This window comes from Gracilimonas tropica DSM 19535 (assembly GCF_000375425.1).
In the GTDB taxonomy this organism is placed as follows: domain Bacteria; phylum Bacteroidota; class Rhodothermia; order Balneolales; family Balneolaceae; genus Gracilimonas; species Gracilimonas tropica.
Genome location: NZ_AQXG01000017.1, coordinates 1 through 47,936 on the forward strand (window position 1 = coordinate 1; position 47,936 = coordinate 47,936).

At 42.7% G+C, this 47,936-nt stretch carries 49 protein-coding genes and 1 tRNA gene; 30 read left to right on the forward strand and 20 right to left on the reverse strand.

Annotated elements, in window-relative coordinates; all coding sequences use genetic code 11:
- Positions 1-833 (reverse strand): IS110 family RNA-guided transposase (locus B151_RS0116095; protein ID WP_026166709.1); only part of this gene is annotated, 833 nt, incomplete at its 3' end.
- Positions 834-1,206: 373 nt separating this feature from the next.
- Here B151_RS0116095 and B151_RS0116100 point away from each other — a divergent pair.
- Both B151_RS0116100 and B151_RS0116105 read left to right on the forward strand, forming a co-directional pair.
- Positions 1,207-2,160: a PH domain-containing protein gene (locus B151_RS0116100; protein ID WP_020404680.1), complete on the forward strand. Its 954-nt coding sequence runs from the start codon at positions 1,207-1,209 to the stop codon at positions 2,158-2,160.
- A gap of 399 nt (positions 2,161-2,559) precedes the next feature.
- Positions 2,560-3,135 (forward strand): YdeI/OmpD-associated family protein, encoded by a 576-nt coding sequence (locus tag B151_RS0116105; RefSeq protein WP_020404681.1) that lies wholly within the window; start codon positions 2,560-2,562, stop codon positions 3,133-3,135.
- A gap of 34 nt (positions 3,136-3,169) precedes the next feature.
- On the opposite strand, the gene B151_RS0116110 is transcribed toward B151_RS0116105, so the two are convergent.
- From B151_RS0116110 to B151_RS0116150, 6 genes are all read right to left on the reverse strand, one after another.
- Positions 3,170-3,715, reverse strand: coding sequence for a thioredoxin family protein (locus B151_RS0116110; protein WP_020404682.1), 546 nt, complete (start codon positions 3,713-3,715; stop codon positions 3,170-3,172).
- Between the two features lie 2 nt (positions 3,716-3,717).
- Positions 3,718-5,949, reverse strand: coding sequence for a TonB-dependent receptor (locus B151_RS0116115; RefSeq protein WP_020404683.1), 2,232 nt, complete (start codon positions 5,947-5,949; stop codon positions 3,718-3,720).
- Positions 5,950-6,347: 398 nt separating this feature from the next.
- Entirely contained in the window at positions 6,348-7,730 is a 1,383-nt protein-coding gene (locus B151_RS19760; RefSeq protein ID WP_020404685.1) for a hypothetical protein, read from the reverse strand.
- A 40-nt stretch (positions 7,731-7,770) separates the two neighbouring features.
- Positions 7,771-8,484 (reverse strand): ABC transporter ATP-binding protein, encoded by a 714-nt coding sequence (locus tag B151_RS0116135; protein ID WP_020404686.1) that lies wholly within the window; start codon positions 8,482-8,484, stop codon positions 7,771-7,773.
- Positions 8,485-8,833: 349 nt separating this feature from the next.
- Entirely contained in the window at positions 8,834-10,057 is a 1,224-nt protein-coding gene (locus tag B151_RS0116145; protein WP_020404688.1) for an ABC transporter permease, read from the reverse strand.
- A gap of 1 nt (position 10,058) precedes the next feature.
- Positions 10,059-11,279 carry an ABC transporter permease gene (locus B151_RS0116150; protein ID WP_051069763.1) on the reverse strand — a complete coding sequence of 407 codons (1,221 nt, stop codon included), beginning with the start codon at positions 11,277-11,279 and terminating at the stop codon, positions 10,059-10,061.
- Between the two features lie 123 nt (positions 11,280-11,402).
- On the opposite strand from B151_RS0116150, the gene B151_RS0116155 reads away from it, so the two are divergent.
- Positions 11,403-11,756, forward strand: a complete 354-nt coding sequence (locus B151_RS0116155; RefSeq protein WP_020404690.1) for a four helix bundle protein — start codon at positions 11,403-11,405, stop codon at positions 11,754-11,756.
- Between the two features lie 86 nt (positions 11,757-11,842).
- On the opposite strand, the gene B151_RS0116160 is transcribed toward B151_RS0116155, so the two are convergent.
- The 7 genes from B151_RS0116160 to hisG all read right to left on the reverse strand — a co-directional run bounded on the left by B151_RS0116160 (position 11,843) and on the right by hisG (position 18,585).
- The gene (locus B151_RS0116160) at positions 11,843-12,544 is read right to left on the reverse strand and encodes an outer membrane lipoprotein-sorting protein (RefSeq protein WP_211207867.1); all 702 of its coding nucleotides are present in this window, start codon (positions 12,542-12,544) and stop codon (positions 11,843-11,845) included.
- Between the two features lie 37 nt (positions 12,545-12,581).
- A complete protein-coding gene (locus B151_RS19765) occupies positions 12,582-13,160 on the reverse strand; it encodes a TetR/AcrR family transcriptional regulator (protein WP_020404692.1) in 579 nt (192 codons plus the stop codon).
- A 109-nt stretch (positions 13,161-13,269) separates the two neighbouring features.
- Positions 13,270-13,884 (reverse strand): imidazole glycerol phosphate synthase subunit HisH, encoded by a 615-nt coding sequence (gene hisH, locus B151_RS0116170; protein WP_020404693.1) that lies wholly within the window; start codon positions 13,882-13,884, stop codon positions 13,270-13,272.
- 6 nt (positions 13,885-13,890) lie between these two features.
- Complete coding sequence (gene hisB, locus B151_RS0116175; RefSeq protein WP_020404694.1) at positions 13,891-14,775, reverse strand: imidazoleglycerol-phosphate dehydratase HisB; 885 nt, start codon at positions 14,773-14,775, stop codon at positions 13,891-13,893.
- A gap of 201 nt (positions 14,776-14,976) precedes the next feature.
- Positions 14,977-16,029 carry a histidinol-phosphate transaminase gene (gene hisC, locus B151_RS0116180; protein WP_020404695.1) on the reverse strand — a complete coding sequence of 351 codons (1,053 nt, stop codon included), beginning with the start codon at positions 16,027-16,029 and terminating at the stop codon, positions 14,977-14,979.
- Between the two features lie 122 nt (positions 16,030-16,151).
- The gene (gene hisD, locus B151_RS0116185) at positions 16,152-17,462 is read right to left on the reverse strand and encodes a histidinol dehydrogenase (RefSeq protein WP_020404696.1); all 1,311 of its coding nucleotides are present in this window, start codon (positions 17,460-17,462) and stop codon (positions 16,152-16,154) included.
- A 241-nt stretch (positions 17,463-17,703) separates the two neighbouring features.
- The gene (gene hisG / locus B151_RS0116190) at positions 17,704-18,585 is read right to left on the reverse strand and encodes an ATP phosphoribosyltransferase (RefSeq protein ID WP_020404697.1); all 882 of its coding nucleotides are present in this window, start codon (positions 18,583-18,585) and stop codon (positions 17,704-17,706) included.
- 315 nt (positions 18,586-18,900) lie between these two features.
- Between hisG and B151_RS0116200 the strand changes: the two genes are divergently transcribed.
- The 3 genes from B151_RS0116200 to B151_RS20185 all read left to right on the forward strand — a co-directional run bounded on the left by B151_RS0116200 (position 18,901) and on the right by B151_RS20185 (position 20,391).
- Positions 18,901-19,359 carry a DUF4174 domain-containing protein gene (locus tag B151_RS0116200; protein ID WP_020404699.1) on the forward strand — a complete coding sequence of 153 codons (459 nt, stop codon included), beginning with the start codon at positions 18,901-18,903 and terminating at the stop codon, positions 19,357-19,359.
- Between the two features lie 280 nt (positions 19,360-19,639).
- Complete coding sequence (locus tag B151_RS0116205; RefSeq protein WP_020404700.1) at positions 19,640-20,059, forward strand: OsmC family protein; 420 nt, start codon at positions 19,640-19,642, stop codon at positions 20,057-20,059.
- Between the two features lie 161 nt (positions 20,060-20,220).
- Complete coding sequence (locus B151_RS20185) at positions 20,221-20,391, forward strand: YegP family protein (protein ID WP_020404701.1); 171 nt, start codon at positions 20,221-20,223, stop codon at positions 20,389-20,391.
- A gap of 142 nt (positions 20,392-20,533) precedes the next feature.
- On the opposite strand, the gene B151_RS0116215 is transcribed toward B151_RS20185, so the two are convergent.
- The 3 genes from B151_RS0116215 to gap form a co-directional block, all read right to left on the reverse strand.
- Positions 20,534-21,436 carry a M20/M25/M40 family metallo-hydrolase gene (locus B151_RS0116215; protein WP_020404702.1) on the reverse strand — a complete coding sequence of 301 codons (903 nt, stop codon included), beginning with the start codon at positions 21,434-21,436 and terminating at the stop codon, positions 20,534-20,536.
- 116 nt (positions 21,437-21,552) lie between these two features.
- Complete coding sequence (locus B151_RS0116220) at positions 21,553-22,482, reverse strand: acetamidase/formamidase family protein (protein WP_026166714.1); 930 nt, start codon at positions 22,480-22,482, stop codon at positions 21,553-21,555.
- Positions 22,483-22,783: 301 nt separating this feature from the next.
- Positions 22,784-23,782, reverse strand: a complete 999-nt coding sequence (gene gap, locus B151_RS0116225; RefSeq protein WP_020404704.1) for a type I glyceraldehyde-3-phosphate dehydrogenase — start codon at positions 23,780-23,782, stop codon at positions 22,784-22,786.
- A 230-nt stretch (positions 23,783-24,012) separates the two neighbouring features.
- Here gap and pruA point away from each other — a divergent pair, with 230 nt between their 5' ends.
- Positions 24,013-25,629 (forward strand): L-glutamate gamma-semialdehyde dehydrogenase, encoded by a 1,617-nt coding sequence (gene pruA, locus B151_RS0116230; RefSeq protein WP_020404705.1) that lies wholly within the window; start codon positions 24,013-24,015, stop codon positions 25,627-25,629.
- Between the two features lie 477 nt (positions 25,630-26,106).
- Positions 26,107-26,466: a DUF3127 domain-containing protein gene (locus B151_RS0116240; protein WP_020404707.1), complete on the forward strand. Its 360-nt coding sequence runs from the start codon at positions 26,107-26,109 to the stop codon at positions 26,464-26,466.
- Positions 26,467-26,623: 157 nt separating this feature from the next.
- Here B151_RS0116240 and B151_RS0116245 read toward each other — a convergent pair whose 3' ends face one another.
- Entirely contained in the window at positions 26,624-27,625 is a 1,002-nt protein-coding gene (locus B151_RS0116245) for a potassium channel beta subunit family protein (protein ID WP_020404708.1), read from the reverse strand.
- Positions 27,626-27,989: 364 nt separating this feature from the next.
- Between B151_RS0116245 and B151_RS0116255 the strand changes: the two genes are divergently transcribed.
- From B151_RS0116255 to B151_RS19770, 14 genes are all read left to right on the forward strand, one after another.
- The gene (locus B151_RS0116255; protein WP_051069764.1) at positions 27,990-29,252 is read left to right on the forward strand and encodes an efflux RND transporter periplasmic adaptor subunit; all 1,263 of its coding nucleotides are present in this window, start codon (positions 27,990-27,992) and stop codon (positions 29,250-29,252) included.
- Between the two features lies 1 nt (position 29,253).
- Positions 29,254-30,018: an ABC transporter ATP-binding protein gene (locus B151_RS0116260; protein WP_020404711.1), complete on the forward strand. Its 765-nt coding sequence runs from the start codon at positions 29,254-29,256 to the stop codon at positions 30,016-30,018.
- On the forward strand, positions 30,015-31,223 hold the full coding sequence (locus B151_RS0116265; protein ID WP_020404712.1) for an ABC transporter permease: 1,209 nt from the start codon (positions 30,015-30,017) through the stop codon (positions 31,221-31,223). The genes B151_RS0116260 and B151_RS0116265 overlap by 4 nt, the downstream gene beginning before the upstream one ends.
- 99 nt (positions 31,224-31,322) lie before the next feature.
- Positions 31,323-31,919, forward strand: coding sequence for a 2'-5' RNA ligase family protein (locus B151_RS0116270; RefSeq protein WP_020404713.1), 597 nt, complete (start codon positions 31,323-31,325; stop codon positions 31,917-31,919).
- A 149-nt stretch (positions 31,920-32,068) separates the two neighbouring features.
- Positions 32,069-32,833, forward strand: coding sequence for a helix-turn-helix domain-containing protein (locus B151_RS0116275; protein ID WP_026166716.1), 765 nt, complete (start codon positions 32,069-32,071; stop codon positions 32,831-32,833).
- Between the two features lie 85 nt (positions 32,834-32,918).
- Positions 32,919-34,340 (forward strand): amidohydrolase family protein, encoded by a 1,422-nt coding sequence (locus tag B151_RS0116280; RefSeq protein WP_020404715.1) that lies wholly within the window; start codon positions 32,919-32,921, stop codon positions 34,338-34,340.
- Between the two features lie 80 nt (positions 34,341-34,420).
- Entirely contained in the window at positions 34,421-35,353 is a 933-nt protein-coding gene (locus B151_RS0116285; protein WP_020404716.1) for a polysaccharide deacetylase family protein, read from the forward strand.
- Positions 35,354-35,386: 33 nt separating this feature from the next.
- Positions 35,387-36,100, forward strand: coding sequence for a CPBP family intramembrane glutamic endopeptidase (locus B151_RS0116290; protein ID WP_020404717.1), 714 nt, complete (start codon positions 35,387-35,389; stop codon positions 36,098-36,100).
- Between the two features lie 12 nt (positions 36,101-36,112).
- Positions 36,113-37,222, forward strand: a complete 1,110-nt coding sequence (locus tag B151_RS0116295; protein WP_020404718.1) for a serine hydrolase domain-containing protein — start codon at positions 36,113-36,115, stop codon at positions 37,220-37,222.
- Between the two features lie 195 nt (positions 37,223-37,417).
- The gene (locus B151_RS0116300; RefSeq protein ID WP_020404719.1) at positions 37,418-38,143 is read left to right on the forward strand and encodes an NAD(P)-dependent oxidoreductase; all 726 of its coding nucleotides are present in this window, start codon (positions 37,418-37,420) and stop codon (positions 38,141-38,143) included.
- A 178-nt stretch (positions 38,144-38,321) separates the two neighbouring features.
- A complete protein-coding gene (locus B151_RS0116305) occupies positions 38,322-38,843 on the forward strand; it encodes a nuclear transport factor 2 family protein (protein WP_020404720.1) in 522 nt (173 codons plus the stop codon).
- Between the two features lie 4 nt (positions 38,844-38,847).
- Positions 38,848-39,549 (forward strand): DUF4386 domain-containing protein, encoded by a 702-nt coding sequence (locus B151_RS0116310; RefSeq protein WP_157471102.1) that lies wholly within the window; start codon positions 38,848-38,850, stop codon positions 39,547-39,549.
- A gap of 129 nt (positions 39,550-39,678) precedes the next feature.
- Positions 39,679-40,275 carry a GIN domain-containing protein gene (locus B151_RS0116315; RefSeq protein WP_020404722.1) on the forward strand — a complete coding sequence of 199 codons (597 nt, stop codon included), beginning with the start codon at positions 39,679-39,681 and terminating at the stop codon, positions 40,273-40,275.
- 18 nt (positions 40,276-40,293) lie between these two features.
- Complete coding sequence (locus tag B151_RS19770) at positions 40,294-40,959, forward strand: fibrobacter succinogenes major paralogous domain-containing protein (protein ID WP_020404723.1); 666 nt, start codon at positions 40,294-40,296, stop codon at positions 40,957-40,959.
- Between the two features lie 162 nt (positions 40,960-41,121).
- On the opposite strand, the gene B151_RS0116325 is transcribed toward B151_RS19770, so the two are convergent.
- Both B151_RS0116325 and B151_RS0116330 read right to left on the reverse strand, forming a co-directional pair.
- Positions 41,122-41,195, reverse strand: a tRNA-Ile gene (locus B151_RS0116325).
- 210 nt (positions 41,196-41,405) lie between these two features.
- Complete coding sequence (locus B151_RS0116330; protein ID WP_020404724.1) at positions 41,406-41,825, reverse strand: hypothetical protein; 420 nt, start codon at positions 41,823-41,825, stop codon at positions 41,406-41,408.
- Positions 41,826-41,900: 75 nt separating this feature from the next.
- On the opposite strand from B151_RS0116330, the gene B151_RS0116335 reads away from it, so the two are divergent.
- The 8 genes from B151_RS0116335 (at position 41,901) to B151_RS0116380 (ending at position 47,848) form a co-directional block, all read left to right on the forward strand.
- Positions 41,901-42,179: a hypothetical protein gene (locus B151_RS0116335; protein WP_020404725.1), complete on the forward strand. Its 279-nt coding sequence runs from the start codon at positions 41,901-41,903 to the stop codon at positions 42,177-42,179.
- 224 nt (positions 42,180-42,403) lie between these two features.
- Positions 42,404-42,592, forward strand: coding sequence for a hypothetical protein (locus B151_RS0116345; RefSeq protein ID WP_020404727.1), 189 nt, complete (start codon positions 42,404-42,406; stop codon positions 42,590-42,592).
- A gap of 11 nt (positions 42,593-42,603) precedes the next feature.
- Positions 42,604-43,371, forward strand: coding sequence for a CHC2 zinc finger domain-containing protein (locus B151_RS19775; RefSeq protein ID WP_020404728.1), 768 nt, complete (start codon positions 42,604-42,606; stop codon positions 43,369-43,371).
- A complete protein-coding gene (locus tag B151_RS0116355; protein WP_020404729.1) occupies positions 43,368-45,683 on the forward strand; it encodes a hypothetical protein in 2,316 nt (771 codons plus the stop codon). The genes B151_RS19775 and B151_RS0116355 overlap by 4 nt, the downstream gene beginning before the upstream one ends.
- 386 nt (positions 45,684-46,069) lie before the next feature.
- The gene (locus tag B151_RS0116365; RefSeq protein WP_020404731.1) at positions 46,070-46,324 is read left to right on the forward strand and encodes a hypothetical protein; all 255 of its coding nucleotides are present in this window, start codon (positions 46,070-46,072) and stop codon (positions 46,322-46,324) included.
- 152 nt (positions 46,325-46,476) lie between these two features.
- Positions 46,477-47,205: a hypothetical protein gene (locus tag B151_RS0116370; RefSeq protein WP_020404732.1), complete on the forward strand. Its 729-nt coding sequence runs from the start codon at positions 46,477-46,479 to the stop codon at positions 47,203-47,205.
- Positions 47,202-47,630 (forward strand): hypothetical protein, encoded by a 429-nt coding sequence (locus tag B151_RS0116375; RefSeq protein WP_040517221.1) that lies wholly within the window; start codon positions 47,202-47,204, stop codon positions 47,628-47,630. Before B151_RS0116370 ends, B151_RS0116375 begins: the two co-directional genes overlap by 4 nt.
- Positions 47,627-47,848 (forward strand): hypothetical protein, encoded by a 222-nt coding sequence (locus B151_RS0116380; protein ID WP_020404734.1) that lies wholly within the window; start codon positions 47,627-47,629, stop codon positions 47,846-47,848. The genes B151_RS0116375 and B151_RS0116380 overlap by 4 nt, the downstream gene beginning before the upstream one ends.
- Positions 47,849-47,936: the final 88 nt, after the last annotated feature.

Consider the following 47,936-nt stretch of genomic DNA (forward strand, 5'->3'; position numbering starts at 1 on the left):
CTAAAGGCAATCTTCAGGTACTTGTTGCCATCTTTGTTGCGTGACTTGTGACGACGCTTACCGCCGCTGTCGGCGGCTCCGGGAACCAAACGGCAGTAACTGACAAAATGCTTATCGCTTTCAAACCGGGAAATATCNCCGANCTCTGCCAGGATNCTCCAGCTGCTTACCTTGCCAATGCCCGGCACCCCGCTGATGCGATCATAGCCCGGAAAATCCGGGCGGAATGCGTCAATCTGTTTTTCAATACGGTAGGTCTGGGCTTCCAGCAGTCGGAATTGATCGATCTGAAGGCTTGCTTCCAGGCTGGATGCGGGAGGAAGATGACTGTTCAAGTGTTTTTCGAGCCTGTTCAAATCCCGGAATGGATACTTTGAAATAGACACATTGTACTTGAAAAATAGGTTGTACAAGCTGTCTTGCACCTTGCATCTGCGCCAGNCCAGACGAAGCCGCGCCCGAAGCAGTTCGCGCAGCTCCCGCTGGGNNCCCATTACCATATGGGCGGCAGGAATTAAATCGGCTGCTAACAGCTGAGCCAGTCTGTGGGCATCCACGGAATCTGTTTTTACTTTGGCATAAGCAATGGCTTTGAGCATTTTGGCGTGAGCAAGCACAAGCTCTATGCCCCGACTTTGGGCCCAGTCGGCCAGCCAGTACCAGCTGCTGGTGGCTTCCACCACCGCCTTAACCGGCCCNCTGAGCTCTTGAATCAGAGTATCCAGTAGCGNNGTATCNTTGGNNAGTTTCCANTCACCGATTNTNTTTCCNTTGGATGAAACCGCACAAATNGTCATATTACGNGTATGAAGATCTATTCCTAAATAGGTCATGACGTCCTCCTTGTGTTTAGATTATTGGGGAATAACTAATCTACGGGAGGACGTCCTTTTTGGAAAGATCAAGGCGTTTTAAATCGGACGCCCCGAATGCTCGGGGCAGGCTGGACGGGGTTCGATAGAAACTTGATTGCCAGGAATTAATTTCGCTACTTCAAATAAATCATAATCCCCGCGCCGTTTAAACGCCGGGTCGTTATAGGGCTAATACAAAAATTTAATGTTCACTAGAAAAGCAGATGTTTTTACATTGATATTGTCCACAACTCCTTCATTTTAACTTCACTATTTCAAGAATTACATGAACAAAACTAGTATAACCTGAACGGCGTTGGTGATATGCCAATGTTGACTACCATTACTTTATATGAGTATAATTCTACGAAGACAGTTTGTGAACTTCGAGCCAGATGAGTATGAATTACTTGGTTCGAAGGAAATTGAAGAGATTAAATCTATTTTCGAGCAATACCCATGGGAAGAACAAGTAAAAAAGCATCTTGAAGTTGTGGAATCTCATGCTTTCCCTTCGATAAACTTGGAGCATGGAAGCCGCCAATTAGTAATAACTGGATATGAATCAAATCGATTCTCAATTCAATTTTTTTATAAAAGAGTAATTAACAAATCAAAATTAGGGTACGATTTAACTCATGATGATGTGTTAGCCTTAATTGAAATATTCCCAAATGAGTCTACAACCGAATTTCTAAAAACTCTTAATAAGTTTAAACTCATTGAAACCACTTTACCTCAGAAGATTATCGGGGCATTCGGAAAAGGTAAAAAGAAAATGTATTCCAAAAATACAAGTAATACTGGATATCAATATGAATTTACTACGAAGCGTTTGATATACATGTTTGGATGGAGCACCCTTTATCTTCTAATGCCACTTGGAATACATATACTGGTTGGTAATGAATTTGATTTAACGGACTTCTTAATTTTTCAGGGATTTTGTACTCTGATAACACTTCCTGGGATTATAATTTCAGTTAACCATTTCAAAAAGAATGGTCAACTTAGGCTTCATTTCAACAAAAGAGAAAATCGTTTCATAGTATTTAACAAGAACGACAAATACATATTTGATAAGAAAGAAATCTCTAAGGTTTTTCGGTTCGTTTCAAGTTGGACCAACTCACCTTGGGGCGGCTATGAATACACTGTACTAAAGTTTAAAAATGAATCGGAGCTTTGGTTATCTAATATTTTAATTAAATCAGAAGACTTAGATAAACATATTAGCTTCGTAGATATGGAGTATAAAAAGCAATGGATTCCGCTTTTAAAGAAAACGACAGATAACAAACGCTAAAATAATTTCTGAAAACTTACTTCAAAGCACCCTATAAAGGCGTTTTAAATCGAACACGGAAGGGGTTCAATGGAACTTCTACTCGTTACGGTGCTCTGCTCCGTAATGCCAACCGGAGGCTCTGCCTCAAACTACTTGCTCAACCTGAACTTAAAGCTGTTAATTAGCTCTTAATTCCCGAGGCTTTTAAAACCTCACCAACCATAAACCGGCAACGGTAACAAAGAAGCCATCCGTTCAAAGTCTTTATCATGGTGCAGTAGCTCCACTTCATGTTCGATGCACCAGCTTCCAATTAGCATATTACTTGTGTGCAATAAAACTATTCAGTTACTTCAATTTAAAACGAAGATACTTACTGCTTAAACGCCAGGTCATTATTACGAAAAGTCTAATTCTATGCCGGAACCTGATCCAACAAAAATATTGCCCTTCACATCACCGAAAGAGCTCGGGCGATGGCTCGAACTGAATCACGACTCTGAGGAAGAACTGTGGGTGAAGATATTCAAGAAGAAGACCGGGATTCCCAGCGTGACCTGGAATGATGTGGTCATCGAAGTGCTTTGCTGGGGCTGGATCGACGGTATCAGGAAGTCATTGGATGAGCAGGCTTATCTTCTACGGATCACTCCCCGGAGAGCCGGAAGCAATTGGTCAAAAAGGAACAGAGAACATGCTGAGCGCTTGATCAAAGAGGGCAGAATGATGGAATCCGGACTCGAACAGGTTCGTGCTGCCCAATCAGATGGCCGGTGGGAAAAGGCCTATGTAGCTAGTGAACTGGAAGTGCCGGCAGATTTCCTGGATGCACTCCAAAGCAAACCGAAGGCAAAGCAGTTCTTTGAAACGCTCAACAAGTCGAGTCGTTATCAGATCGCCCTCGGATTGACATCCGCAAAAAGGCCCGAAACCAGACAAAGGCGATTTACAAAGTTCATGGATCTGCTGGCCCGCGAAGAAAATCCGATTTGACCCTTGCTCCGATACTCTGCCCCGGGACATTATCTCAAATGTCTCTCGCCCTCTCCGAGGCCACATAATTCAAGATCTCCTCAAGCTTGTCGGCTTCCGTAAACCCCGAAATATGAAACAGGTACTCCCCTTCCGGTGAAAGCAGTACCACCGCCGGAACGTTCTGTACATTGAACTTCTGGGCTAACCGAAGCGGAGTTAGAGAAAACTGTCGGTATTGTTTTCTGCTCTCGTTATCATCCCGGTTCAGGCGGGTGAGTATGAAGTCTTCATGCAATGTTTCTGAAAGCTCGGGATAAACTTCCTTTTCCATTTTTTTGCACCAGCCGCACCACGGAGCCCATACATCCACTAAGATCGGTTTACCTTGTTCTTCCGCCCGTTTCATGGTTTCTTCAAAAGATGTCCAGTTTAGTTCATTTTCCTGGGCTGATAATGGAGTTGAAAATAAAACTCCAATGAGTGTAAAAATACTCGCGAAGATGAGGTGTTTGCTAAAGAAATTTGACCTTTTTGACCGAACGCAGCGAAGACCGTTGGACGCTCGCAGGTTTTCCAGTTTTTTGTTTCTGACTTTCATAATTACCTCAGGTTTAAGCGTGCACCAATGGAGAACGTCCGGCCGATGATGGGACCCCAGGTGTAAATGGTATCGAAATTGGGTCCGAATGGATTCCCGGCATCCACCAGCGGACTTCCCTGCGTGTAATTGAAGATGTTTTCCGCAGACAAATAGGCTTCAAATCCAACCCCATTTTCGCTGTTCACATTGGTGAATTCTTTGGTGATCTTGAGATCGTGTGTGGAATACGCCGGCGATATCGATGAGCGGCCAAAATCTTCAGTGTAATTATCCGGCATGCGCTTTGGTCCCACCAGGTTGCCATTATATCCGAGGGAAATATCCACCGAGTTGATATCATAGGTGGCTCCAAAAACGCCGGTAAATTCCGGGGCATAAGCTAGCGCCTGTCGCTGTCCGTTCTCTTCAGTGTACACATCCATGATCGTCACACTGGCATTATAGGTAATGGGAAGTGCGGTGAAATTCTGTTCCAGTCCCACCGAAAAGCCACGCGTTACCGAAAATCCATCCAGGTTTTCATAGATGATTAGGTTCGGATCCTGTTCATAATCCGGGATGATCTTATTGGAGAAATGCGTGTAAAATCCATCTAAACTCACTGTCATTGGATTCGTGCCAAAGGCAATGATCTGCTCCAGACTCGCCGTGATGCTTCTGGATTCCTCGGCTTCCAGGTCTTCGTTGAAAACGACGTCACGCGAACCGGTCAGAGCCGCATGATCTTCCGTAAATACATTCACCACCCGAAATCCGGTTCCCGCACTTACCCGAAAGGTGGTTATATCCGAAGGACTGAATTTGGCGGACAATCTCGGAGCAGTTACATAGCCATGTTCGGAGTGATGATCGACCCGAAGTCCGCCCAGAAAGGTGAAATCTCCGGTCTTTAGTTCTCCCTGTGAAAAGATGCCAGGAATCCATCTCCGGTCGGTTCCGTCTGAAGTAGCCGGGGTGTTGTCGTTATAGGTTTCATATCGAATGGAGGTTCCTGCCAGGAGTTGGAAGTTTTCGCCGATGGGCTGATCCCAAGTCGCCTGACCAAATGCGACGCCCTGCTGTGCATCGTACCAATCGGTTCCGTAATAACTATCCTGGTCGTGATAAGTGATGGCGCTATTTATCCGCAGCTTTTGATTGAATCCGGCGGGGCGGTATTCGGTAAGGAATTCAAATCGGTTCGTGTAAATAGATTCCCCATAGATTTGGTCGGAGCCGCGAAGGTTATCCGAGAATTGCCGAAGTCCGCCCGTACGATTCTCGGAATAGAATTTGGTGGCTACATTTAATCTTGGTTCAAGATTTTTGCCCATCAAGGTTCCCTTTCCAAATAAAGAAACCCGCGACTGCTTTACCAGGTCGTTGAAGTTATCACCGTTTTCATCAAAATAGTTTTCGAGTCTCAGTATGTTTCCACTTACAAATCCCTCAAACCGTCCGAACTTCGGAGAGTATGCGATATTGATGCTTCCCTCCTCTGTGCTCTTGGCGTACACATCCGCAGAGAGAGTGGGCGTCAGCGCCGGGTTTTTGGTGATGATGTTTACCACTCCGCCCAGCGCCTGTGTACCATACAATGTAGATTGAGGTCCTTTGATCACTTCCACCTGATCGATGATAGACGGACTGATCCCGTTCAATCCATACACCGAAGCCAATGCTCCCATGATGGGCATTCCATCAATTAAGACCGCTGTGTTAGGACCTTCCACTCCGTTGATCCTAATAGCATTGGTTCCACAGACGCCACAATTTAGTTGGGTTGAAAGTCCGTTTACGCTGCTGATCAGATCCATGATGTTGGAGCTCGTTCTTCCCTGCTGCAGCTGTTCGGACTTCACCACCTGTACTTTTACAGGCGACTCTTTCACATAAGTCTGACGCATGGTTCCGGTCACTACTATTTGGTCCAGCTCCAACACAGAACCTTTTAAAGTGAATTCCAAGTACGTAGTCTCCCCTGCTTTTACCGTAACTTTTTTGACCACCTTCTTAAATCCAACGGCGCTTATTTGAAGTTCATAAGATCCAGCAGGAATGTGCTCTATGATGAATGTTCCACTTTCATCAGTCGGGGCTCCCTTATTCAAGCTTATGATCCCAGCATTCGCCCCAATAACCGGTTCGCTCTCAGAAAAAACGGTCCCTGAAATTTTCCCCAACCGTTCCTGAGCCTGTACGTTCCCACTGAAACAGAGGAACAATGCGAAAATGACTGCTATTATTTTCATGACTATACTTATTTTTAGCTTTGACTAAATTTAAGAATAGACAGAACAATAATTCAACAGATATAACAAAATATTTAGCCTTGACTAATAATTGATCGGTATTAAAGACAAAAATAGTTTAAATATGAGGTAAAATAAGTTCGGCCTTAGAGAAAAGAGCGTTAAGAAGCTGACGAAATGAAGCGTTTAGAAAGAAATCATACCGCATGACTATAGGCTTTCCGGCAAACTGTTTAAGGAGCATTGATTTCTTTTAGTGCAATGAAGACAGCTTTAGCTCTTTTCTCGCAGCCGAGAGTTTTTGGTTCTTTTGTCGGTACAAAAGAACATAAGCTTGGTTCTCGAATTACCAAACATGCACAAGCGATAAGCTTCAATAAATTCTTTATCAACCTTGCTCAGTAGGAATATTTTAGGCGGAAGAAGAAGAGATTCGGAGTTTCGGTTAGATCAGAAAAAACCGAGCCTTTTAGGAGTTGAGCGAGTATCAGGAAGTCGATGTTTTCGGTAAGGGAGCGAGTGAATTGAGGAATTATAATGAGCATCTTACGATCAAAACTGCCCATCAACCCACCCGACAAACTGGTCAATGGGTTCAATTGAAAAGAGGTATTCACAAAATATCCGGTTTCTGCAATAAACAGATCCGATGCGCTGGGTGGACGTGTTAACTGCCCCAATGGATTTGCCGACTCATTCCAACCGCCGTTGTATAATAATTCTGAAGAAACATACACTCCATTGGAGAACATGTAATCGCCTCCCAAGCTTGCCGTGAGATGCCCGGATTCATCCAAAAAATTTTCTCTGGGGTGAAAATACGACACTTCCCCTTTGAATCCGGCAGTGCTTAGGTATCCACTCCATCCGGCTCCGATAGCTAGCTCTTGAAGGTAGTTTCCGGCAATAAGCTGAATATCGTATTCGCCCAAATTACCCCTAAACATGCCTGCGATCACAGACTCGTCCAGCGATTTTCCCAAGCGATAGCCTGCTTCTATGCTGGAAGCATAGCTCCACGAATAGGAAGCATACAAGGCATCCGTGCCGGGACGTTCCTCATAATCAAAATCCAGATAGGCGTAGGCGTTGAACAGATCATTGGGATTCCACACCATCGTCTTCCCCCAATTTATGCGCTGCCGACCCAGGTGCACTTCCCACGGCCCTTTGAAATACGAGACATGCAGCCGGTCGATGGCCGAATTTAAGACCGTATGGTCGCCATCGATCCAGGTATGACTCAGATCAAAATAGCCGGGATCGTTTTCAAGAAAGTCACCATAACCGGGTGTATTGTTGACGGTCCATCCGTTGAAAAGGCGTGTCCGGACATCGGCCCGAAATTCAAAGTGTTCTCCAAAATCAAACTCAGATTCTATGCGATGATGAAGGATGTTGTCGTAGCGAATAGTTTTGAGATCGTTGCTCAGGCTGATGCTTCCCAGTTCTTTGACGTATCCGCTTAAATCTGCGTCAAGGTTTTGAGCTTCGATGGTTGATGGGAAGAGTAGAATTAGAAGTAGAAATAATAGGCTGAATCCACCCCTGCCCTCTCTCTTCCCGATCCTCGGGACAGTGGAACTGAATCCGGTCTCTCTCCGAAGAGAGATAGGTTCTAGCCGGTTCACCCAATTTTGTCCAACAAGAAAATCATCACCAAAGTTAAGAACCTGTGTCCCGCCGGAGGGACCGAAAGAACGGCTCGCCGTTACTTTCAGGGAGGAGCGTGAGTCGGCACAATCCAAAACTTCGCTATTCAAAATTCCTTGATTCATCATTCAATATTCAAACAACGGCTCAGCGAGCCGAGGTACGTTCTTAATTCGATGTTCCTTGCTCGATGTTGGATGTTCTCTGCTCATCCGAATCCACTTTTCCATCTACCAGGGTAACCACGCGCCGGGCTCGTTCTACCACGCGTTGATCGTGTGTGGAGAAAATGAAGGTGATGCTTTCTTCTTCATTCAATCGCAGCATCATATCCAGCAAGTTGGCCGTTGAGGCGGAATCTAAATTGGCGGTGGGTTCATCTGCGAGGACAAAATCCGGTTTGGAAGCGAGTGCTCTTGCTACCGCCACGCGTTGTTGTTGTCCGCCCGAAAGTTCAGCGGGACGTTTATCCACTTTGTCCTCCAGTCCCACCATTTTCAGCAATTCCATGCTTCGCTGATTGCATTCTTTTTGAGGTCGCCCCTGCATTTGTAGAATGAAAGCAATGTTCTCTTTAGCAGTCAAAACCGGGATCAAATTGTACGCCTGAAATACAAACCCGATGTGATGCAGCCGGAAGTCGATCAACTCTCGTTCCTTCAGTGAAAACATATCGGTCCCGTGAATTTTGACTTTTCCTTCGGTCGGCTCATCCAGTCCGCCGATGATGTTGAGCAAGGTCGTCTTCCCAGATCCTGACGGCCCCACGATTGCCGTAAACTCCCCTTCATTGATGTCCAGATCCACTCCATTCAACGCATGAACCGGAACCTGATCCTTGTTGTACACTTTCTTGATATCACGAACCTGTATAATGGACATGAGATTTATAATTTATAATGAATGATTTTTGATTGAGGGATTCATGGCTGGATGGTTTCTTATTTCAACTTCCCTGCCTTTTCCAACACTGTCCTCTCTCTTCCCGATTCTCGGGACAGTGGAACTGAATCCGGTCTCTCTTACCTCTTCGGCAAGCAGGCTCCGAAGAGAGATAGGTTCTGGCCAATGCTTAGAATTTCGTCCTAATAAAAAATAGTCATCATCAGCAAGAACCTGTGTCCCGCCGGAGGGACCGAAAGAATGGCCCGCCATTGCTTTCGGGGAGGAGCGTGAGGCGGTCCAATTCAAAACTTCGCTATTCAATATTCCTTGCTCGATATTCACTATTCTACACTTTTCTTATGGCTTGAACCGGATTTAATCTAAGGGCTTTAATAGAGGGATAGATCGCCGCAAATAGAGTAGCAACCAGCATCAGCAATCCAATATTCACAAAATATCCTTCGGGCAATTCCGGGTAGATCATCGTGCTCATTCCGTAATCCTCCAGCCCTTCGGCAAAAGCACTCAAGTCGATACCTACTTCGCTTACCCACTCAATAGTGATCCAGCTCAAAAGCATGCCAAACGGAACTCCCACCATCGTCAAAAACAGGGTCTCCAGCATGATCATCGAAAACGTTCGTAATCGGTTCACCCCAATGGCCATGAGCATGCCAAGCTCCTGAGTCCGCTCTAATACGGCCATCAGCATAGTATTTACGATCCCAAATGAAAGCGCAATAGCAATGATCACCATAAAAATATAGAGGGCAAGGTCGAGGCTGGAATCGGTATATCGCAGCGATGGTGACACATCTCCCCAACTCTGAAATTGCAGGGTTGAAGTTTGAGCGAGCGAATCTCTATAGATATCTGCGTTCTTGAAGTTATCTACCATGATCGCAATTTCGTGAACTGTTTGGTCACGCCCTAACAATCGATTCAGGTCTTCCCGGTTCACAAACACCTGGGTTTCATCGAAGGAAGAATTGGGCGTATCAAAAATGCCGGCCACCCGAAACGCGCCACCGGTCAGGTTCCCCTCCACATCCTGAAAATTAACGACCAATCGAGAACGCAGCTCCAATTTCAACCGCTTCGCCAGGTCATCACCGATAAGTATCGGGTTTCGTGCATCCAGACTCAGATTTTCACCTTCCTGAATGTAAGAATACAATTCAGAAACCAGGGTATCTTGCTCCAGAACGACTCCTTTGGCGGTCACACCGTAGGTATTCGTAGCGCTTGCGGCTAATCCCTGCACTACACTTCTCGCGGATGCCGAGCTTACAAAATCATACCGCTGAATTTCATTTAAAACAGAATCTGCATTAGGAATGAAATAGCGGGGAAGGTTCTCTTCATTGTATTTGGGATGGTGAACCTGTAAATGTGATACCGATATGTTCAACTGATTGGTGATGTATTGGGAACTGAGTCCGTTCATCAATCCCGTGGAGAAAATACCGGCCCAGGTGCCCAATACAACAGCTATAATGACAACTCCGCTGCGGTGTTTATTCCGCCATACGTTCTTCCAACTCAGTTTTATGATCGACCAAAATTTCATATCAATGTCGCATGGCCTCCACCGGTTTTAGTTTACGCATGTGCAAAAGCGGATATAATGTAATCACAAGTGCGATGATCAAAACGATCAAACCTTGTTGTATCAAAATAGACGGATCGGTGGAAAACCGGATGAACGGTTCCATTCCATATTCCTCAATTGCCATTGCTGTTTCACCGGAAAACTCCAGTGGGTTGAAATGAAAATAGTACATGATCGGTAAGCTAAAAAGCATTCCAAATCCGGTACCCAAAAACGTGATAAACAACATTTCCAGGATCAGCATAATGGCCATTTTCATCCGGGCCGTTCCGATTGCGATCATCACACCCAACTCAAATTTTCGTTCAGCGGTCATCATCAAAATGGTTCCAAAAATGCCAAAACCTACGATCATGTATAGTATAAGCAATAAGATCATCCCGCTGCCCCGGTCAGCTTCAATGGCTTGAACCAATTCCGGCATGATCGTCTGCCAGCCTAACACTGCATATTCATCACCCAGATCTGATCTTAACTCGCTTACCACTTTGGATACTTGTTTGGGATTTTTTAAAAGGACCACCATGGAAGTCACACGATCCTCTGCAGCATAGAAACTTCGTGCCGTCTGCAAGGGTAAATACACCATGGCATCATTCATTTCAGGTAATCCAAACTTCATGATTCCCGTTATCGGATAGGCGCCGGCTGCACTCATGCCCCGAAATCCCTGACCTAACAAAACCAGGGTATCTCTCACGGTGACATCCAAAAACTCAGCCAGACCTTCTGACACTAATACCCCATTTTCAGAATCAGAGTTGAAATAAGTTCCTTCTATGATCTTTTGATCAGGAGCGCTAAGCGTCTTTTCTTTATCCGGGTCGATGCCGATCACCATTGCGGCTTTACTTCGATCTTCTCCTGCTGCCAGGGCATAAGAATCAATCCGTGGTATAACGCTTTCAATTTCGGGGTGAGCCTGAAGCTGATCTGAAAGAGACTGTTTGACTTCGAGGCTGTTATCCAGGGTCGATTCATCGAAATAACCCGGTTTTTGAACTTGCAGATGCCCCGTGAAGGAACCCACCGTATTATCGATCATTTGGTCGTATTGCCCCTGTTGCATAGCACTCATCACCGAAGAAAGCAGTACTGCCATCACGATCGAGGCCATGGTAATCAGCGTCCGCCGCTTATTCCGCCAAATATTTCGCCAAGCAAGCTTTAAATACAGCATTTCAGTTATCAGTTATCAGTTATCAGTTATCAATAAACAGTTTCTTTGCACTTCAAAAAATTTTGTAAGGAGTTTGGTTTTTATTGCTCTTACTAAATGAACTATCATAAATTCTATTAAAACATGCATAAAAATAATCTCTACGATAAAGCTTATGCTTTTGCAATCCGGATTGTTAAAGGATATCAATTCTTAAGTAAAGAAAAACGAGAATTTATTCTTTCAAAACAGTTACTTCGTAGTGGAACAAGTATTGGTGCAAACATTGCTGAAGCCAATGGAGGTATTTCAAAAGCCGATTTTTCGTCTAAAATTTCTATCGCGTATAAAGAATCTTTAGAAACAAAATATTGGCTAAACCTATTACACGATACTGACTTCATAAACTCAAAGACGTTTACCAGTATGAATGATGATGCAGATGAACTAAGCAGAATTATATTTTCCATATTAAAAACAACCAGAATTGGCAGTTAGCAGTACGTTTACGAATCCTGGAACTACTTTCAAATTTAACATCCAAATTGGTCACTGTTTACTGTTCACTGTTTACTGATCACTGATCACTGCACACGTCTCATATTCTGGACGGAGAAAAAGCTTTCCGGAATGCCTTCATTGAATTCCATCGATTCGTATTCGATGATCGTCTTGTGACCTTCTTTATCCTGGGGGATCATCTCCATTCTGGAGGGGATCTTTCTTCCGTCAAATTCCTTCACGTTCATTCCATTCATTATGTTGATCAGGTCTCCGAATTCATCGTAAAACTCGATCTTTAGTTCCAGATACTCTTCTTTTGAGACCCACACATCCACCCGGTCCCATACTACGGGAGCATCCGGTTTTGGGGTCATTTCGATCTTGTAGCATTCATAACCAGACACCGTTTCTTCTCCTGCAAGCTTATGATCATAGTCTGTAACCACAGACGATTCCCGCACCAGATCATCATTAGTAAAATCAGATCCCATCCACGATTGCATCATCATAGAAGGCGGCATTTTAATAGTCCGGCCCACGCTGGGAACCCAGTTCCATATTTCATTTCCCCTTTTCAGGAAAGCCGTGCCTTCGTCCCGTGCCGGGGCGGTGATTAAGATCAGCGAATATTCGTTGCCACGACTCCAGCTTTTCATAGAAACCGTTCGTTGCCAATTTGGACGGACGATGGTCATGCTCATTTCAGCCTCCAGCGATTCTCCCCGCATTTTTTCATCCATTTTTCGGATGATCTCGGTGGCATTCTGTGCAAAAGTTGGCATATAAAAAGCCATAAGCAATATAATCAGTATTCCTTTTCTAAGATGGCACATACTCCTCCATTATTTTAGTTTTCATTTCTTGCAACGGGTACTCGTCTCCCATACTGGCATAACCCAGCAAAATCCCATCCATCATTGCTCCTAATTTATAGGCTTCTATTTCAGGTTTTTCGTAATGCAACTCTTCCAGTAAATGAATGTACAACTGCATCTGTGATTTATTGACCTCATCCAATTTAGGCTGCAAGGTTTTCATGGTATCTGTTTGTAAGGCAAGTCCGATCATTAATTTACCAAGTCCTGTCTGGTTCTCGATAAACCCGAATGTTTGCTCCAAAATCTGACGGATCTTATCGGTGGGAGTAAAACCCTCCGGAAAGTTTAAGATCTCTTCTCCGATCTGTACAAGCTGATCAAAAATACCTTCCAGAATAGCTTCTTTACTGTCAAAGTAATGATAAATGAGTCCTTTGGAGACCCCTGCTTTTTTAGCCACTGCTGATATACTGGTCTTTGAATAACCTACATTGGCAAATAACTCGAAAGCGGCATCAAGAATTTGTTGTCTTGTTTGCTGCCGGATCTCTTCATTTTGTGCTTTTGTTCTCGGACTCATTTTAATTGACTGAACGTTCAGTCAAAAATTAAATGATAAAAAGATATAAAGCAAATATAGAAAGTGTGGCCTTAGGTTGTTTTAATGATGAGTTTTATAAGATAAGCAATCAGGCTTCAGTCCTTTTCTCCGCATACACCATATCCAGGAAATTCTGCAGTACCATAGAGCCCACATTACCGGATTTTTCGGGGTGAAATTGAACGCCCACAAAATTGTCTTTAGCTACAATGGCTGTAAAATCCTGAATGTAATCACAGGATGCGAGGGTATTTTTACTGATTGGAGCATAATAGCTATGCACAAAATACAGATAATGTTTGGGACTGAAATTTTTTAAGATAGGATGTTCATGTCCATTCGTCTGTATTCGATTCCAACCCATGTGCGGAACTTTAGCCTCTTTCTCATCGAATTTTTTAAGTGAACCGGGGATGATCCCCAAACCAACCGTATCTCCTTCAGTCGAAGATTCAAACATGAGCTGCATACCTACACAAATTCCCAAAACAGGTTTCTTCGTCTTTTTCAGCCAATCGGCCACGCCCTGATCCTGAAGTGAACGCATGGCAGAGGCTGCATGCCCTACCCCGGGAAATATGATTCCATCTGCTTTTTCGAGCTCCTCGGGAGTATCAGCCAAATAATAATCGGCACCCAATCTCTCCAGTGCATTTGCAACTGATGCCGTGTTTCCTGCTTTATACTTGATGATAGCGATCATAAATGTTTACAAAGTTCCTTTCGAACTTGGAATTTGGTCAATTATGCGCCCGTTCTGTTCTATAGCCATCTTTAAAGACCGGGCGAGACCTTTAAAGCAGGCTTCTATTTTATGGTGGTCATTTTCGCCTGCAAAGCTAACATGTAAAGTTGCCTTCAAGTTCATTGCCAGGCTATAAAAAAAGTGTTTCACCATTTCGGTTGGTAAATCACCAACGTATTCTCTCTGAAAGTCCCCATTGAACACCAAATAGGGACGTCCTGACAAATCTATAGCCACCGTAGCTTGCGTTTCGTCCATGGGCAACACAAATCCATAGCGCTCAATTCCTTTTTTATTTCCAAGTGCTTTGGTGATTACTTCCCCCAATGCAATGGCCACATCTTCGATGGTATGATGCTCGTCTACTTCCAGATCTCCATCACACTTCAGCTTCAGATCAATCAGGCCATGACGGGCGATCTGATCCAGCATGTGGTCAAAGAAATTCAGTCCCGTAGATATCTCTGCCTCACCGGTTCCATCCAGATTTACTTCTATGCTGATATTCGTCTCATTGGTTTTTCGTGCAATGGATGCTTTTCTAGCTTCAGTAGCGATGAACTTTACCAGTGCATTCCATTCTTCTGAAGCTATCAGCTTTTCCTTCCCTTTCAGAAGCACCAGTCCACGATCTTCTTCGGTGATCTCCAGGTCTGCTTCTCCTTCTTCGAAAAAAGAAATCCCTTCTTGCTGCAGCACTGTTTTTTGTTGGGGTGATAAAGATTCGGGTTTGATGAAAAGATCTCGTCCTCCATCCACGATCTGTTTCAGGGATGAAATGGTTTTTGCCCGAAATAGAAATTTCCCGGACGGATCATTCAATGCTTTTTTGGTGATGGAAATCAACATAGCTTGTATTTATTAGTTTTGAAGCTGAGCTTCAGTCATGCATTCCGCAGCAGAGTAGCGGAACGAGTTGGAAAATTGGTGTTAAACAACGATCAAATTGAACACAGATGTCACGGATGGAACGAATTACCACTGATTTGATCTTTTAAATCTGCGAACATCCATACAATCCGCCTCATCCGTGTTCCATTCAGATAGCCACTATTCAATATTCTCAAGCGCCGCAAAGAACCGGTCGTTTTCAGCAGCGGTTCCAATGGTTAAACGAAGGCAGTTTTCGCAATGCGGTTCGTTGCCGCGATAACGAATGATCACGCCTTCATCTGCCAGTTTGCGATAGACATCCTCTGCATCCGGAATTCGGAACATCACGAAATTGGCATCCGTTGGGAATACTTTTTCCACTCGTGCATTGGAAACCAATTTCCCGATCACGCGTTCCCGTTCTTCCATTATAGATTCTATATTTTTCTTAACGTGATCTAAATTCGCAAAGCCTTCCAGCGCTTTTTGTGATGTCAGTTTATTCACGTTATAGGGCGCTTTCACTTTCATCATGTACGAGATCACTTCCGCATTTGCTAAAGCAATCCCTAACCGAATGCCGGCCAGCCCAAACGATTTTGACAACGTTTGCAGCACCACCAGATTTGGAAACTCTGCAATGTTATTAGCCAAACTTCCCTGCCGGCTAAAGTCGATATAAGCTTCATCTACCACCACGATTCCATCAAACTCTTCCAGCACTTTAGCGATATCAGTCACACTCATACTGTTGGCTGTAGGATTATTCGGCGAGCAAATAAAGATCATTTTGGTTTCGGGTTGAACCGCCGCCAGGATCTTCTCGGGCTGAAGTTGAAAGCTTTCGGTGAGCAGTACTTCGTCTACCGGCACATCGTTGATGTTTGCCGATACTTTGTACATGCCATACGTCGGAGGATTAATGATGATCCGATCCTTGCCCGGCCGACAAAAGATGCGAAACAGCAGATCGATCGCTTCATCACTTCCCACGCCCACAAAAATGTTCTCCCGGTTCACCCCGCGAAAAGCCGCGATCTGATCACGCAGCTGCTCCTGATAAGGCATGGGATATCGGTTAAGTTCGAGCTCATCCGAAAAGGGAGCGCCGAAGCTGTTTTCATTGGCATCCAATAAAATGCCGGAATCAAAATCATCCCGCGCACTACGATAGGGTTTCAGGTCTCGAATATTTTCCCTCACCAGGGAGTTGATGTTTGTTTTCTTCATTTATACCGGTTTTGGTGTACTGCTTTCTTTATTTGTTTGAGGCAGAGCCTGCCTTTGTCGGCAGACAGGCCTCATGTTAGCATTCCGCAGCAGAGCAGCGGAACGAGCTGGCATATCAAAATTCAATGTTCCTTGTTGGATGTTGAATGTTCGATGTTCTTCAGCCGCAAGCTGACGGCGTTTTTGTGTGCCTGAAGTTCTTCTAATTCTGCCAGTTTTTCCACTGCCGGACCTATATTCTTCAAACCTTCTTCCGTTAATGATTGCATGGTCACCGATTTTTGGTAAGCTGCCAAGTTCACCCCGCTATACATTCTTGCATAGCCGTAGGTTGGTAGTGTGTGATTGGTTCCGGAGGCATAATCACCTACACTTTCGGGCGTCAACTGCCCCAGAAATACCGAGCCTGCATTGATGATCTTTTCGGTGTGAAACTCGGCATCTTTCACATTCACAATTAAATGCTCCGGGGCATATTGATTGGAAAACGAAAACGCCTCTTCCACCGAATCAACCACAATGGAATAACTGTGGCTAAGTGATTGCTTTGCGATCTCTTTTCGGGGAAGTTGATTCAGTTGATCTTCAAGTTCTTTATTTAATGCATCCAGATCAAAATCCGATGTAGCGACCAGCACCACCTGACTGTCTTTGCCATGTTCCGCCTGAGAAAGCAGGTCGGCTGCAACATATGCCGGATTTGCCTGAGCATCGGCAACCACCAACACTTCCGAAGGTCCCGCCGGCATATCGATCGAAATTTGTGCTTCGGAATTCTGTAGGATCATCTTAGCGGCCGTCACATACTGGTTACCGGGGCCAAAGATCTTATCCACTTTGGAAACGGTTTGAGTTCCGAACGCCATTGCTGCAACGGCCTGAGCTCCACCGGCCAGCAAGACCTGATCAACTTCCGCCTTCTTGGCAATGTAGATGATTTCGGGAGCCACAGTTCCGTCTTTTTGTGGTGGTGTAGCTAATACTTTGGTGGTACATCCCGCAATCAACGCCGGAATGGAAAGCATCATAGCTGAAGATGGCAGAATAGCCGTTCCGCCCGGCACATACAATCCCACTCGTTCTATAGGTCGGGCCACTTTCATACAACGTACGCCCGGCATGGTTTCCACCTCAATAGGCTCCTGAAATTGTGCTTTGTGGAAGCGAAAAATATTATCAAAAGCGAGGTCGATGGCCTTTTTCGTTTCTTCATCCAAAGAGACTTCCACCTCTTTTGGATTGATAACCACCGAATCCAGATTCACTCCATCAAATTTTTGGGTGAATTTCTTCACAGCTTCATCGCCATCTGTTTCAACCGCATCCAAAATGGGCTGAACCGTTCCAAAGATGGAAGTAAAATCGATCTTTGGGCGCTTGAGCAATTCCCTGTTTTCTTCGGGTGATAAAGCTGAGTAATTGTATGTTTTCATCACATTGCCTTATTGTGTGAGACAGAACCTGCCTTTGTTGGCAGACAGGCCTCAATTATGCATTCCGCAGCGGAGCAGCGGAATGAGTTTAAGTTCTTTAAATAATATATTTTAAAATATGCTGATCCTTGGCAACATTTACCCTCCCCTTAATCCCTTCCCTGGAGGGGAAATTCCTTGGATAAATCTTTCTATATAGAATACTTCGATATTCAATATTCCTTGTTCAATGTTGGATGTTCTACAAGATCATGCTTTCAATCGGCAGCATCACGATATCGGAGGCTCCGGCTTCTTTGAGTTCTTCCATCACGGTCCAGAATTTTTCCAGGGGAATGACCGTATGAATTGCTACCATATCCTTTTCAGCAAGGGGCATCACCGTCGGACTTTTCATCGATGGAATGATGTCTTTGATCTCTTCCACAGCTGATTCCGGGGCATTCATCATAATGTATCGGCTTTTGGCTGCTTGTTGATACCCATCCATCCGCACCAAAAACTTCTCAATCAGCTGTTGTTTTCCCGGAGAAAGCTCTTTGTTGGTCCGAATAAGTTGTGTTTGAGAATGAAGGATGGTATCCAATTCCACCAATCCATTTGCCCGCAAAGTACCCCCTGATGAAACCAAATCTACAATAGCATCTGCAACTTCAAGTTGTGGGGCAATTTCTACCGCTCCGGAAATCTCGATCACCTGAATGTCAATTCCCCGCTCCTCAAAGAAACTACGCGTCAAGTTGGGATAACTGGTAGCTACTTTCTTCCCAGCGAAATCTTCCGGCTTTTTTATATCTCCATTTTTTGGAGCTGCCAGTGAAAGGCGGCATTTTCCATATCCCAGATCACGAATAGGCGTAACATCAGCGCCGGTTTCCTGGGTTTCATTGGCGCCCACAAATCCAAGATCACAGACCCCATCTTGCACATATTCGGGAATGTCATCGTCGCGAAGCAGCAAAAGCTCCACATCAAAATTCCGGGTTTTTACAATGAGATTGCGTTTATAGTTATCGAATTCAATGCCAATGCCTTCAAGTAAATCGATGGTTTTATCCGTTAAACGGCCACTTTTCTGAATGGCAATACGCAGTGAAGTTGAAGAATCCTTCGTTCGGTTCATAATATTGATAAATAATAAGTTGGGTTAAAAATAAGAATAAAAGGATAGAAAAAAGAGTCGGGAAGGTGCCTTTAATGCACATGAATATGATGATGCCCTTGATGGGGATGATGGACATCATGATGAGAATGGGAAGCGATATGTATGTTGACTTTTATCACGGCTCAAAAATAGGGATTGTTTAAAAGCGGTACAACCAATTAATGTTTTTTTAACGTATGATCTTAACCATCATACAGGGAATGACGTTTCTAAAATTAAACTTTATTTCCGTTCTCCTTGTTTAACGCATGAATCTGAATATAAAGTTCTCTCATGAAGTTTCTTTTTACAACCGCATTTCTTTCTGCAGTCTTATTAAGCTCAATATCGGTGAGTGTAAATGCCCAAGGTTTTAATCTGAATGATCATAAATGGAAAGACCGTGTATTGCTGATCTTTTCTCCGAATACATATACGCATCATTACAGAGATCAGGTTAGAGAACTCAAAAGTGCAAAAAATGGAATTCAAGAGCGCGACCTGAAAGTGTACCATATACTGCAAGAATCGAGTGCCTCTGTTAAAGGTGAGATCATTGAAGGTGAGGAAACCGATCCCCTTCTTTCTGAATTTGATGTTTCACCTTCTGAATATACCGTGATCCTGATCGGTAAAGATGGAACAGAAAAGCTCAGGACAAATGAAACACTCAGCGCCAGACGTCTATTTAAAGAAATTGATGCGATGCCCATGCGGAAGTTGGAGATGAAAGAAAAAGGCGAGGAGAATTAAGGAATAAAGATTAAAAATTAAAGATTGGGTCCCTGAGCAGGTTTCCACCGTTTCAGACAAAATCCATTCATCTCCCCGTTTATAGTCAATAGAACATCAAAACCTATTCTCAGGAAATGGAAAATGGAGTTTTAAATTGCTGTTACATCTTTAGGCTGGGTTTAGATAGGTTATCTGATTTTTCAGGTTAGAGCCGGGCCATGGGTCAGAAGCTTATTTTGGTTCCTGCATACATAAATCCGTACTTTTAACGCTTAATTTAATAACAAAAATCTCTGTGATGAAAATAGACGTAAACTGGTTGGGTAACGATTTTCATTTTGAAGCTGAAAATGAAACCAAAGGAAAGATCCGTATAGACGGCAATAATGAGATTGGAGGTTTGGAAGGCGGACTTTCACCTATGCAATTACTTTTGGCAGGAGCCGGGGGATGCAGCGCTATCGACGTACTTCACATTCTTGAAAAACAAAAACAGCAGGTCAAAAGCCTTAAAGTGGAAGTGGACGGAGATCGACAGAATGTGGAAGGTGAAAGTCACTCGGAATACAAAACCATTCACATGCATTATACTCTGGAAGGTGATCTTGACCCTAAAAAAGTGGAACGAGCCCTTGAGCTTTCTATCACCAAATACTGTTCGGTTTCCAAAGCACTGGAAAAAGGCTCAGAAATCAGTTATGACTACGAGATTAAATAATTGAAGACATAGGATTAAAGATTAAAAATTAGTGGTGAGTGGTATTAATGCTTAATCTTCAATTTTGAATTTTTAATCCCAAAAAGCCTTCAAAATTGCTTCTGAGGGGCATTTTAGCTATTTTATAGGATAGTAAATTTCAATAAATCAGATACTTACCTATGGCTAAATGTGAATTATACCAAGACGTTAAAGGCGAATGGAGATGGAGACGCGTTTCTAAAAGCGGAGATATTGAAGCCTTTTCCAGTCAGGGTTTTGAAAAAGAAGAAGATGCCCGAAAAGACGGGAAAGATTGCAACGAATGCACCAGCTATCTGAGAAAGTTTTAACGAATTTCGATTGTAAACTTTTAAGCCTCTCTTTAAACGGAGAGGCTTTTTTTATCGGTTAGGTGTTCTATTCTGGTGACATACGCTCTGCGTTGTCACCTATCCCCTACGACGCAGTGCGTGCGTAGTGAGGTTAAAAATCCTACAACTCATCAAAAGCCAAAATGGCATTCAGGATCATCCGCACGGTTCCTTTGTAGAATTCCTGAGGGATGGTTCCAAAATCATCCGTGTGTCGATGATAGTGCTCGTGATCTGCTACACCAAAATAGATGAATGGAACGCCCTGCTGATGAAAAGGGCCGTGGTCTGAGGCATAGGTCCAGTCGTCAAGTTCGCTATCAGGATCATCGTGCCCAAATAATAGATTAATCTGACCGGTATCAATACCATCCAGAACGGGCTTCAATTCCGGGTAATGATACGTTCCCACCGCATAGATCTCATTCGAATCATTTTGTGCGATCATATCCAGGTTGATGTTCATCTTCACTTTGTCCAGAAAAATGGAATCCTGTACAAAAGCCCTCGCTCCCTGAAGCCCCATTTCTTCCGCATCAAAAGCTGCGAAGACCAAGGTATGATTAGGTTGATCCTGGCTGAAGTAATCAATGTAAGCGATCAATGCAGCGGTTCCGGAGGCATCATCATCAGCCCCATTAAAGATCAGTGAATCTTGCATTCCAAGATGATCATAGTGCGCAGTAATCACGATCACTGAATCCGTTTTTCCCGGAACCTGTCCTATTACATTTATACCGGTCATCTCTTCACCCTGCCGATTTCTAAAATTAAATTCATGCGTGTAAGTTCCTTGGAAAGGTTCAGCTCCCTCCTCTTTAAACCGCTCCACCAAATACTCCCGAGCAATTCGGTTACCCTCTGATCCAGCTCTTCGTCCTTCGGTAGTATCGGATGAAATAAACCGCAGGTCTTCTATAAGCCGATCGGTGTCAAGAGATGGAGTTGGAGTCTCCTGTTGAGATGTACAGGAGATGAATAGTGCGACAATGAATACAAGGAGTAATTTTAGTGATGATTTCATTTTATTGGTTTGATGATATTTAGTTGAGGAATAACCCTCAGAGGTTATTCAGTTGATCACTCCTATCGGAGTTAGCCATTCGTTCCTGTGCTCAGCATTGGGACGTGAAGTAGGTATCATTCTTTAAAAATATCCTTCGGCATGTGCATGGAAACAAGCATATGGGGAACATCCACCACTTCTGCGATCTTCAGGTCGCCGGCCAAAGAACAAAGTGCATAGGCATCATTTCGGTTCATACCTTTTTCTTCTACCAAGTAATCCACCATGTAGCGAGTGGCTTTTTTGGCAGCTTCATCCACGGTTTCAGCAAATCCGGTTACGGCGTAGTACTCTTCGGTTTCGTACTGAGGCTCACTGATCGTTCTACCTCCTTTGATGACTTCCACTTCATAAATGATCTTCATCGGAGCTTCAATAGCCGTTCCACAAACTTCTCCATGACCCTGTGCAGCATGCGTATCGCCGATTGAAAATAAAGCGCCTTCAACAAAAACCGGAAAATAGACTGTAGAACCTTCCGTCATATTTGGATCGTCCATATTACCTCCATTTGCGCGCGGAGGAATGGTAGAAAGACTGTCTTCAGTATCCGGAGCTACGCCCATTACGCCGGGAAATGGTTTGAGTGGAATCTCAATGTTTTCAGAAAATTTAGCAGTTTTCTTGTCTTTGCCGAGTTCAAAGGTCTTCAACCAGGGCTCTTCAAATTCATCAGCTAAAAAACCAAACCCCGGAATGATGGCAGTCCACCCCCAATTTCCCATTTCTATTTTGTGGAGCGTCACTTTCAACACATCCCCCGGTTCGGCTCCTTCCACATAAACAGGGCCCGTTAAGGGGTGAATAGGATCAAAGCTTAGGTTTCCAAGATCTTCCAGTGTAGAATTCATATCTAACTGACTGGCAGATGCTTCCTGGGTCGCAACCTTAATGACTGACCCGGATGGTACTTTCAATACCGGCTCAATGGTGCTGCTCCAGCGAGCGTGCACATTCTTATCGGTGATCTCATAGTCGTATGCAATTTCTTGCTCTGACTTCATATTATTTTGTTGCACACATGCCGTGAACATCAGCCCGAAAAAAAATACTGATAGCAGAAATACCCTTTTCATTGTTTCCTCCGTTTTTTGGTGAATGGGAATGTGGTTAGATCCTCACAGTTTTACAAGTAAACAGATTTAAAATATATCTTACAGTGGACACAAACTGCCGGACATTTATGATATAATCAGATGGTAAGTTACCCTGAAACCTTGAAATTCAACCCACAAAAAAACTCCTGTCTTCTTTCGAAAACAGGAGTTCAAGATCAATTATCGATCTTATGATCGAAGTGTCAAATTACACGATCCTTGTGATCAAATCAGCAGTACGGGCAGAATAGCCAGCTTCATTATCGTACCAGCCAATGATCTTCACCAATTTTCCATCGGCTTTGGTCATATCACTGTCAAAGATGGTGGAATGAGGGTTTCCTACAATATCGGTTGATACCAAAGGTTCATCCGTGTATTCCACAATCCCTTTATAATCACCTGCAGCAGCTTCTTTGAACAGAGCGTTTACTTCTTCTGCCGTTGTTTCGGTCTTAAGTACGGCAACAAGATCAGTCAAAGAACCGGTTGGGGTTGGAACACGAACAGCACCGCCATCAAGCTTGCCATCCAGGTGAGGAAGTACTAATCCAACTGCTTTAGCTGCTCCGGTGGTTGTAGGTACGATATTAGCTGCAGCAGCTCGGGCCCGACGAAGATCCTTATGCGGACCGTCCACTAATTGCTGGTCGCCGGTATACGAGTGGATGGTTGTCATAAATCCTTTTTCAACACCGAATTTGTCATCCAGAATTTTCACCATGGGAGCCAGGCAGTTGGTGGTGCAACTTGCATTGGAGTAGATGGTTACATCTTTATCGATCTTTTCATCATTCACGCCCAACACGATAGTTTGGATATCACCTTTAGCAGGTGCTGAAATAATTACCTTTTTGGCTCCGGCTTTCAGATGCTTGCCGGCACTCTCAGCATCACGGAAAAAACCGGTGGATTCTACAACAACTTCAGCACCCAGGTCTCCCCATTTCAAATTCGCAGGATCTCTTTCTGCACTTACTTCAAAACTCATTCCGTCAATGGTCAGCTTGTTGCCATCTACAGATACTTTGCCGGGATAGGTTCCCTGAGCGGAATCATATTTGAACAAGTGTGCCAATGTCTTGGGGTCGGTGAGATCGTTTACTCCAACAATTTCAATATTGTCTTTATGATTTGCCAGAATTGAACGGGTTACCATTCTGCCAATGCGGCCAAACCCGTTAATTCCTACTTTAATTTTAGCCATTGTTTAATCCTTATTTTGATTGAGTTGTGATGCTTTCAATTACACTAACTTCAATGTATCAAGCATCTATAAAGTTCATATGAATTTGCCCAAATCTACCATTATAACGCCCTATTTTCAATGTTTTGCACAGCCAATCCATCTTATAGATACAACCTTTGAAATGGGAGCGCTTTTCTGCGTATCTTTAACCCATCAAGAAAAAAATTTATCATTAAAAACTAAGACCCATGCCCGACCAGACCTTAGAAAAATACCGCAATGAGACCTATCTCGATTTTTCTGACCCTACCAACGACAAAGCCCAAAAGAAAGCACTTGAAGATGTTCGTTCCAATTTTGGCAAAGAATATGATCTTTACATCAATGGTGAATTTGTAAAGGGTGATGCCGGAACCTTTGAAAGCAAAAACCCGGGTAACCTGAATGAGACCATTGGAACCTTCCAGATGGCCAGTAAAGAACAAGCGTTTGATGCCCTTGACAAGGCCTGGGATGCATTTGAAAGCTGGCAATATGTGTCTGCTGAAAAACGTGCTGAGTATCTTTTTAAAGCAGCCGATGTAGTACGCCGTCGCAGATTAGAGATCAACGCATGGATGATCAGCGAAGCCGGTAAGAATTATCTGGAAGCGGATGCCGATACCTGCGAAGCCATCGACTTTATTGATTATTATGCCCACGAAGCCCTTCGAATGGATGACGGCATGGATGTACTTTCGGAAACCTGGGGTGATTATAACAAATCCATCTACATGCCCATCGGTGCAGGTGTTTCCATTTCTCCATGGAACTTCCCTTTTGCTATCTTTGTGGGAATGGCTATTGCACCTATTGCTGTAGGTAATACTGTAGTAGCCAAACCCGCTCCCGACACACCTAAAATGGGACAACTGTTAGCAGAGATCCTTGATGAAGTAGGTCTGCCGGCAGGTGTTTTCAATTACGTTACCGGTGGAGATATCGAAGTTGGGGAAAACCTGGCCAAGCATCCAAAAACACGATTCATTTCTTTCACGGGTTCTAAGAATGTAGGTCTTCACCTAAATAAAATTGCTGCTGATGTTGCTGAAGGACAGAAATTCCTGAAGCGCATGGTATGTGAATTGGGTGGTAAAAATGCTACTGTAGTCGATGAAGACGCAGATCTGGAACGAGCCGCTACAGAGATCGTGAAAGGAGCTTTTGGTTTCCAGGGACAAAAATGTTCAGCCAGTTCAAGAGTCGTGGCACATCAGGCCATTTATGATGAACTGCTGGAGAAAGTGACTGAAAAAACAAAAGCTTTAAGTGTTGGAAACCCGAAAGAAAATCATATTTCCGGTCCTGTGATCAACCAAAAAGCGGTTGATAAGATCATGGGTTACATTGAGATCGGGAAAAAGGAAGGCCGATTGGTAGCCGGCGGAAAACGTGCTGAAACGACGGACGAAGGCTTCTACATCGAACCCACCGTTTTTGCAGATGTGGATGAAAATGCTCGTATTGCTCAGGAAGAGATCTTTGGCCCGGTTACGGCTTTCATCAAAGCTAAAGACACGGATGATGCCCTGCGCATTGCCAATGGCGTTGATTATGGATTGACGGGTGCCTACTTCTCTTCAGATCCTAAAAAGATCGACAATGCATTACGCAAGTTCCGGGTAGGAAACCTTTACATCAACCGTAAATGTACCGGAGCCCTCGTTGGTGCTCAACCATTTGGCGGCTTCAAGCTCAGTGGTACGGATGCCAAAGCCGGTGGACGTGATTACCTCAAGTATTTCCTTGAGCCGAAATCTACCACACTCCGTCCGCAAGACGGCGTAGATTATGAACTGGAAGATTTCAAGTTCGCGAATAAATAAGCTTATTTAAGTTTTCAGATCAAAGCCCCGCAGAGTTTTTTCTGTGGGGCTTTTTTTTGAATATCGAATATTGAGTAAGGAACATTGAATTTTGAAGTTTTTTTTGGGTCTCCTTCTTCATGCTTCTTGCTTCTTCCTGCATTTCCAGCTTCCCACCCACTGGCGGCAGGTATCTGTCTTCTCCTTCCCCACCGGTAGGTTTGTCGGGACGCAAGCGCAAGGAGAAGGACGCTTTGGAAAGAAAAATAGAAAATTCAACGACTCTTGCCTTTTATGAACCAGTGTTTTGAACCAGCAAAAATAAGTCTCCCTTTGAAGGGAGTACGGCTTTAGCCGGGAGGGATGGGAGATGTCTTTAAGGACTTCATTGCTTAAATCAACATAGGATTTTCAGGATTTATCCTAAAAACTATTCGAAGTTCAAAAGAGAGGTGTCTATATTAGCCGTCCAAATAATTCACACTAAAAACACAGGTCATGGATCTACAAATTCAAGGGAAAGTCAGTAAGATATTGGAAGAACAATCAGGTCAGGGTAAGAATGGTCCGTGGAGAAAGCGGGATTTTATTCTGGAAACTAAAGGGAAATATCCCAAGCAAGTATGCATCACGCAATGGGGCGACAATATTGATCAAAACAAGGTAAATGAAGGTGATGAGATCACGGCATTTATTGATATCCAAAGCCGTGAATACAAAGGCAATTGGTACACCGATGTGAAGGCCTGGAAAATTGAACAAGGCGGTCAGGGCACGGTCGAAGCTCCGCCAAGCGCGCCGGGGTTAACGATGGATGGAAATCAGGAAATGGACCTGGATGATGATCTGCCTTTCTAACCTGCTGTTCCAATAAAAAAAGCCACTGCATGTAAACAGTGGCTTTGATAGATCAACTGACGAAAAAGCTACTTTTCTAAATGAACCCCATATTTCGATTCTCTATTAATAAACAGAAATCGAACCACAGAATCACTACATGAATGTGTAGTATTGATCAATTTCGGCGCCAGTCGGTGGGGGCACCGGGCTTGTTATCAAGAATCTCTTCGATCTTATCCATGACCTCCTCGTCAACTTTGTCAACAAGCTCGATGGCTTTCATGTTTTGTTCTACCTGTTCAACATTGGAAGCACCGGTAATCACAGTACTTACATCAGGATTATTAAGGCACCAGATCAAAGCAAGCTGCGGCATGGGTACTCCAATTTCCTCAGAAACAGATGCCAACTCTTTTACTTTTTGAAGTTTAGCGCGGCCTTCTTCCGTTTCAAGAAGACGTTTACGCAGCCAACTGTATTTTTCAAGATCAAGGCGTGAGCCTTCCGGAATTCCATCATTGTATTTTCCGGTTAGCAATCCACTTGCCAACGGACTCCAGATCGTTGTTCCAAGACCAATATCTTTATACAGTGCGGCAAATTCAGATTCCACTTTGTCCCGTCGAAACATATTGTATTCCGGTTGTTCCATAAGCGGTGGCCGCAGATGATTTTCCTTCGCAAAATCGTAGGCTTTGCGAATTTCATCGGCACTCCACTCACTGGTTCCCCAATACAGAGCCTTGCCTTCGTTGATCATTTGATTCATAGCCCATACAGTTTCTTCGATAGGCGTGTTAATATCGGGCCGGTGACAAAAGATCAAATCCACATAATCAGTTTGGAGTCTTTTTAAAGCAGCCTCAGTTCCTTCTTTGATGTGTTTGAAGGACAGGCCCTGATCGTTTGGCCCCTCGCCTCCCCAAAATATTTTTGTAGAAAGAACGAGATCAGAGCGTTTCCATCCCGCCTTTTGGACAACCTTGCCCATGATGATCTCAGATTTTCCCATTTCATATGCTTCCGCATTATCAAAAAAGTTCACCCCTGCATCATAGGCTGTTTTCATTTGATTGTATGCCAGATCCGTATCAACCTGTTCTCCGAAAGTAACCCACGACCCAAAAGATAAAGCAGAAACTTTCAATCCTGATCGTCCTAAAAATCTGTATTCCATTGTGTTATGTATTTTTTATGAGAGATTTTCTTTTCTGTAATCTACCAACAAATCAAGAAAGTAATGCGTTCTGTTTTGCAAGCAGATCTTAGCCTGCTTTGTCAATTCCCGTTGCATAAACAATTTCGGTAGTTCCAATTCTTATGTATCAATCAATTACAATAGGCTTCCATATCAGCACTCTCCTTCATATAACCTCTTTCCTCTGATTCTCCCGAAAAAAAAGCTTCTTTTCTATGATTTAGGTTCATAAAAAGGAACATTTAGAATCTATTTGTAATGAATCACATTACAGGGCTTAGTGATTCGTCCTTCTTTCAACAAGGGTTACATCTCCGCATTTTTAAAAACCATTAAAACAAAGATGCCCATGTTGAAACAGGATCAGGAGATAGGATCAGACGAAGTCAAAGAATCTGATATTAAAGAGGAGATCAGAAAAACCGATATCAGTTCCAGTGAAATTGAAAAAACTTTGGGGATTGATCATTCAGTGTCTTCATCCAAAAAGAAAATCTTCCTCCTTGTTATCTCCGTAATATTTCTTCTTGCTGCAGCCGCATTGACGTGGTTTTGGTTAATGAAACCCGCTAAAACGCAATTCATAACCGAAGCCGTAAAAAGGACTGACCTAACGCTTACAGTATCAGCTACCGGCAAGTTGCAAGCCGTAAATACAGTGGATGTAGGAAGCGAGATCTCGGGATTGATCGACCAGGTTTTTGTGGATCACAATGACCGGGTTTCAGCAGGACAAATTTTAGCACGATTGGATACAGAACGCCTTGAAGCGGAAGTGACTCAGGCTCAAGCCCAGCTCGATGCAGCTCGTGCTTCGCTTCAACAGGCCGAAGCCGGACTTGAAGAACAACGTCTCAAAACACAACGAGCTGAACAACTTGCTGCCCGTGACCTGATCTCATCACAAGAACTTGAAACGGCCCAGGCAGCACTCATTCGAACAGAGGCTAATGTAGAAACAGCACGATCTCAGATCGTTGTAAGTGAAGCCGGACTGGAAATGGCTCAAACGACGCTCCGGAAAGCCACCATTCGTTCTCCTGTTAATGGGGTAGTTCTGCTATCTAATATCAAATCAGGACAAGCAGTAGCTGCTTCATTTCAGACACCGGTACTTTTTACCCTTGCAGAAGACCTCACTCAAATGGAATTGCATGCCGATATTGACGAAGCGGATATCGGCCAGGTTCGTGAAGGGCAACCGGCCACTTTCACCGTCGATGCCTTCCCCGATTCCCTTTTTCCCGCAACCATCTCAAAAGTCTATTTCGCTCCCCAGATCACATCCGGTGTGGTAACCTACAAGGCCATTCTTACCGTTGAAAATCCCAGGCTGCTTCTGCGTCCCGGAATGACGGCTTCTACCGATATTACAACCAATCGGGTACAAAATACGCTTGTGATTCCCAACGCAGCTCTTCGTTTTACACCGCCAAGTGTACAGAGAGAAAACATTGAAAGTGAAACCGTTTGGACTCTTGAGAACAGTGAACCTACAGCGATCGCCGTTAAAACCGGACTCACGGATGGCCTTCATACTCAGCTTCTTTCCGGAAACCTGGTTGAAGGACAACAACTTCTCATTAACATCCGGCAGGAGGAATGATATGGTTGCTGTTCAAACCTCAGATCTTAGAACCGGTGGTTCTGCTCTACCAAATGGGAAAGCTAAAATTCCAATCGTTAAATTTAAAGCTGTCTCAAAAGTTTATGGAACCGGCTACACGGAAGTAAAGGCCTTATACAACGTAGATCTGAATATCCATGAAGGTGAGTTTGCACCTATTATGGGACCCAGTGGTTCAGGAAAGTCAACTTGCCTGAACCTGATCGGATGCCTCGACAGTCCCACTTCCGGTTCCTATCAATTTCGGGGCGTTGAAGTAGGCAACCTGAATCGGAATCAGCGAGCTTTACTTCGCAGAAATTACCTGGGTTTTGTATTCCAGGGATATAACCTGTTGAAGCGCACTTCGGCTTTCGAAAATGTGGTGATGCCTTTGGTTTACCGGGGATTTAACCGGTCGGAAAGAACCACGATGGCACTGAAAGCGCTATCTGCTGTTGGTTTGAAAGGAAGAGAACATCACACTCCGGCCAAGCTTTCAGGCGGAGAGCAGCAACGGGTGGCCATCGCCAGGGCTATTGTAACGCATCCGAAACTGCTTCTTGCCGATGAACCGACCGGTAATCTCGATTCCAGAACCAGTGTTGAGATCATGGAATTGCTTTTGCGGCTCAACCGGCAAGATCAAATCACCATTGTAATGGTTACCCACGAGCCCGACATGGCCGATTACGCTTCCCGAACTATCCACTTTTTAGATGGACAGATCACCAACGCCAACCTTTTTGAAAAGACTCTTTTATGATCTGGAGTACCTTGAAACTGGCATTTTCTGAGATCGGACGTAACCTGATGCGGTCATCTCTTACCATCCTGGGCATCGTGATCGGAGTAGCCGCTGTTATCAGTATGGTCACGCTGGGTGGCGGAGCTACCACGCAAATCACCAACGAGATCACCAGCCTTGGAAGCAACCTTTTGGTGCTACAACCCGGAACTATGGGCGGTCCCGGCGGTATTCGTGCCGATGCAAAGCTCTTTAAAATTGCGGATGCGGATGCCATCAAAAAAGAGGTGGCAGGCGCTTTTGCTGTTACCCCGGTAAGTACTTCAGCTACCGTAGCTATCTACGGAAACGAAAACTGGCAAACGGTGATCCGTGGCGTTGAGAATGATTATTTCATCATCCGGGAATGGGATGTGGTGGCCGGACGCGAATTCACGGCCGCAGAACTTTCCAGTGGCCGGCTTTCATGCATTTTGGGTGATCGTGTAGCAAAAGAACTCTTTGGGTTTCAGAATCCACTTGGTGCTAAAATACGGGTCGAAAACGTAAGCTGTTTGGTAATCGGAGTGATGGAAGAGAAAGGAGAATCCACCTTTGGCATGGATCAGGATGATTTTATTTTGATGCCCATCAACACACTTCACCGCAGAATTTTGGGAAGCACTGATGTCGGTTCCATCTACATTTCCGCCAAAACCGCCGAAATATCACCACAGGTGCAGCGGGATATTATCGAACTTATGCGACAGCGCCGCAACATCCGCACCGGAGATGAAGAAGACTTTGAACTCAGCGACATGGCACAAGTTGCCAGCACCGTCGAAAGTACCAGTGGAATCCTGACTGCTTTCCTTGCCGCCATTGCCGCCATAAGTTTGTTGGTCGGAGGAATCGGGATCATGAATATCATGCTGGTATCGGTAACTGAACGGACTCGTGAAATTGGCATCCGGCTGGCCATAGGAGCACTTGGGTGGGAAGTACTGCTTCAGTTTTTGATCGAAGCCATCATCCTTTCTCTGTTTGGAGGCCTTATTGGGATAGCCCTTGGATTAGCTTTGGCTGCATTTGTGGCACCCATCCTGGGAGTTCCCTTTCTGTTCGATTTCAATATAATTGTGATTTCCTTCCTCTTTTCCGGAGCTGTAGGTGTGGTTTTTGGTTTCTTCCCCGCAAGACGAGCAGCACTCATGGATCCGATCAATGCGTTGCGATATGAGTGAACTTCTCACGAAGCGCAGTACACACTTAATCATTTATGTGTGATATATGTTTAATTCATATATTCAGGTTCTTTTACATCTCTCAAAATCAAGGACGTCATGGGACTCATAAACAGATCGGGACAGTTCTCACTTTTCAATAAAGAAGAGGATGAAGCTTTGTGCCAATTCTTGATTCTGATACCACTTCCGGATGCATTGAACCATGATATTTTGAGGATGAAGCAGCAATTTAGGGAAGAATTTGGCCCGTATCCGTCCCTATACTCTACACCTCATATTACGGTATGCAGTTTTTTGCTTTTGCAGCGACGGTCTGAAGAAGTATTTGCTTTGCTTCAAAATTGTGTCGATCCCCTGCCCGCTTTCCATCTATACTTAAATGGTTTCGATACATTCCCAGGCCGGGTGATCTATTGCAAGGTACAAGAATCATCTGTCTTCAATGCTATCATTCAAGAATTTGATCAAGCCCGCAAGCAATTGATGATCCGTAAAAACTACACCGCAGGAATCGTCCCTCATGTTACCATTGCCCGGGGATTGCAGACCTCTGTTTTTCATTCAGCCAAAGAAGAGTGGCTAAAGAAATCATACAACGCATCCTTCAAAGTGGATAAGCTGAACGTATTGAATTATGATTTTGAACAAAAAAGATATCGAAAATATACGGAGTTGTATTTAGGCAGGGGCTGACTTGATGATCCTGAGTACAATTCACGTTTAACTTTTTGAAGCTTTTCCCACTCTGAAGTTTAGCAAAACTTTATACAAAAACGTCCGTATCTCTTCCGGAATTAGAGCCTAAAATTTATTGGTCTTCGGAACTTAAAACCCTTTTAAAAGTGATATACAGAGTGATCCCTCCCCGCAAAGAACTTAGAAATACGGTTAGTCATTTTTGGGAGGCCACCTGGGATGCAACTAAACACCCCCCTAACGCTACGCACTATATCATTGCAAACAGCCTTTCTGAGATCACTTTTGCTTTTGACGGGAACCGGAAAGATTCGGAGCTGTTATTTTCAACTATCCAGGGACAGACCACTCAACCAAACCGTATTCCGGTAAAGGGCTTTTATCATTTATTAGGTGTTTCATTGTATACCTATGCCCTTCCCCGGCTCTTCAAAATTTCAGCATCCGATCTTAATTGTGAATTTTTAAATCTGGACACTTTCCTGGGAAATGAAGCCACCCGGCTCACCGACAGGATCGCATCGGCTAATTCGACGGATGAACGTATTGAACTTCTTAGCTCTCATTTTATGTCATTGATGGATAAACGAAAAGTAGAAGATCTACTGATCAACGATGCGATCGGACAGGTCAAAAGAAAAAGGGGAATTTTAAAGATCAGTGAACTTTCAAAAGAGTACAATTTATCCCAGAAGCAATTCAAAAGACGATTTCAGTCTTTCTCGGGATTCAACCCAAAAACCTATGCCCGGATCATACGCTTTGAGTCGCTAATTAAAAATATTGATTCCAGGTCGAACTTAACCGAAGCTGCATATGCTAATGGTTATTACGATCAGGCGCACTTGAACCGTGAGTTCAAGGCATTTACCGGATTCAGTCCCAATGAGTTTTGGAAGCTGAGCGATTAACTTTCCAAATGTCCCTTTTTTACAATCTGAACTGAACCCCGACCACTAACTTACTTTCACCCATTAATCGGTATACCAAAAACCTATGAACATCGGGAAAATATTTGTCATCGCATATGTAATTTTATTCAGCCTTTACATGCTTGCCGGGGTTGAAAAGGATATAACTTCTGCCCGAAATCTTACCAACAGCTTGGAGAGTTACCTGAAGTATAGCGACGAGATTTTGGCTTTTACCAATGCCATAATAATAGATGGAACCGGAGTATCTCAAAAAACCGGCCAAACACTGCTGATCCATAATGGCATTATTCAGGCAATGGGGAACCAAGGTGAAATAGAGATTCCGAAAAATGCAACGATCATTGATCTTAGTGGAAAAACGATCATTCCCGGTCTGATTGGCATGCACAACCATTTACATATTCCACGCTTTCCTTTTTTGGGTGATGTAGCGGCAAAACTGTACCTGGCATCAGGTGTAACCACCATTCAAACGGCCGGAGCTGCGGATGCTCAAAAGGAATTAGAGTTGTCAAAACAAATAGCGAAAGGAAATCATATTGGACCCGAAATTATACCAAGTGCGCCATTCATCACCGGTCCCGGAGGAAACCCAAATATGATCATCCCAAGGAATGAAGAGCACCTTCGTGATACTTTACAGTATTGGTTCAATCAGGGTATCAAGTGGGTGAAAGTATATCGGAACACAAAACCTGAGGATCTTGAGATCATTATTGATGAAGCGCACAAGAACAATGTCAAGGTTAGAGGACATTTATGTTCCATCACTTTTGAGGAAGCCACGTTAATGGGTATTGATGGCATCGAACATGGCTTAAACAGCACCGCTGATTTTCGTTCAAATAAAGATTATGGCATTTGCAACGGCGGTAGAGAATACATGGATGAGCTTGACATCAGCAGCACTAAAGTGAAGGAACTGCAAAAATTGATGATCGAAAATGGAGTGACACTGACTTCAACTTTATCTATTTACGAAGCCAGTGTTCCAAACCGTGCCTATGCCTCAAGTAAAACACTTGAGTTGATGTCGCCCTACCTTTTAAATCAATATCAGGAACGTCGAAAGCGGTTGGATGCGATCAAGAATGACCTGACCAGAGAACAAAGATTGAAGCGCATCATGGAGTTTGAGTATCAGTTTTTCAAAATGGGCGGACTTCTATGCAGTGGTGTAGATGCAGGACGGCATGTGCTTCCAGGTTTTGGGGATCAAAGAAATTTTCAGCTCTTCGTGGAGGCCGGATTTACTACCGAAGAAGCCATTCAGGTCATGACCGGCAATGGTGCAAAAGCTCTGGACCGCGACGATATTGGCATCCTCCAAGTCGGTAAAAAAGCCAACTTTGTGATCCTCGAAGGAGATTTGAGCAAAGATGCTTCGACCATAGAAAAAATCGAAACGGTTTTTAAAGAAGGTATTGGATATGATCCTCAAAGCATCCTTAGAGATCTCAAAGGGAAATTTGGACAACCATGATCTTCAACAATAAAGACATCCAAAAGGTGGATACACGCATTTTGAATCAATACAAGCAACCTCGATTATAACATACTTCTATGAAATACATTTTCACTCTTCTTCTACTCATCCTGACTATCCAGATCCCAAGGGCTCAGGAAAAGACCATGTGTATTACCGTGGATGACCTGCCGGTTGTTCCCTATGGTATTGATGATCATGACTTTCACCTTGAGATCACCAAAAGCCTGATCAACACTTTTGATCAATTTGAAATCCCTGCCATAGGTTATGTGAATGAAAGCAAACTATACAATAATGATGAGGTAGATTCAGCTAAAGTAAAGCTGCTTGAAATGTGGCTGCAAAACGGCTATGAACTTGGCAACCACACCTTCTCACATAAAAACTATCATCAGATCCCTTTTGAGGAATTCACGGATGATGTCTTAAAGGGAGAAAAGGTCTCCAAAAAACTATCCAAAGAATATGGGAGATCTTATCAATTTTTTAGACACCCCTATTTAAGGATTGGAAATTCACAAGCCCATGCCGATTCATTGGTCGATTTTCTACAGACACATGGATACCGGGTAGCACCGGTCACCATAGATAATGAAGATTACATCTTTGCCAAAGCCTATCACAATGCATTTAAGCAAGATGACGGGGAGCTGATGAAAAAGATCGGGGAAGCTTACATTGAGTACATGACTCAAAAAATGAAGTTCTACGAGGCCTCATCAGAAAAACTATTTGACCGGAATATTGCCCAAACCCTTCTCATCCATGCAAACCTGCTAAATGCTCATTACCTGGATGATTTAGCCGGAGTTTACAAACAGCATGGGTATCGGTTTATATCCCAAAGCGAAGTACTTGAAGATCCGGCCTACCGGACTCCTGTTACCCGATATGGCAACTGGGGCATTTCCTGGATCGACCGATGGGCCATCTCCCGGAAAGTGGGGAGGGAGTTTTTTGAAGGCGATCCGGCCACTCCGGATTTTATCAGAAACATCGCTAATTAAGCTTTTCCAAATAATCAAACTTAGAACGTTCAGATGAAAACAACCGACAAAAGTATCAGCAAGACAAAAACGATCCTGATCTTCATAGGCACCATTATCACTGGATTTGTGCTTTTTGCCCTACCTAATATCTTCTTTGGCGTGTCGAAACTGAATGGTGGGCTGGTTGGAATAAATCTGCTTTTTATCGCTCTCTTTCAGTTGACCACAGTAAGTGCATTGGTTTACTTTTCCCTGAAACTGCAGGGCAAGGATTTCAGCTACATAGGTTGGAACTGGAAAAACTGGAGCAAAGATGGCTTGCTTGGGTTGATCATTGGCATGGCGTGGACTGCCCTTCAATTTGGGCTGATTATTCCCAATACCGGAGGAGCAGAAAGAGCCGATATTTCACAGATGCTGGGCATGTATGACGGCACCTCTATTGGCTTGATCTCTTTCGTGGCTTTAGGCGTGATTGGCGGAGGAATTACCGAAGAGATCTTCAACAGGGGATATTTCATCAATGTATTAAAAGACACTTTTAGCAATCCCAAGATCGGACTTTATGCTGCTTCCTTACTTTCGATCCTTTTCTTTGCTGCCGGACATTTACCCTCAGATGCCCTTGGCTGGTTTGATATCCTGGTTCCTACCATCGCCTACACCCTGCTTTTCATTTATACCGAAAGATTAACCGCCCCCATCATTGCACATGGCGTTTACAATGCGACGGCCATACTGCTTACTTACTGGATGTATTTTTGAAACATTAAACCAATGAATGTGATTTATAAAACAGGAACCCAAATACTTCTGCTTTTCTTAATTCTTTCTGCAGCTTCATGTTCAAAAGTGAATTATCCCTATCAGTATGAAAACCCGGATTCTCTTGATGACGGATGGGAAACGATACATTTGGACTCATTAGATGTAGATACCTCTGGTATTTACCAATTATTCAACCAGTTGAATGAAGGAGGTCATAAAGTCCATAGTATTTTATTAGTTAAAGATGGTAAGCTTATCATTGAAGAATACTATGGGAAATACAATGTTTATAAAAACCACGACCTCCGTTCTGTCACTAAAAGTGTGAGGTCTATCCTTATGGGCATTGCCATAGATGAAGGTTTTATTGACAGTATTGATGATCCAATAACAAAATATATACAATACCCTGTTCCGCAAAAAAACCTGGACCCAAGGAAAGAGAAGATAACTATTCGCCATCTTATGACGATGTCATCAGGGTTGGATTGCAATGATTGGGATCCTGATTCAAGAGGTCAGGAAGACCGTATTTATCGACAAAAAGATTGGCTTCAGTATTTTTTGAACCTGCCAATGATTAATGACCCGGGTACCATATCAAATTACTGTTCAGTAGGTACCATTCTGGCGGCAGAAGTTATTTCACATGCATCGGGAATGGCATTCGATGACTTCGCTGATCAATATCTGTTCAATCTGTTGGGCATCGAAAATGTAAGCTGGGGACACACTTCAAATAGAGAAGTTAGTGCCTCAGCCAAACGGCTTTATATGACCCCTCGCGATATGGCCAAGATCGGTCAGTTAATTCTGAATAAAGGGATGTGGAATGGTCAACAAGTTGTTTCTGAGGATTGGGTGGAAGAGTCCACTTCAAGAATAACAAAAATCACCGGAATGGATTACGGGTATCTGTGGTGGAGTGTCCCTCTTCAGGTAGATGGTGATTTATATATGCTAACAGCGGCTACAGGTAATGGAGGCCAATATATTTTCGTGCTCCCCGAACTGCAAATGGTTGCAGCTTTTACAGGTGGGGCATACAACTCACAAGACGATAAACTGCCGTTTGCTATAATGAGCAAAGTATTTATAAAAGCATTCAAGAATCAATGATTTCAGTATCTAAATTTTTATATAATATTCATTCCAATATCTAAGAGAATATTGACCCTGATCCGGTATAATATTAGGAGACAGCGGGGTTCAAAGTCAACAAGTCCATTTTCTACAATTATCTGTTAAATCCATTGGATAATTTTAGATGATCTATGAATGTACAAGATCAAAATAAAATCTAATCAATAAATAATGACAACACTCGTCGTAGGTGCAAATGGATCAACTGGCACATGGTTGATAAAAGAGCTTTTGAGTATAGGGCACGATGTAAAAGCCATCGTACGCCCATCATCTTCCATTCCTGAAGGTTGGGAAAAGAATTCCGGCTTAGAGATAATAAGAGCTGATATTTCTAATATAAGTGTGAATGAAATGGCGAACTGTATCAAAGACTGTCAAGCTGTTCTATCGTGCCTTGGGCATAACCCATCGATGAAAGGAATGTTTGGATATCCCAGAAAGCTTGTAACAGAAACTGTGAAACTCATTTGCTCTGCAATTCAATTAAATGCACCAGGGTTCCCTTTTAAGTTTGTATTGATGAATACTGCAGGAAATAGTAATAGAGATCTACAAGAATCCATTTCATCCGCGCAAAAATTCGTAGTAGGGTTGATTCGCTTAATATTGCCTCCGCATGCAGACAATGAAGACGCCGCTGATTTTTTGCGCTTAAATGTAGGTCAAAATAATTCCCGGATGGAATGGGTAGTTGTAAGGCCGGATACATTAATTAATGATGAGAATGTAACAGAATATGAGGTGCATCCATCCCCTATTCGAAGTGCAATATTTAACCCGGGTAAAACCAGCCGAATAAACGTTGGTAATTTTATGGCCAAATTAATCACAGAAAATAGCTTGTGGAATCAATGGAAGGGACAAATGCCTGTTATTTATAATAAGATGGATTAATCCTGGTCTATAAATTTTCGCCAAACCAAGAGCCACAAAGCTTTTTTACACCTGTAAGAAATGGATTTAAAGAATGTCCATTTTTTACAATCCCTTTAAGTCTTAGTTAGAGAAATTCAGGTCATTCTTTAAAAGAATAATAGCCACCCGGATTAACTGATCAAACTATCTTCTGACTATGAAAAGATTAAAACAACTGGTCTTTACCTGCTTTTTAGTGTTCTTATGGGCATTGAATACACATGCCCAGATAAATGAAAATTCCTCCCTATTCCATTCCCTGAAGCAGCAAGACCATCTTTTCTTTGAAAAAGGATTCAACCAATGTGATTTAGAATATTTGGAAGATCACATTACCGAAGATCTAAAATTCTATCACGATCAAAGTGGGTTCCAGGATAGGTCAGCTTTTTTCGAGAATACAGAAAAATACATCTGCTCAAACCTTGATAAAAAGCCTATTCGGAAGCTTGTGGAAAACAGCTTACAGGTTTTTCCACTGTATGATAATGGAAAACTGTATGGAGCTATTCAAAAGGGAAAGCATAACTTTTACATCAGAGAAAGCGGGAAAGAAGATGTATGGACTAGTTCTGCGGAGTTTACGCATGTATGGGTTTTGAAAAGAGAAGAATGGTTGCTAAGCGAAGTTTTGAGCTATAACCATCAGGATCCTTCCCCTGAAAAGAATGAAAAGTGAGGGTATGGAATCAGCAAAAAGATATACTAAATGGGCCGGACTTTTTATCATCCTCAGCATGATAGCTGGAATTTTAAGCGTAGCCCCTTCCATCGACTCGCCTGAATATTTAAGCTTGGCTGCTGAAAACCCAGGGCAGGTGATAACAGCAGCCATTTTTCAGTTCATCATGGCTTTGCTGTATTTGGGATTTGCATTAGTACTGTATCCCATTCTAAAACAATTCAGCCGCAGGTTATCTCTTGGATTTTTAGGCTTCAGAATTGTTGCAAGTACATTGGTTATTGTCGGAACCATTCTTCTCATCTCTATTCTATCATTAAGCAGTGAATTTGTTGAACAAACTCCTGACTTTGGTCAGACATTTGAAGCTTTTGGAAAGCTACTGAAAATAACCCGCGACTCGGTCAACCATGGTTTTATGGTATTTGCCCTGAGCACTGCAAACATCTTGTTCTACCTGATTCTCATCAAAGCGAAATTAGTCCCCCGATGGCTTTCAGTTTGGGGCATTTTAGGAGCAATTTTATCCGTATTGGCAAGCGTGTTGCTATTGTATCAGGTGTTAGACGTGATCACCACGGAGTATATCCTGCTTAATATGCCTACGGCAATTACGGAATTAGTATTGGGTCTTTGGCTAATTATAAAGGGATTTGAGGATATCAACTTTGATGAAGATCGATCGGATTTCTTGTTGGCATAAAATTATCTGTGGTCATTGTGCCGACAATACTAAAATAAAATTGAGTATTCTTTAACCTCTCTGAAACCTTTCAAAGCACTTACCGTAATACCTTAAATTCATATAAATACTAAATTTATTCGAAATAATATGAAAAATATATCAACACTCTTATTGGTTCTTTTATTGATTTCAACATTCCCCTTGTTAGCCCAGGAAAATGGTATTCAAGTACAAGAAGATCCTGTTATTGAGAGAATAATAGATGTTGGCAGCTTTGATAAAATCGTAATGGTTGGCGGTGGCAATGTATTTATATCCCAATCCTCGGATTTAAAGTTAAAAGTAATCAGTCAGGATGGTTGTATAGAGTCTGTAAATACGACCGTTACATCCAATACTTTGAAGATCAATAACAGCAGTTCCTCAAACTGTAAGGTGGATATTTACATCGATATGCCGGTTCTGAAAGAGATACAGCAAGATGGAGGTGGTGTTATTAAAGTAAGTGAAGGTTTTAACACCATAGATACCTTTCATTCTGTCCTAAACGGAGGGGGATTAATAGACATGCCAACCTTAGAAGTGGATTCATTTATTGCAACCATAAATGGGGGCGGCACCTTATCCATTCAAGCCAAAAAATATCTGAAAGCAGACATCAAAGGTGGAGGTTCAATTCTTTACCAAGGCAATCCAAAAGTAGAATCCAATATTTTGGGTGGTGGATCTGTACAACGACATTAACACTTAAATTTATATTTCATGAAAATCATATTTACACTTTCTTTACTACTAATACCCCTTTCAGGTTATTCTTTTCAGCAACAAGAACAAAACCCGGATATTAAATATGGTGAGTTTACGGATCAAAGAGACAACCGTGCCTATAAAACAGTAAAAATAGGTGATCAAGTTTGGATGGCTGAAAACTTTGCATATATACCCTATGTCTGTCAACCGGACTCTTTTAACTGTGGAGTTTGGGTTTATAATTATGACGGTAACGAGGCATCTGCTGCCAAGGAAACTCCAGAGTATAAAAAATACGGTGCGCTTTACAGCTGGAGTGCTGCAAAGGAATTAGCCCCGGAAGGCTGGCATTTGCCCAGTGACCAGGAATGGAAAGAGCTAGAAGAATATCTTGGGATTGATTCTTTAGATATTGAACATAAAGAATGGAGAGGAGATAATGATGAGGCCAACAAGCTTAAGATTCATGGTGAAACCGGCCTGAATATCATTTTTGGTGGATGGATGACGGATTACGGCAAATTCAATTTCATAAATGAACATGCTAATTTTTGGTGTGCAACTGAGTTCGATAAAGAACGAGGTTATGAACGCTTGATTGGCGTCAATAACGGAAAAATTGGAAGAGCTGCCGGAAATAAAGGCTGTGGTTTTAGTGTTCGCTATATAAAAGATTAAAAAGGTTTTAAGTGATCTTTAGTCGTAACCCTTTCACATTTTTGGCAGCACTTCTTCATTCTCTTCAAAAATATATTTTCAAATAATTATCATCTTTATACCAAAAAAAAGACCCTTTAATATGCTTAAAGGGTCTTTTTTAATGTACAATGGAAGTTAAAGTGGGCCCGGCAGGACTTGAACCTGCGACCAATCGATTATGAGTCGACTGCTCTAACCAACTGAGCTACAGATCCATTGATACCGCAAACGGCGATTTTCAACCTTATAAGCCAAAACTGAATCAAAATTGTACATAGTTTTGTACATAGCTCTACTTTCTTTACCAATTGTACATAGTACATGGTCATTAGAATGAGGTTTTATGTTATCAGCTGTGTACAATTCTGTTCCTTTTTGTTCGCTTACATTGTGTAAGTAAATATAGAAATAAAAAGCGCCTCAATTCAATCTAATTTGGAGTGTTTTTTGAGAAGCCTTACCAGTGCCTCGGCAACTTTTATTTCAAGTTCTCTTGCTCCTGATTTTTCTTTCTGGCTTTCACTAAAATCAAAATTCAAAAGAAGCGTGAGAGCATTTTCCATCTTTTCTTTATCAGAAAATGTTAAATCAGAACTTGGAGATTTGCTTCCATACATTTCTCCCTTTCCGGTAAGTAGCCACGTTCCATCACATCCAGTCCCAAGTACAATTTGAGCCAGTACTTCTGATCCTGGTTTTTTAATTCTCCCATATTTCAAATCAGTAATTAACGAATAATTGTTAATTCCACATTCCATAAGAAATTCTTTAGCCGAACCGAATCTATTACTAATTAAAATAATTCTTTCGGCAATACTGTTTTTTTTGATTGTGCTTGATTGCATTTAATCTGTAATTTCGTCATTCGTTAATTAACTATAATTCATCTACTTACAATGTGTAAGTAACTAAATATAATTATGTCTAATCAAATACCTAATACACATTCACAGTTAAAATTTGCGTTGGGTATCAGTCAAAGAAGTTTAAAAGGTTTTGCTAACACTCTAACTAAGCCAGATGGTTCCATTGGGATTTCACATGCAGCTTTAATTCGGGTAGCGCAAGACACTGACAAAACCCCTTGGATACGTGAAGTAATTAATAGAACTATTAAACAAAGCAAAAGAAAACACCCAAGCATTTGGGAAGAATTTTTGAAAGAAAATGACTCAGACAAAACAAAAACAGATTATTAATGCAATTGATGGGCTTTCCAATCAATTGGAGCTGATACGCTCACTGGTAAACGATACCCTCCTCCAAAACAAAGAATGGCTGAATTCAAAAGAATTTGCTCTATTAGCTAACATAAATTCTAAATCAGTTTCAAATTACGCCGGAAAAGGTAGGTATAAGAAGATTAAGAGAGATTGTAACGGTAAACACTTGATACATGTATCTGAGCTAAAGAGGCACCTGAATGAATAGGAAGCCACGTACAAAAATTTCGAGGACTACCATTTGGGGACTTGCCGCATTCATTGAAAACGAAGTGAATCTACATGATTTTTCATTACTGATTCGGGATAAGAAGAACGCAGATATCAAACAAGTCGCAGTTATTCTGATTGAGGCTAAACAAAAACTTAACCGAGTGATCTTGCAATAGATCATACCTGATTGACATTCTACGAAGCGATACCTCACGTTAGAGAAGCATCCAGAAATGATATCATTGAAATCATTTCTGAACGCATTCCTTTAAAAAAATCTGGCAGTTACTACAAAGCGTGTTGTCCATTTCATTCTGAAAAGTCTCCATCTTTTTATGTGCATGAAATCAAAGGCACGTATAAATGCTATGGTTGTGATGCATGGGGTGATGCGATTAGTTTTGTGGAATTTTTTGATGGGCTGACCTTCAATGAAGTCATCTATTTATTGGCCGACCGGTATCACCTAACCATTTCATATAAAAGTAGGAAGAAAACCCAACAGGCTATAAAAAAAGAAGACGATATACTTTCAGGGTACTCCTCAGTTAAGTCTGAAATCCTCAAGACAAAGAAAGTTTACGTAGCATTTAAAAAAGGCAACACGTCATTCATCCCTATTATTTTCATAGATGACAAGCTAAGCCTTGATGCTGCAAAACTTTTAAAAAAACGAGCTCAAAAAATCATTTTTGTGGCTCAGGACACCTCTTGGGAAATGCTTAAACCTTCCTTTGAAGCCGCTTTAAAGGTAGAACTTGAGGTATTCGCTATTCCAGATTATTCCTACGAATTCCCAGAAATGGACTGGGTGGACTATTGCTCTACTCAAACTACACAAATAATTACGAAGAAAGATGTGATACACCTTATTGCGGGGATACCTGACAATATTACCCGGTCTGTATACATCACCTATGCAACAGATAATTTCAAAGAAAATAACAGAAAATGACAAACTACATGTTCAATGCCGAGTTTTGGCGTTGGTATCTTCGAAATGAGTTCAAAGAATTTTCCCAGCTTTCAGATACAACTACCCTTATTGAAAAAGTTCCCAATGTATTCAGTGAAAACACTAACGACTCTTTTCTCAATTTAAACCTTGATACGGAAATTTGTACCGATTCAGAGGGCAATGAATTCAGTATAGTTGAGTTCATTGCCATTAAAGAAGACTGCGAACGACAGTATGTTGAAATGGCCATGGCCGTTGACTATGAACGGTGGCTGGCCCAAAAATTTCAGGAAAACGCGGCCAAAGAATACGAACGAGACTTCGATAACTACCAATGGGTACGTAAACGAGGCGGAGAAAAAGTACCTGTAACCGATTTCGATCTCATCCTGGAGTCCATCATCGAAAAATGGAATCCGGAAAAGAAAGAATGGGAACGCACCTATGTTGGCCAGCTCCGCTATCTACGGGGAGGCATTCCCATGTATAAACCTTTCAATTTTGAACCTGGCCAAACTCACAGCGTGGAGGAATTTTCCAAAAGCGTGTGGAATAAAGATGTGCTCCAGGTGAAAAACATGAAAAACGAAGATATGCGAAGCTTTTGGCTGCATGTAAACCTCGAATATAAACCACGCATTGTCCGAGAGTTTGATCACTTTGGGATCATTTCTTTTGAGAAAACTCGGTACTTGTTGGCTGGTAACGTACTGGTAAGTTTCCCAAAGAAAGCATCAGGTCACATTAAACTGATTGCCCAACGAGACGGGGCTTTTCCCGTAGGCGACAATAAGTTTTTAAAGCCTCCTGAGGACGCTATTCATCTCCCCCATTACGAGCTGGGATTTGCCAATTCCGATGGTTATTTCCAAAGTGCAGAGGAAAGCTTGTACGACGACCAAGAATTTTTTAAGAAACTGTTGCAAATTGAACATCATTTTTGTGGTATGGTCGGTGGGGACACGGATTTCAGGAACTGGGGCAAGATTATCGTAGCCTACGTGTTTTCTTTTGTCTTTTTCGATGAAATATATGCCCTTCATAAGCACATCATTTTCCTCTACCTGTATGGTGAGGGAAATGTGGGTAAAGGTGAAATGGCTAAGCTTATCCAGGATTTTTTTGGAATTAATCACCTGGATAGTTTAAACACCCCACCGGCTCGTTCCGTCGATGAGGCGCTGGAGCAAAAATCCCATATTCCCCAATGGATTGATGAACATGTACCTCAAGTTCCTGGTAAAAAAGCCAAGATTGAAGACCAGATCTGGAACTCTTGGTTTGAACTAAAGCCACGGCCCACCAACATCAAGAAAGGCAACAAATGGGGCAAGGAGCATAAAGTGGTGCGAACCATGCCGCTTTTTTGCAGCAACTTTCTCCCAGCCACCGATCACCTACTTAGCCGTTCGCTGATCATTCATTACAGCAAAAAGACGCGTGGGCCAGAAGATCACGTAAAAGAGCTACTCAATGATCGGGTAACCCTTCAGCGACTTATGCTTTCTTTTCTAAAAAACTACCATCTGATTAATCGAAAAGACTTTATCAATGACATGGAGCGTATTAGGCTTAAGCTGAAAGATGCTGTCAAAACCGAATTGGGTGATAAAATGAAAGATGTGGTGCTTCAAGATCGGCAAATTAACCAGTTTGCATCCCTTGTAACGGTTTCCTATTGGCTCAATCCCCACTATAGATACATAATTTCCGGTGTCCTAAAAGAACTCGAAGTGATTAAAGACACAGCCGTCTATGATGATCACTACCGAAACTTCACAAAGGAACGTAATGATGAACGGCTCCTCTCGGTTACCGGGCAGGAGCTTTTCCTTTTTGCTCGCGATGAAGTCGTTAAAACCGCCATCCGTTACTCCTCCCAAGATCCACTTACCGAATTTATTGAAACCATTGGTACGCTTATCCAATCTTTGAAGGTTACCGTGCATCATTTTAACTGGACGAAGGACGGGACGCTCAAAATTTGGGCCAAGGCGATCTGGGACATCTACGAATACGAAAAAAGAGGCACCGATGGCATGGTTCGTCGGGATATTGTGGACGAGAAGCTGCGAGATTTAAGCGATTTGACTCCGGAAGGTGAACTTAAGGTGGTTAACTGGACGATTATCGACAGTTACAGCAACCTAAAGAACGATACTATTCGCCAGCGAGGGTATTACATTCCGAATGCGGTAGAAAACGAGCTGTTTCGCAACGCCTTTAACTGGGACAAATTTAAACCTGCCGGAAGCCAGCCCTGGACGGAAAACACCGAACTGTTTAATGAAGAAATAGCTTCCGCGTAAGCTATTTTTTTACCAGTAGAATAGAAATGCCCGAAAAAGAAGAAAATCTATGTTTCAATGTTTCAAAATACTAAAAACATACTTTATGATACTTTTAATGCACTTTTTTATGAAACTTTTTCTGAAACATTTATGAAACACTATGAAACATTGGGTCTTTTTTCTGAAACTGGAATGTTTCATCTGTGTTTCACGAGCATTTTATCTAAATCATTGAAATTATTTACCCAGAAATAAACTACAAATCGGTGTGAAACAGTACTGTTTCAGCAAATGTTTCATAATAATAAGCCTCTAATCGTATGTAAGCGCAATTATTAGGTATTTGAAACATTTTTTTGGAATAAAATGAGTTTTACCGGAAAATCAGTACAAAACCATCACCAATGAAAAATCCCATGCAAACCAATCCATCCATGCAAGAAGTTATTGACCGTGAAGTAATGACTATCAAAGAAGCCCAGGTTTATGTTGAAGAAAAAACCGGCATGAAAAGCAGCCTCTTTTACGATTGCGTCCGCCCGCTATTATCCCCCCGTCCTATGGCTATTAATCAACGCACCCGAAAACCTGCTCACTTTGTAGTGGCCAAAGAACAAGTCGAGCAGGTTATATTCAGCATGAAAAAACAAATTGAGTAAAAAGATCCATTCCAGTATACTCAATAAATTTTTCTCAATTTTTTGTGCTTACAGTAAATTTTTTCTTGCTCACATTCTCTTCTATCCCTCCAAGGCCTATTTAAAGCCATTGGTTTCCTGCCTATTCTGTGTTCGAACCAAACAGAACACAGATGGCAGATCATTCAGAACTTATACGTGAGGCCCTTCCCGATGAAAAAGTGGGGGGAGCTATTAAAGCCACTCCTGGTCGACCCCCGGCTGAGTTTTACTCCAGCTCTATACACTCTAATCCAAATTATTCAGTAACTGGTAATTATTACCATGAGCGCTGTCTTCAACTCGAAGGCCAATTGAACGATGCAAATCGGAAAAATCAGCAAATCACCGATGAACTTTTTCAAGCACGGAAAGACCTTTCACAGGATAAAACAGAGCTTCTTTTGGCCCATCAAAATGAAATTGCCCGGTTGAAAGAAGAATTCCGGGATAAAATGGATGGACTTAAAGAAGCCCATACTTCAAAAGTAAGTGAACTGGAGAAAACTATTGATCAGTTAGATCGGGAGCAGTTCAGAAAAGATTTGGAATACAAAGCCTCCCAACAATCTCCTGGCAACCAGATCACCGAGCATTTATTAAAGAAATCCCCTGACCTTGTTGACGCTATTGGGGGTATTATCAGCATTATTGCAGGACAACGTCATGGAATGGGGCCTGTTCCAATGACGCCTAGCTCAGGTCCTTTTACTTCTAATGTCGGAGGTGAATATGCCTCAGGGGCTGCCGAGTTCGGTTCTACCGAGCCGGATATACCCAATGATCACTCATCAGCCACCGATGAACCGGCTGCGAAAAACGAACAAACAGAGAATCAGGAAACCGAAAAATCTGAGCAATGACTACTCACCAACCATACATGAATCTAATACGGTCTGCTTTAGACTTTATGAACGTGGATGCGCCCTCTACCTCCCGATACATCTCCTATGTACGTACGGTTCAGAATCAAATTCAGATCATCGAAAAGATGGAAAAAAGGGCATTAACGGTCGCCGACTGGATTAAAATAGCTATTGAATTAGGTAGACAAGCACTGGAAAGAGATATTGGCCCAAAACGAATTGCAGAAAGCATATATCCCCTTATGGATGGATCAGGGCAATTCTCAAGCTACGCCAAACTCTCTGCCGGTGCTGCTACCCATCTTTTGTTAATCTGGACAGGAACCTTCCGATCTATTAGACCCGAAGAGCGGATGTTGCTGGTTGATGTGATTGCCGAGCTCCAAAAACTATATCTCAACCGAAACGAAGTGAGACTATGAGCAAGGTAAAGACAAAAACCATTTCACAAGTTCGAAATACTCTTTTTTCTTTGGCCGATACCAAAGGTATCACAGCCATTACCCGCAACGGTGTATTTATAGGTGTTTTAATAACATGTGGTGAATCTACCTCAGAATGGGCTGCCCTTCGTCAAAGACGAGTATTAGATAACCCAGTACACAATATAACAGAACTTACTAAGGGAGTTCTTGGGTAATGCAGAGCTCCTACGTCAACATATTACCAGATACCCAGCAGCAACATGCCAGAGCACGGGCTGTGGATGCTTCTTTGGGAGCATCCAC

What these genes read in the sequence shown, in the direction of transcription:
- B151_RS0116100 (WP_020404680.1), top strand. Translation starts at nt 1,207, where the DNA reads ATGAGTATAATTCTACGAAGACAGTTTGTGAACTTCGAGCCAGATGAG.
- B151_RS0116105 (WP_020404681.1), top strand. Translation starts at nt 2,560, where the DNA reads ATGCCGGAACCTGATCCAACAAAAATATTGCCCTTCACATCACCGAAA.
- B151_RS0116110 (WP_020404682.1), bottom strand. Translation starts at nt 3,715, where the DNA reads ATGAAAGTCAGAAACAAAAAACTGGAAAACCTGCGAGCGTCCAACGGT.
- B151_RS0116115 (WP_020404683.1), bottom strand. Translation starts at nt 5,949, where the DNA reads ATGAAAATAATAGCAGTCATTTTCGCATTGTTCCTCTGTTTCAGTGGG.
- B151_RS19760 (WP_020404685.1), bottom strand. Translation starts at nt 7,730, where the DNA reads ATGATGAATCAAGGAATTTTGAATAGCGAAGTTTTGGATTGTGCCGAC.
- B151_RS0116135 (WP_020404686.1), bottom strand. Translation starts at nt 8,484, where the DNA reads ATGTCCATTATACAGGTTCGTGATATCAAGAAAGTGTACAACAAGGAT.
- B151_RS0116145 (WP_020404688.1), bottom strand. Translation starts at nt 10,057, where the DNA reads ATGAAATTTTGGTCGATCATAAAACTGAGTTGGAAGAACGTATGGCGG.
- B151_RS0116150 (WP_051069763.1), bottom strand. Translation starts at nt 11,279, where the DNA reads ATGCTGTATTTAAAGCTTGCTTGGCGAAATATTTGGCGGAATAAGCGG.
- B151_RS0116155 (WP_020404690.1), top strand. Translation starts at nt 11,403, where the DNA reads ATGCATAAAAATAATCTCTACGATAAAGCTTATGCTTTTGCAATCCGG.
- B151_RS0116160 (WP_211207867.1), bottom strand. Translation starts at nt 12,544, where the DNA reads ATGCCAACTTTTGCACAGAATGCCACCGAGATCATCCGAAAAATGGAT.
- B151_RS19765 (WP_020404692.1), bottom strand. Translation starts at nt 13,160, where the DNA reads ATGAGTCCGAGAACAAAAGCACAAAATGAAGAGATCCGGCAGCAAACA.
- hisH (WP_020404693.1), bottom strand. Translation starts at nt 13,884, where the DNA reads ATGATCGCTATCATCAAGTATAAAGCAGGAAACACGGCATCAGTTGCA.
- hisB (WP_020404694.1), bottom strand. Translation starts at nt 14,775, where the DNA reads ATGTTGATTTCCATCACCAAAAAAGCATTGAATGATCCGTCCGGGAAA.
- hisC (WP_020404695.1), bottom strand. Translation starts at nt 16,029, where the DNA reads ATGAAGAAAACAAACATCAACTCCCTGGTGAGGGAAAATATTCGAGAC.
- hisD (WP_020404696.1), bottom strand. Translation starts at nt 17,462, where the DNA reads ATGAAAACATACAATTACTCAGCTTTATCACCCGAAGAAAACAGGGAA.
- hisG (WP_020404697.1), bottom strand. Translation starts at nt 18,585, where the DNA reads ATGAACCGAACGAAGGATTCTTCAACTTCACTGCGTATTGCCATTCAG.
- B151_RS0116200 (WP_020404699.1), top strand. Translation starts at nt 18,901, where the DNA reads ATGAAGTTTCTTTTTACAACCGCATTTCTTTCTGCAGTCTTATTAAGC.
- B151_RS0116205 (WP_020404700.1), top strand. Translation starts at nt 19,640, where the DNA reads ATGAAAATAGACGTAAACTGGTTGGGTAACGATTTTCATTTTGAAGCT.
- B151_RS20185 (WP_020404701.1), top strand. Translation starts at nt 20,221, where the DNA reads ATGGCTAAATGTGAATTATACCAAGACGTTAAAGGCGAATGGAGATGG.
- B151_RS0116215 (WP_020404702.1), bottom strand. Translation starts at nt 21,436, where the DNA reads ATGAAATCATCACTAAAATTACTCCTTGTATTCATTGTCGCACTATTC.
- B151_RS0116220 (WP_026166714.1), bottom strand. Translation starts at nt 22,482, where the DNA reads ATGAAGTCAGAGCAAGAAATTGCATACGACTATGAGATCACCGATAAG.
- gap (WP_020404704.1), bottom strand. Translation starts at nt 23,782, where the DNA reads ATGGCTAAAATTAAAGTAGGAATTAACGGGTTTGGCCGCATTGGCAGA.
- pruA (WP_020404705.1), top strand. Translation starts at nt 24,013, where the DNA reads ATGCCCGACCAGACCTTAGAAAAATACCGCAATGAGACCTATCTCGAT.
- B151_RS0116240 (WP_020404707.1), top strand. Translation starts at nt 26,107, where the DNA reads ATGGATCTACAAATTCAAGGGAAAGTCAGTAAGATATTGGAAGAACAA.
- B151_RS0116245 (WP_020404708.1), bottom strand. Translation starts at nt 27,625, where the DNA reads ATGGAATACAGATTTTTAGGACGATCAGGATTGAAAGTTTCTGCTTTA.
- B151_RS0116255 (WP_051069764.1), top strand. Translation starts at nt 27,990, where the DNA reads ATGCCCATGTTGAAACAGGATCAGGAGATAGGATCAGACGAAGTCAAA.
- B151_RS0116260 (WP_020404711.1), top strand. Translation starts at nt 29,254, where the DNA reads ATGGTTGCTGTTCAAACCTCAGATCTTAGAACCGGTGGTTCTGCTCTA.
- B151_RS0116265 (WP_020404712.1), top strand. Translation starts at nt 30,015, where the DNA reads ATGATCTGGAGTACCTTGAAACTGGCATTTTCTGAGATCGGACGTAAC.
- B151_RS0116270 (WP_020404713.1), top strand. Translation starts at nt 31,323, where the DNA reads ATGGGACTCATAAACAGATCGGGACAGTTCTCACTTTTCAATAAAGAA.
- B151_RS0116280 (WP_020404715.1), top strand. Translation starts at nt 32,919, where the DNA reads ATGAACATCGGGAAAATATTTGTCATCGCATATGTAATTTTATTCAGC.
- B151_RS0116285 (WP_020404716.1), top strand. Translation starts at nt 34,421, where the DNA reads ATGAAATACATTTTCACTCTTCTTCTACTCATCCTGACTATCCAGATC.
- B151_RS0116290 (WP_020404717.1), top strand. Translation starts at nt 35,387, where the DNA reads ATGAAAACAACCGACAAAAGTATCAGCAAGACAAAAACGATCCTGATC.
- B151_RS0116295 (WP_020404718.1), top strand. Translation starts at nt 36,113, where the DNA reads ATGAATGTGATTTATAAAACAGGAACCCAAATACTTCTGCTTTTCTTA.
- B151_RS0116300 (WP_020404719.1), top strand. Translation starts at nt 37,418, where the DNA reads ATGACAACACTCGTCGTAGGTGCAAATGGATCAACTGGCACATGGTTG.
- B151_RS0116305 (WP_020404720.1), top strand. Translation starts at nt 38,322, where the DNA reads ATGAAAAGATTAAAACAACTGGTCTTTACCTGCTTTTTAGTGTTCTTA.
- B151_RS0116310 (WP_157471102.1), top strand. Translation starts at nt 38,848, where the DNA reads ATGGAATCAGCAAAAAGATATACTAAATGGGCCGGACTTTTTATCATC.
- B151_RS0116315 (WP_020404722.1), top strand. Translation starts at nt 39,679, where the DNA reads ATGAAAAATATATCAACACTCTTATTGGTTCTTTTATTGATTTCAACA.
- B151_RS19770 (WP_020404723.1), top strand. Translation starts at nt 40,294, where the DNA reads ATGAAAATCATATTTACACTTTCTTTACTACTAATACCCCTTTCAGGT.
- B151_RS0116330 (WP_020404724.1), bottom strand. Translation starts at nt 41,825, where the DNA reads ATGCAATCAAGCACAATCAAAAAAAACAGTATTGCCGAAAGAATTATT.
- B151_RS0116335 (WP_020404725.1), top strand. Translation starts at nt 41,901, where the DNA reads ATGTCTAATCAAATACCTAATACACATTCACAGTTAAAATTTGCGTTG.
- B151_RS0116345 (WP_020404727.1), top strand. Translation starts at nt 42,404, where the DNA reads ATGAATAGGAAGCCACGTACAAAAATTTCGAGGACTACCATTTGGGGA.
- B151_RS0116355 (WP_020404729.1), top strand. Translation starts at nt 43,368, where the DNA reads ATGACAAACTACATGTTCAATGCCGAGTTTTGGCGTTGGTATCTTCGA.
- B151_RS0116365 (WP_020404731.1), top strand. Translation starts at nt 46,070, where the DNA reads ATGAAAAATCCCATGCAAACCAATCCATCCATGCAAGAAGTTATTGAC.
- B151_RS0116370 (WP_020404732.1), top strand. Translation starts at nt 46,477, where the DNA reads ATGGCAGATCATTCAGAACTTATACGTGAGGCCCTTCCCGATGAAAAA.
- B151_RS0116375 (WP_040517221.1), top strand. Translation starts at nt 47,202, where the DNA reads ATGACTACTCACCAACCATACATGAATCTAATACGGTCTGCTTTAGAC.
- B151_RS0116380 (WP_020404734.1), top strand. Translation starts at nt 47,627, where the DNA reads ATGAGCAAGGTAAAGACAAAAACCATTTCACAAGTTCGAAATACTCTT.